Source organism: Noviluteimonas lactosilytica (assembly GCF_020866925.1).
GTDB classification, from domain to species: domain Bacteria; phylum Pseudomonadota; class Gammaproteobacteria; order Xanthomonadales; family Xanthomonadaceae; genus Noviluteimonas; species Noviluteimonas lactosilytica.
Genome location: NZ_JAJGAK010000004.1, coordinates 150,654 through 208,324 on the forward strand (window position 1 = coordinate 150,654; position 57,671 = coordinate 208,324).

The 57,671-nt window shown below is 68.0% G+C and carries 46 protein-coding genes and 1 riboswitch (2 of these 47 cut by a window edge); of the genes, 27 read left to right on the forward strand and 19 right to left on the reverse strand.

Annotation, left to right across the window (positions count from 1 at the left end):
• The 4 genes from LK996_RS14765 to LK996_RS14780 all read right to left on the reverse strand — a co-directional run.
• Window positions 1-669 carry the 5' portion of an ABC transporter permease gene (locus LK996_RS14765; RefSeq protein WP_230528132.1) on the reverse strand. It extends 561 nt beyond the left edge of the window, so 669 of the gene's 1,230 nt are visible here — the first part of the coding sequence; the start codon lies at window positions 667-669; the stop codon falls past the left edge of the window.
• An 11-nt stretch (window positions 670-680) separates the two neighbouring features.
• Window positions 681-1,997: an ABC transporter permease gene (locus LK996_RS14770; protein WP_230528133.1), complete on the reverse strand. Its 1,317-nt coding sequence runs from the start codon at window positions 1,995-1,997 to the stop codon at window positions 681-683.
• A 13-nt stretch (window positions 1,998-2,010) separates the two neighbouring features.
• Window positions 2,011-2,730 (reverse strand): ABC transporter ATP-binding protein, encoded by a 720-nt coding sequence (locus LK996_RS14775; RefSeq protein ID WP_230528134.1) that lies wholly within the window; start codon window positions 2,728-2,730, stop codon window positions 2,011-2,013.
• 72 nt (window positions 2,731-2,802) lie between these two features.
• Window positions 2,803-4,107, reverse strand: a complete 1,305-nt coding sequence (locus LK996_RS14780) for an efflux RND transporter periplasmic adaptor subunit (protein ID WP_230528135.1) — start codon at window positions 4,105-4,107, stop codon at window positions 2,803-2,805.
• Window positions 4,108-4,339: 232 nt separating this feature from the next.
• Here LK996_RS14780 and glmS point away from each other — a divergent pair, with 232 nt between their 5' ends.
• Both glmS and LK996_RS14790 read left to right on the forward strand, forming a co-directional pair.
• Window positions 4,340-6,178 carry a glutamine--fructose-6-phosphate transaminase (isomerizing) gene (gene glmS / locus LK996_RS14785; RefSeq protein WP_230528136.1) on the forward strand — a complete coding sequence of 613 codons (1,839 nt, stop codon included), beginning with the start codon at window positions 4,340-4,342 and terminating at the stop codon, window positions 6,176-6,178.
• Between the two features lie 7 nt (window positions 6,179-6,185).
• Window positions 6,186-6,899, forward strand: coding sequence for a response regulator transcription factor (locus LK996_RS14790; RefSeq protein ID WP_230528137.1), 714 nt, complete (start codon window positions 6,186-6,188; stop codon window positions 6,897-6,899).
• Here LK996_RS14790 and LK996_RS14795 read toward each other — a convergent pair.
• On the reverse strand, window positions 6,869-8,218 hold the full coding sequence (locus tag LK996_RS14795; RefSeq protein ID WP_230528138.1) for a sensor histidine kinase: 1,350 nt from the start codon (window positions 8,216-8,218) through the stop codon (window positions 6,869-6,871). The two genes, LK996_RS14790 and LK996_RS14795, sit on opposite strands and share 31 nt — an antisense overlap.
• Window positions 8,219-8,340: 122 nt before the next feature.
• Here LK996_RS14795 and LK996_RS14800 point away from each other — a divergent pair, with 122 nt between their 5' ends.
• The 13 genes from LK996_RS14800 (at window position 8,341) to LK996_RS14860 (ending at window position 27,514) form a co-directional block, all read left to right on the forward strand.
• Entirely contained in the window at window positions 8,341-10,548 is a 2,208-nt protein-coding gene (locus LK996_RS14800; protein WP_230528139.1) for a hypothetical protein, read from the forward strand.
• A 23-nt stretch (window positions 10,549-10,571) separates the two neighbouring features.
• Window positions 10,572-12,386: a S8 family peptidase gene (locus LK996_RS14805; protein WP_230528140.1), complete on the forward strand. Its 1,815-nt coding sequence runs from the start codon at window positions 10,572-10,574 to the stop codon at window positions 12,384-12,386.
• Between the two features lie 474 nt (window positions 12,387-12,860).
• The gene (locus LK996_RS16610; RefSeq protein ID WP_255657170.1) at window positions 12,861-13,847 is read left to right on the forward strand and encodes a hypothetical protein; all 987 of its coding nucleotides are present in this window, start codon (window positions 12,861-12,863) and stop codon (window positions 13,845-13,847) included.
• A gap of 65 nt (window positions 13,848-13,912) precedes the next feature.
• Window positions 13,913-14,290 carry a hypothetical protein gene (locus LK996_RS14815; RefSeq protein WP_230528141.1) on the forward strand — a complete coding sequence of 126 codons (378 nt, stop codon included), beginning with the start codon at window positions 13,913-13,915 and terminating at the stop codon, window positions 14,288-14,290.
• Window positions 14,287-14,985, forward strand: a complete 699-nt coding sequence (locus LK996_RS14820) for a C39 family peptidase (protein ID WP_230528142.1) — start codon at window positions 14,287-14,289, stop codon at window positions 14,983-14,985. Before LK996_RS14815 ends, LK996_RS14820 begins: the two co-directional genes overlap by 4 nt.
• Entirely contained in the window at window positions 14,978-15,493 is a 516-nt protein-coding gene (locus LK996_RS14825; protein WP_230528143.1) for a hypothetical protein, read from the forward strand. Before LK996_RS14820 ends, LK996_RS14825 begins: the two co-directional genes overlap by 8 nt.
• Window positions 15,493-16,830: an acetate kinase gene (locus LK996_RS14830; RefSeq protein ID WP_230528144.1), complete on the forward strand. Its 1,338-nt coding sequence runs from the start codon at window positions 15,493-15,495 to the stop codon at window positions 16,828-16,830. Before LK996_RS14825 ends, LK996_RS14830 begins: the two co-directional genes overlap by 1 nt.
• Window positions 16,831-17,025: 195 nt before the next feature.
• Window positions 17,026-19,173, forward strand: a complete 2,148-nt coding sequence (locus LK996_RS14835) for a YadA-like family protein (RefSeq protein WP_230528145.1) — start codon at window positions 17,026-17,028, stop codon at window positions 19,171-19,173.
• 53 nt (window positions 19,174-19,226) lie between these two features.
• Window positions 19,227-21,014, forward strand: a complete 1,788-nt coding sequence (locus LK996_RS14840) for a S8 family serine peptidase (protein WP_230528146.1) — start codon at window positions 19,227-19,229, stop codon at window positions 21,012-21,014.
• A 26-nt stretch (window positions 21,015-21,040) separates the two neighbouring features.
• Window positions 21,041-21,673 carry a hypothetical protein gene (locus tag LK996_RS14845; RefSeq protein WP_230528147.1) on the forward strand — a complete coding sequence of 211 codons (633 nt, stop codon included), beginning with the start codon at window positions 21,041-21,043 and terminating at the stop codon, window positions 21,671-21,673.
• On the forward strand, window positions 21,663-23,999 hold the full coding sequence (locus LK996_RS14850) for a hypothetical protein (RefSeq protein ID WP_230528148.1): 2,337 nt from the start codon (window positions 21,663-21,665) through the stop codon (window positions 23,997-23,999). The genes LK996_RS14845 and LK996_RS14850 overlap by 11 nt, the downstream gene beginning before the upstream one ends.
• Before the next feature lie 138 nt (window positions 24,000-24,137).
• The gene (locus LK996_RS14855) at window positions 24,138-25,760 is read left to right on the forward strand and encodes a hypothetical protein (protein ID WP_230528149.1); all 1,623 of its coding nucleotides are present in this window, start codon (window positions 24,138-24,140) and stop codon (window positions 25,758-25,760) included.
• Between the two features lie 11 nt (window positions 25,761-25,771).
• Complete coding sequence (locus tag LK996_RS14860) at window positions 25,772-27,514, forward strand: S8 family peptidase (RefSeq protein ID WP_230528150.1); 1,743 nt, start codon at window positions 25,772-25,774, stop codon at window positions 27,512-27,514.
• A 115-nt stretch (window positions 27,515-27,629) separates the two neighbouring features.
• On the opposite strand, the gene btuB is transcribed toward LK996_RS14860, so the two are convergent.
• The 3 genes from btuB to LK996_RS14875 form a co-directional block, all read right to left on the reverse strand.
• A complete protein-coding gene (gene btuB / locus LK996_RS14865) occupies window positions 27,630-29,498 on the reverse strand; it encodes a TonB-dependent vitamin B12 receptor (RefSeq protein ID WP_230528151.1) in 1,869 nt (622 codons plus the stop codon).
• 121 nt (window positions 29,499-29,619) lie between these two features.
• Window positions 29,620-29,841, reverse strand: a riboswitch (cobalamin riboswitch).
• 35 nt (window positions 29,842-29,876) lie between these two features.
• On the reverse strand, window positions 29,877-30,254 hold the full coding sequence (locus LK996_RS14870; RefSeq protein ID WP_343225887.1) for a TfoX/Sxy family protein: 378 nt from the start codon (window positions 30,252-30,254) through the stop codon (window positions 29,877-29,879).
• Window positions 30,251-30,733 carry a GAF domain-containing protein gene (locus tag LK996_RS14875; protein ID WP_230528152.1) on the reverse strand — a complete coding sequence of 161 codons (483 nt, stop codon included), beginning with the start codon at window positions 30,731-30,733 and terminating at the stop codon, window positions 30,251-30,253. Before LK996_RS14875 ends, LK996_RS14870 begins: the two co-directional genes overlap by 4 nt.
• Window positions 30,734-30,789: 56 nt before the next feature.
• Between LK996_RS14875 and bioD the strand changes: the two genes are divergently transcribed.
• The 3 genes from bioD to LK996_RS14890 all read left to right on the forward strand — a co-directional run bounded on the left by bioD (window position 30,790) and on the right by LK996_RS14890 (window position 35,938).
• Window positions 30,790-31,467: a dethiobiotin synthase gene (gene bioD, locus LK996_RS14880; protein ID WP_230528153.1), complete on the forward strand. Its 678-nt coding sequence runs from the start codon at window positions 30,790-30,792 to the stop codon at window positions 31,465-31,467.
• A gap of 106 nt (window positions 31,468-31,573) precedes the next feature.
• Window positions 31,574-32,779, forward strand: coding sequence for an efflux RND transporter periplasmic adaptor subunit (locus tag LK996_RS14885; protein ID WP_230528154.1), 1,206 nt, complete (start codon window positions 31,574-31,576; stop codon window positions 32,777-32,779).
• A gap of 18 nt (window positions 32,780-32,797) precedes the next feature.
• Window positions 32,798-35,938 (forward strand): efflux RND transporter permease subunit, encoded by a 3,141-nt coding sequence (locus tag LK996_RS14890; RefSeq protein WP_230528155.1) that lies wholly within the window; start codon window positions 32,798-32,800, stop codon window positions 35,936-35,938.
• Between the two features lie 87 nt (window positions 35,939-36,025).
• Here the strand turns inward: LK996_RS14890 and LK996_RS14895 are convergent, their stop codons facing one another.
• The 3 genes from LK996_RS14895 to LK996_RS14905 form a co-directional block, all read right to left on the reverse strand.
• Window positions 36,026-36,940: a hypothetical protein gene (locus LK996_RS14895; protein ID WP_230528156.1), complete on the reverse strand. Its 915-nt coding sequence runs from the start codon at window positions 36,938-36,940 to the stop codon at window positions 36,026-36,028.
• On the reverse strand, window positions 36,937-37,278 hold the full coding sequence (locus LK996_RS14900; RefSeq protein ID WP_230528157.1) for a PadR family transcriptional regulator: 342 nt from the start codon (window positions 37,276-37,278) through the stop codon (window positions 36,937-36,939). Before LK996_RS14900 ends, LK996_RS14895 begins: the two co-directional genes overlap by 4 nt.
• Before the next feature lie 129 nt (window positions 37,279-37,407).
• Window positions 37,408-37,791, reverse strand: a complete 384-nt coding sequence (locus LK996_RS14905) for a phasin family protein (protein WP_230528158.1) — start codon at window positions 37,789-37,791, stop codon at window positions 37,408-37,410.
• A 204-nt stretch (window positions 37,792-37,995) separates the two neighbouring features.
• On the opposite strand from LK996_RS14905, the gene ku reads away from it, so the two are divergent.
• Together ku and ligD are read left to right on the forward strand one after the other, a co-directional pair.
• A complete protein-coding gene (gene ku / locus LK996_RS14910; RefSeq protein ID WP_230528159.1) occupies window positions 37,996-38,907 on the forward strand; it encodes a non-homologous end joining protein Ku in 912 nt (303 codons plus the stop codon).
• 33 nt (window positions 38,908-38,940) lie between these two features.
• Window positions 38,941-39,843: a non-homologous end-joining DNA ligase gene (ligD, locus tag LK996_RS14915; RefSeq protein WP_230528160.1), complete on the forward strand. Its 903-nt coding sequence runs from the start codon at window positions 38,941-38,943 to the stop codon at window positions 39,841-39,843.
• 4 nt (window positions 39,844-39,847) lie between these two features.
• Here the strand turns inward: ligD and LK996_RS14920 are convergent, their stop codons facing one another.
• The 4 genes from LK996_RS14920 to LK996_RS14935 form a co-directional block, all read right to left on the reverse strand.
• The gene (locus tag LK996_RS14920) at window positions 39,848-40,510 is read right to left on the reverse strand and encodes a sensor histidine kinase (protein ID WP_230528161.1); all 663 of its coding nucleotides are present in this window, start codon (window positions 40,508-40,510) and stop codon (window positions 39,848-39,850) included.
• Window positions 40,510-42,222, reverse strand: coding sequence for a response regulator (locus LK996_RS14925; protein WP_230528162.1), 1,713 nt, complete (start codon window positions 42,220-42,222; stop codon window positions 40,510-40,512). Before LK996_RS14925 ends, LK996_RS14920 begins: the two co-directional genes overlap by 1 nt.
• Window positions 42,207-47,705, reverse strand: coding sequence for a HAMP domain-containing protein (locus LK996_RS14930; RefSeq protein ID WP_230528163.1), 5,499 nt, complete (start codon window positions 47,703-47,705; stop codon window positions 42,207-42,209). The genes LK996_RS14925 and LK996_RS14930 overlap by 16 nt, the downstream gene beginning before the upstream one ends.
• 99 nt (window positions 47,706-47,804) lie before the next feature.
• Entirely contained in the window at window positions 47,805-48,347 is a 543-nt protein-coding gene (locus LK996_RS14935) for a sensor histidine kinase (RefSeq protein WP_230528164.1), read from the reverse strand.
• Between the two features lie 189 nt (window positions 48,348-48,536).
• On the opposite strand from LK996_RS14935, the gene LK996_RS14940 reads away from it, so the two are divergent.
• The gene (locus LK996_RS14940) at window positions 48,537-49,394 is read left to right on the forward strand and encodes a BON domain-containing protein (RefSeq protein WP_230528165.1); all 858 of its coding nucleotides are present in this window, start codon (window positions 48,537-48,539) and stop codon (window positions 49,392-49,394) included.
• 76 nt (window positions 49,395-49,470) lie between these two features.
• Here the strand turns inward: LK996_RS14940 and LK996_RS14945 are convergent, their stop codons facing one another.
• Entirely contained in the window at window positions 49,471-50,847 is a 1,377-nt protein-coding gene (locus tag LK996_RS14945; RefSeq protein ID WP_255657174.1) for a sigma-54-dependent transcriptional regulator, read from the reverse strand.
• 161 nt (window positions 50,848-51,008) lie between these two features.
• Between LK996_RS14945 and LK996_RS14950 the strand changes: the two genes are divergently transcribed.
• Complete coding sequence (locus tag LK996_RS14950) at window positions 51,009-51,638, forward strand: DUF4142 domain-containing protein (RefSeq protein ID WP_230528167.1); 630 nt, start codon at window positions 51,009-51,011, stop codon at window positions 51,636-51,638.
• Between the two features lie 106 nt (window positions 51,639-51,744).
• Complete coding sequence (locus LK996_RS14955) at window positions 51,745-52,032, forward strand: KGG domain-containing protein (protein WP_230528168.1); 288 nt, start codon at window positions 51,745-51,747, stop codon at window positions 52,030-52,032.
• A gap of 82 nt (window positions 52,033-52,114) precedes the next feature.
• On the opposite strand, the gene LK996_RS14960 is transcribed toward LK996_RS14955, so the two are convergent.
• On the reverse strand, window positions 52,115-53,131 hold the full coding sequence (locus tag LK996_RS14960) for a CorA family divalent cation transporter (protein ID WP_230528169.1): 1,017 nt from the start codon (window positions 53,129-53,131) through the stop codon (window positions 52,115-52,117).
• A gap of 83 nt (window positions 53,132-53,214) precedes the next feature.
• On the opposite strand from LK996_RS14960, the gene LK996_RS14965 reads away from it, so the two are divergent.
• From LK996_RS14965 to LK996_RS14980, 4 genes are all read left to right on the forward strand, one after another.
• A complete protein-coding gene (locus LK996_RS14965) occupies window positions 53,215-53,820 on the forward strand; it encodes an RES family NAD+ phosphorylase (protein ID WP_230528170.1) in 606 nt (201 codons plus the stop codon).
• Window positions 53,821-53,944: 124 nt separating this feature from the next.
• Window positions 53,945-54,859, forward strand: a complete 915-nt coding sequence (locus LK996_RS14970) for a YadA-like family protein (RefSeq protein WP_230528171.1) — start codon at window positions 53,945-53,947, stop codon at window positions 54,857-54,859.
• 2 nt (window positions 54,860-54,861) lie between these two features.
• The gene (locus tag LK996_RS14975) at window positions 54,862-55,536 is read left to right on the forward strand and encodes a response regulator transcription factor (RefSeq protein ID WP_230528172.1); all 675 of its coding nucleotides are present in this window, start codon (window positions 54,862-54,864) and stop codon (window positions 55,534-55,536) included.
• Entirely contained in the window at window positions 55,514-56,878 is a 1,365-nt protein-coding gene (locus LK996_RS14980) for a sensor histidine kinase (protein WP_230528173.1), read from the forward strand. The genes LK996_RS14975 and LK996_RS14980 overlap by 23 nt, the downstream gene beginning before the upstream one ends.
• On the opposite strand, the gene queD is transcribed toward LK996_RS14980, so the two are convergent.
• Together queD and LK996_RS14990 are read right to left on the reverse strand one after the other, a co-directional pair.
• On the reverse strand, window positions 56,863-57,219 hold the full coding sequence (queD, locus tag LK996_RS14985) for a 6-carboxytetrahydropterin synthase QueD (protein ID WP_230528174.1): 357 nt from the start codon (window positions 57,217-57,219) through the stop codon (window positions 56,863-56,865). The genes LK996_RS14980 and queD overlap by 16 nt on opposite strands.
• 54 nt (window positions 57,220-57,273) lie before the next feature.
• A protein-coding gene (locus LK996_RS14990; RefSeq protein ID WP_230528175.1) for an SRPBCC family protein crosses the window boundary here: on the reverse strand, window positions 57,274-57,671 show its 3' portion. The gene runs 166 nt beyond the window's last position; only the last 398 of its 564 coding nucleotides appear in the window; the start codon falls outside the window, past its right edge; the stop codon is at window positions 57,274-57,276.

Sequence of the window (57,671 nt, forward strand, 5' to 3'; positions counted from 1 at the left end):
CGGCAGGATCATCGAGTACTCGTACTGCGCGAACCCGTTGAACGTGTTCGGGCGCACCAGGTGCTCCACGACGCCGACGACGACATGCGGCTCCTCGCCCCAGCTGTAGATGTGCTTGCCGACGGCGTTCTCGCCCGGCCACAGCTTTTCGGCGACGTCCTTCGACAGGATCACCGCGATCGGCTGCACCTTGCTGTTCGGCTCGCTGATCGCCTTCCACTCGACGATCTCGTCGGGATTGAAGTTGCGCCCGGCGATGAGCTTCAGGCCCATCGTATCGAGGAACTGCACGTCGCCCATGTAGATCGTGGCGTTGAGGTTCTGGTGCGTCTGGTCCTTCTCGAGGTTGACGCTGCTGTTCCAGGAGCTGTTGTTGAACGGCACCTGGTTGGTGGTCGTCGCGTTCTTGACGCCGGGCAGCGCACGCAGCGACGCGAGGTCGGTCTGCGTCAGCGAGCCGGCGTTGTCGTCGGTGCCGATGCCGCCGACCTGCACGCGCACGATGTGCGTCTCGTCGAAGCCGCTCACGCGGCTGATGTTGTCCAGGCGCTGGCTGATCAGGAACAGCGCGTTGCAGATGATGGCGCAGCTCAGCGCGATCTCGAGCACGATCAGCGACGCGGCGGTCTTGTGGCGGCGCAGCGTGGACAGGATGGGTCGGAGTTCCATGGGTTCTCTCCTTACTGCGACTTGAGCTGCACGGCCGGCGTGACCTGGCAGGCATGCCAGGCAGGCACGAGGCCGGCGAGCACGCTGGCGAAGATCGCGAGCGCGAAGGTGGCGATCAGCATCATCGGATCCAGGTGCGCGAGGTCGGCATACGACACCGGCTGCTGGCGCACGGCCCACAGGCCCAGCATCGCGAGGCCGAGACCCAGCGCGCCGCCGGCGAGTCCGACCGTGCCGGCCTCGACCAGGCACTGCGCGAAGATCGCGCGACGCGATGCACCGAGCGCACGACGCACGCCGATCTCGCTGCTGCGGCGCAGGAACTTCGCGAGCAGCAGGCCGACGGTGTTGAGCAGGCACACGGCGAGGAAGCCGAACGCCAGCCACACCTGCAGGCGCACGTCCGACGGCACCACGCGCTTGTAGTCCAGCCAGTCCATGACACTACGCAGGCGCACGTTGGTCGGACGCTTGAAGCGGCCCGCCGCGCGCTGCTGGTCGGAGTAATTGGTGAGGTACCTCTGGAACGCGGCAGCCTTCTCCGGCGTGTCGAGCTGCACCCAGTACTGCATCCAGGTGCACGGCGCGTTGACGCCGGTTTCGCCGTCCGGATCGTCCTCTTCCTTGCCGTCGTCCCAGCAGTTCATCGAACCGTTGCGGCCCATGTCGAGGTCGCGCGACGTCGAGAACGGCAGGTAGATCTGTTCGACTTCACCGAAGCGATCGGAGTTGAGGTCGTAGAACTTCGGCGTCGGGCGCCAGTCGTCCATCACGCCGAGCACGCGGAAGTCGTTGCCGTCCAGGCGCAGCGTCTTGCCGACCGCGTTGGTGGTGCCGTACAGCTTGTCGGCGAGCTTCTTCGAGATCACGGCGACGCGATCGTGGCGATCGTCTTCCGCCTTGGTCCAGCCGTTGCCGGCGACGAAGGGCACTTCGAACATGGCGAAGAAATCCGCCGACGTGTAACGCGCGTCCTGGCCGAATGGCGCAAGACCCGCCTTGTCGGGTTGCACGGCGACGCCGCCGCCGGTCATCAGCGCCTGGCGATCGCCGCGCGCTTCGCGGAGCAATTGTTCGGCGTCGTAACGCGAGAGCTGGTCGTCGGGCTCTTCACCCGGCGTGTAGCCGTCCATGCCCTGCGGATCCATCTGCGGCGTGAACAGTCGCGCGCTCTTGGTCGGGATCGGATCGCCCGAGAGCACGTAGAACACCGTCAGCGTGGTCATGCTGGCGCCGATGCCGAGCGCGATCGCGATCACCATCAACGCAGTGAGCACGCGGTTGCGCCGGAAGCTGCGCAATGCGAGATCGAAGTAGTAGGCGAACATGTGGGCGCCCTCGTTATCGCGTTTCGGCGAGCGTTGCGGCGGCGACGCGGGTCAGGCTCGGCTCGACGCTGAGGTCGGTCGCCATGCCGTCGACGATGTGCACGTTGCGCTGCGCGCGCGCGGCGAGTTCCGGATCGTGGGTCACCATCACGATGGTCGTGCCGTTGCCGTTGATCTCCTCGAGCAGCTCCAGCACGCCGCGCGCCATCTGCGAGTCGAGGTTGCCGGTCGGTTCGTCGGCGAGCAGCAGGCGGGGCGTGCCCGCGAGCGCGCGCGCGATCGCCGCGCGCTGCTGCTGGCCGCCGGAGAGTTCGGCCGGGTAGTGCTTCATGCGCGAACCCAGGCCCACGCGCGACAGCGCGTCTTCGATGCGCGCCTTGCGATCGGCCGCGCTCATGCCGCGATAGCGCAGCGGCACGTCGACGTTGTCGAACAGGTTGAGGTCGGGGATCAGGTTGAAGCTCTGGAAGATGAAGCCGATCTTCTGGTTGCGCAGCTTGCTGCGCGCGTCGTCCGACAGGCCCTGCACGTCCTGGCCATCGAGCACGTACGTGCCGCCGGTGAAGGTTTCCAGCAGGCCGGCGATGTTGAGGAACGTCGTCTTGCCCGAGCCCGACGGGCCGGTGACGGCGACGAACTCGCCTTCGCGCACGTGCAGGTCGAGCGACCGCAGCGCGTGGGTTTCGACGAGTTCGGTGCGGTAGACCTTGGTGACCTGGCGCATGTCGAGCATGACGGTGTTCCTTCTTTCGGGGTCGTGTGGGGTGTTCGGGCAGGGATGCCGTGGAATCTGAAAAGGTTGCAATCAGTTGATCGAGATCTGCTCGGCGTCGCCGAACTGGTCGGCGCCGGAGACGACGATGCGGTCGCCTTCCTGCACGCCTTCGATGATTTCGACCGCGTTGATGCTGCTGGTGCCGACGCGCACGGGACGCTTGATGGCGGTGTCGCCGTCCATCACCCATGCGCTGCGACCGCCGCCCTGGTCGACGAACGGACCGCGTTCGACCTGCAGCACGTTCTTGCGCGTGTCCATCACGATGCGCGCGGACAGGCGCTGGTTCTGGCGCAGGTTCGGGGGTTGCTTGCCCGAGAAGCGCAGGCGGCTGGTGACTTCGCCGTTGACCACTTCCGGCGACACCGCGGCCACTTGCGCGGCGAACGGTTCGCCGCCCGCGGTGCGGATCTGCGCCGGCATGCCGATGCCGAGGTCGCGCGCGAAGCTTTCGGGGATGCGGATCTCGACTTCGAATTCGGTGAGGTCGACCACGCTCAGCACGGGTGCGTTCTGGGCGACGTTCTCGCGCTGCTTGATCTGCACCTGGCCGACCTGGCCGTCGAACGGCGCACGCAGCGTGAGCGCTTCGACCTGGCGCGCGATTTCGGCGACGACCGCGCGCTGGCGATCGGCGAGCAGCTTCTTGTTGCGGGTGTCGAGGCCCGCGCCCTGGCCCTGCAGCGCGACGCCGCGCTTCGCATTCGCAAGGCCGATGTCGGCGCTCTTGAGCGTGTCCTGCGCCTTCGCCACGTCGACCTGCGCGACCGCGCCGCCTTCGAAGGCGCGCTGGTAACGCTCGAGGTCGCGCACCGCGGCCTGGCGATCGATGTTCGCCTGGTCGAGCGACTTCTTCGCCGTGGCGGTCGCGAGTTGCGCATCGAGCGCGGCGCGGCCGGCTTCGGCCTCGAGGCTGGCGAGCGTCGCTTCTTCCTGCGCGAGCTTGCTGCGCAGTTCGGGGCTGTCGATCTCGGCGAGCGCCTGTCCCTTCTTCACCGCGTCGCCCGCGACCACTTTCAGCGTGACCGTGCCGCCCGCGATCGCGTACAGCACCGGGCTGTTCGCGGCGATGACCTTGCCGTCGGCCGCGATGTCGCGCACGAGATCGCCGCGCGTGACTTCGGCGATGCGCACGCGCTCGCCGTCGACCGAACGATTGCCCGAGCTCCAACCCGAGGCCACCCATCCGGCGAGCAGCAGCAGGCCGAGGCCCGCGCCACCGGCCAGCAGCCAGGAGCGCTTGATCTTCGGCAAGCGGCGCGTGGTGGCGCCCGTCGACGCGGGCGCGGGGGAGGAGAGCGGACGATCCTGTCCGGAGGTGTCGCGGATGGCCATGGGGCGCAAGGGCTCACAATGAGGTCTGCGAACAATTCAGCAGGAACCGTGCCAGCGCCAAGCCATTGATTTGAAAGGACGGACACGCCGCTGTCCGGGTGTCCACGCGGACACCACGCCGTCCGCCGGACAGTGTCCGCGGCTCATCCGTGGCGGTCATCGTGTCCGCATTGGGGTTCGGCCGCTTCGCGTGAATTAAACTGCGCGTCTTCTTGCAGGAGTCAGTCCACATATGTGCGGCATCGTCGGCGCGATCGCGGATCGCGATGTGGTCCCCGTCCTCATCGAGGGCCTGAAGCGGCTCGAATACCGCGGTTACGACTCGGCCGGCATCGCCGTCGTCGATGCGAACGCCGGCGACGTGCGCCGCGTGCGCCGCACCGGCCGCGTCGCCGAAATGGAAGCGGCCGCGCAGGCGGAACACTTCGCCTCGCGCCTGGGCATCGGCCACACGCGCTGGGCCACGCACGGCGGCGTCACCGAAGGCAACGCGCATCCGCACGTCAGCCACGGCGAACTCGCGCTGGTGCACAACGGCATCATCGAGAACCACGACGAGCAGCGCGATCGCCTGCGCAAGCTCGGCTACGCGTTCGAATCGCAGACCGACACCGAGGTCATCGCGCACCTGATCCATTACTACCGCGCGCAGGGCAACTCGCTGCTGGCGGCGCTGCAGCACGCGGTGAAGGAACTGCGCGGCGCGTACGCGATCGCGGTCATCGACAAGCGCGATCCCGACCGCATGGTCGCCGCGCGCATGGGCTGCCCGCTGCTGGTCGGCCTGGGCGAAGGCGAAAACTTCGTCGCCTCCGACGTGTCGGCCATCGTGTCGTCCACGCGTCGCGTGATCTTCCTCGAAGAAGGCGACACCGCCGAACTCACGCGCGACGGCGTCAAGGTGTTCGATGCGAACGGCGCGGAAATCCAGCGCGACGTGCACGTCTCCGACGTCTCGCTCGCGTCGCTGGAGCTCGGCCCGTACCGCCACTTCATGCAGAAGGAAATCCACGAGCAGCCGCGCGCCGTCGCCGACACCATCGAAGCGGTGATGGACAACCGCGGCTTCTCGGCGTCGCTGTTCGGCGCCGACGCGGACGCGGTGATGCGCGACGTCGAAGCCGTGCAGATCCTCGCGTGCGGCACGAGCTACTACGCCGGCCTCGTCGCGCGTTACTGGATCGAATCGATCGTCGGCATCCCGTGCGCCGTCGACATCGCGAGCGAATACCGCTACCGCGACGTCGTCGCCAACCCGAAGCAGCTGGTCGTCACCATCTCGCAGTCGGGCGAAACGCTCGACACGATGGAAGCGCTCAAGTACGCGAAGTCGCTCGGCCACGAGCGCACGCTGTCGATCTGCAACGTGCCCGAAAGCGCGATCCCGCGCGCCAGCCGCCTCGTGTACTACACGCGCGCCGGTGCGGAGATCGGCGTCGCCTCGACGAAGGCGTTCACCACGCAGCTCGTCGCGCTGTTCACGCTGACCTGCACGCTCGCCAAGTTGCGCGGCAAGCTCGATGGCGACATCGAGCAGTCGCACCTGGAAGGCCTGCGCCAGTTGCCGGGCAGCGTGCAGCACGCGTTGAACCTCGAGCCGCAGATCGTCGCGTGGGCGGAGAAGTTCGCGAGCAAGCAGCATGCGCTGTTCCTCGGCCGCGGCATGCACTATCCGATCGCGCTCGAAGGTGCGCTCAAGCTCAAGGAAATCTCGTACATCCACGCCGAGGCGTATCCGGCGGGCGAGCTCAAGCACGGTCCGCTCGCGCTGGTCGACAGCGACATGCCCGTCGTCGTCATCGCGCCGAACGACATGCTGCTGGAGAAGGTGAAGTCCAATATCCAGGAAGTGCGCGCGCGCGGTGGCGAGATGTTCGTGTTCGCCGACGCCGACAGCCATTTCGGCGAATCCGAGCAGGTGCACGTGATCCGCACGCCGCGCCACGTCGGCGTGCTGTCGCCGATCGTGCACGCGATCCCGGTGCAGTTGCTCGCCTACCACGCTGCGCTCGCGCGCGGCACGGACGTGGACAAGCCGCGCAACCTGGCGAAGTCGGTCACCGTCGAGTAACCGCGACATGGCCGCGCCGGTCGAAGCCCTGCGCATCCTGCTGCTCGAGGATGACGCAGCGCTGCGCGAGGACATCTTGCTGCCGGGCCTGGCCGAATACGGATTCGCTGTCGCCGGCGTGGCGACCGCGGCCGCGTTGTACGAAAGCCTGCGAACGCAGTCGCCCGACATCGTCGTGCTCGATGTCGGATTGCCGGATGCGGATGGGTTCAGCGTCGCGCAGGCAGTGCGCGCGCTGCTACCGAACATCGGCATCATCATGCTCACCGGACACGGTGCGACGTCGGAACAAGTGCGCGGCCTGAGCCAGGGCGCCGACGCTTACCTCGTGAAGCCAGCGCAGATCGAACTGCTCGCAGCGACCGTGCACAGCCTCGCGCGGCGCCTGCGCGGCGTGGCGGTCGCGCCGGCGACGCAGGCGCAGAAGTGGCAGTTCGACGCGGGCGACTGGTGCCTCATCGCGCCCGCGGGGCACACGATCCCGCTGACGAAGACCGAGCATCGCGTGATGGCGCGATTGGCTTCCACGCTCGGCCAGCTCGTCACGCGCGAACAACTCGTCGCGGTCGTCGCCGACGACGTGCACGACTTCGATCCGCACCGCATCGAATCGCTGATCCATCGCCTCCGCCGCAAGGTGCTCGCCCATTGCGGCGAACCCCTGCCGCTCAAGGCGATCCACGGCAAGGGTTACGTGCTCGAGGACGGCAAGCGCACGTGAAAGGTGCTGCCGAGGCCCGGCGCGCTTTCGACATCGATGGCACCGCCCGAGGCGAGGATCATGTCGTGGATCACCGAAAGCCCTAGGCCTGAGCCGCCGCTCGCGGACTTCGTGCTGAAGAACGGTTCGAAGATGCGCCGGCGCACCGCTTCCTCCATCCCTTGGCCCGTGTCGGCCAGTGCGATGGCGACGCCGCCGTCCGCATGCGGCGCCAGCGTGATCGTGAACACGCCGCCTGCCGGCATCGCATCGCGCGCATTCGCCGCGAGGTTGAGGATCATCAGTTCGAACTCGCCGCGGTCCATCTGCACGAGCACCGGCGACTCCGCATCCGGCAACGCGAGTTCGACCGAACGCGGGAACAGTTGCCGCAGCAGCGGCTGCATCCCGGCGATCGCCTGCGCGGCGTCGAAGGTCTGCACGCGTGCGTAATCGTGGCGACTGAACTCGAGCAGCTTGCGCACGAGATCGGCGCCGCGCGTGCCCGCCGTTTCGATGCCGCTCAACGCCTTCTCCACCGCGGCCGACTGCGCCTGGCGATCCGCGATGTCGAGGATGCGGTCGCGCTGCGCCGCGAAGCCGAGGATCACGTCGAGGATGTTGTTGAAGTCGTGCGCGATGCCGCTGGCGAGGCGCCCGGTCGCTTCCAGCTTCTGCGCGTGGATCAGCTGCGCCTGCGCGCGTTCGCGTTCGGCCATCTCGCGTTGCAGCTCACGACCGCGCGCGTTGGACTCGGCGAGGCTTTCGCGCAACGCGCGGATCGAACGATCGAGGATGATCGTGATGATGCCGTAGCTGATCAGCACCGCCGGCACGTTCACGAGCGGAACGATGACGGGAATGCCGCGCAGCGTCGCCTCGCGCACGTCGGCCGCGAAGCCGATGGCGAACACGCACATCAACAGGCCGAAGGCGATCCACAACGCGCGACGCCCGAGCACGAGGCCGCTGATCACCAGCGTCAGGATCGTCGGCGCCGGATCGATGATCTGCGACAGCACGCCGGTCGTCGCGAACGTGAGCGACAGCGAGATCAGCTGCATCGCGAGGAACAACATGATCGCCGGACGGAACGTGCCGCGCCGGATCATCGCGAAGCTCGCGAGCGCGAGCAGCGCCACCAGCATGTCGATCGCGAAGATCCACATCGCCGACTCGTTGATCTCGCCGCCGCTGCCCAGGCGCCACGCCCAGTTCGCCGGCAACAACAGTCCGTAGAAGAGCAGCAGCAGCTGCATGACGGGCGCGTTGCGCCGGTCGATCGGGTCGTCGATGGGCGCACTGCGCAGCCATTGGCCGAAGCGCTTGAAAGGGTTCATCGGCGTGCGGGCCCGTGGTGAAAACTTGGTGATTATTCAGTGAACCGTGCGTGCGTGACAGGCCCCGCACCCCGCCCTTAGGTTCGCGCAGCTGCATTCATCAAAACAATCACGGGGCGGGGATGAGCAAGGCATTCGACAAGGGGGCGGCGGGCGCGGCGGTGCTCGCGCTGGGCTTCGCGGCATTGGCGCCCGTCGCGGCGCGCGCGCAGCAACTGACCATGGAACGCACGGGCGACACGTGCGTTGTGCGCACAGCGGCCGATGCGACGGGCACGCCGATCGATTGCGCGCTGTTCGACCAGGCCAGCATCGGCGTGCAGGCGATGACCGGCAGCGGCCACTTCAAGGCCGACGGCGTCGGCGATGGCAGCGACGATGCGATCGCGACCGGCGTGAACTCGGTCGCCGCGGGCGCGAACGCGATCGCCAACGGCGCGGCAAGCAGCGCAGTCGGCTACCAGAGCGATGCGGAAGGCGACTACGCGACGGCGCTCGGCAGCAGCAGCCTCGCGTTGGGCACGGGTTCGACCGCGGTCGGCAGTGGTGCGAATGCGCTCGGCACCGAATCCACCGCGACGGGCTACGGCAGCGTCGCGAGCGGCGAGTACGCCGTCGCCAACGGCAGCGGTGCGAACGCGACCGCGAACTACGCCATCGCGCAGGGCAAGGACAGCATGGCGATGGGCGATGCTTCGATCGCGATCGGCGTGCAGAGCATGGCGCTCGGTGTCGACAGCATCAGCATGGGCGCAGGCAGCCAGGCCAGCGAACTCGGCACGGCCGTCGGCACCTTGAGTTACGTCGGCGGTTTCGGATCCAGCGCATTCGGCCACAGCGCGTTCGCGGATGGCGACTTCTCCCTCGCACTCGGCGCGGGTTCGACGTCGACGAGCACCGGCGGGATCGCCATCGGTACCGACACGTATGTCGATCCGGCCGCGATGCATGGCATCGCCATCGGCAGCCTGAGCACGGCGCTCGGCGCGAACTCGATCGCCATCGGCGGCCTGTGGACGACCGCGGGCGCCGACGGCGCCGTCGCGATCGGCGGCACGATGGCCTGCGAAGGTTTCATGTGCATCGAAACGAACAACGGTGCGTGGGGCATCAACAGCACCGCGCTCGGCGCGGGCGCGTCGGCGTACGCCGATGGTGCGACGTCGGTCGGCGCGGGTTCGCAGGCCGGCGGCCTGACGTCGGCTTCGCTCGGCCACTCCGCGTATGCGAACGCCGACAACGCATTGGCGCTCGGCGCGCGCGCGATGGTGTGGGCGGCGAACGCGGTGGCCATCGGCGCCGATTCGTATGCCGATCGCGAGAACACGGTGTCGGTCGGCAACAGCTGGGGCATGACGCGCCAGATCGTCAACGTCGCCGACGGCACCGAGGCGAACGACGCGGTGAACAAGCAGCAGCTCGACGTGGTCGACGCGCACGTCACCGAAGTGGACAAGCGCGTCACCAACGTCGAAGGGCGCGTCGACACGCTCGAAACGCAGATCGGCGACGTGTCGGGTGTGGTGACCGCCAAGCTGGATTCGATCGCAGTGGCGATGGGCGGCGGTGCGATGTTCGATGCGAGCGGCAACATGACCGCGCCGTCGTTCTCGGTCGGCGGCGGCACGTACCACAACGTCGGCGATACGATCAGCGCGATCGACGCCTTGCTCGGCGACTTCGATTCGCGCATCACGCAGATCGAAGGCAACCCCGGCGGTGGCGGCAGCACGATCCCGACGGGCACCGGCGACGGGCTCGCGATCGGCGCCGGCAGCCACGCCCAGGACACGACCGACACCGCGATCGGCACCGGCGCGACCGTCAGTGCCGACAACGCGGTCGCACTCGGCGCGGGCTCGGTGGCGAACGAAGCGAACACCGTGTCGGTGGGCAGCGCAGGCAACGAACGCCGCGTCACCAACGTCGCCGCAGGCACGAACGCAACCGACGCCGCCAACGTCGCGCAGATGCAGGCCGGCGATGCCGCCACGCTCAGCGCCGCGAACACTTACACCGACGGTCGCCTGCACGCGCTCGATTCGCAGATCTCGCAACTGCAATCGGACGTGTGGTCGCGCCTCGGCGAACAGGACCAGCGCATCGATCGCAACGGCGCGATGAGCGCCGCGATGATGAACATGGCGATCAACGCCGCGGGCGCACGCAGCGATCGCGGCCGCGTCGCGGTCGGCGCGGGTTGGCAGAACGGCGAGAACGCGTTGTCCGTCGGTTATTCGAAGGCCATCGGCCGCGCGACCTTCAGCATCGGCGGCGCATTCACGAGCGATGACCAGTCCGTGGGCGCCGGCTTCGGCGTCGACCTTTGAGCACACACCGGATGACCACTTCCATGCACACGATCCCTCGCAATGTCGCCGCGTGCTCGCTCGCCGCCGCCATCCTGGCCTCCCTTTCCCTTACCGTCTCCGCCGCGGGCGCCGGAACGTCGCCCCCGGTGCGCAAGCTGATGAGCCTGCAACGGCCCGCGGCGGAGGCGACCTTCGATCGCTTCATCGTGAAGGCGCGCACCGGCATCGCGTCGCGCAGTGCATCGCCGACGCTCGATGCACTCAGGAACGCGATCGCGCGTTCGGGCATCGGCGCTGGCATCGGCATCGCCGCGACGGGCAGTTCCGCGCCGACGGTGTCGCGCCTGCGCACGATGGCCACCGGCGCCGATGTGTTCCGCTTCTCGCGCAAACTCACGCGCACCGAAGCCGATGCGGTGCTCGCGCAACTGCGCGCCGATGCGGCCGTGCAGTACGCGCAGCCCGACTATCGCAGGCAGCGCCTGGATTTCACGCCGAACGACACGCGCTTCAACCTGCAGTGGGATTACACGCACCCGACGACCGGCATCCGTGCGCCGGCTGCGTGGGATATCGCGCGCGGCGCCGGCGTGGTCGTCGCCGTGCTCGACACGGGGTATCTCGATCACTCCGATCTCAACGCGAACATCGTGCCGGGCTACGACTTCATCAGCGACGCGCAGGTGGCAGGAGATGGCGACGGCCGCGATGCCGATGCGCACGATCCGGGTGACTTCATCGGCGGCGAAGCGAGTTCCTTCCACGGCACGCACGTGGCCGGCACGGTCGCCGCGGTGGGCAACAACGCGCTCGGCATCGCCGGTGTCGCGTTCAGCGCGCGAGTGCAGCCGGTGCGCGTGCTCGGCCACGGCGGCGGCTACACGTCCGACATCGCCGATGCGATCACCTGGGCATCGGGCGGCACGGTCGCCGGTGTTCCGGCGAACGCGACGCCTGCGGAAGTACTCAACCTGAGTCTCGGCGGGCAGGGGCGATGCAGCGAAGATCCGGCGACGCAGGCCGCGATCGACGGTGCGATCGCGCGCGGCACGACCGTCGTGATCTCGTCGGGCAACAGCAACCTCGACGCGGCGAACTTCTCGCCGGCCAGTTGCAAGGGCGTGATCACCGTCGGCGCGAGCGGCGTCGATGGCGCGCGTTCGTATTACTCGAACTACGGGCCGACGGTGGCGATCTCCGCACCGGGCGGCAATGCGACGAGCGGTTCGGACCCCGATGATCGCTGGATCTGGTCGCTCGGCAACAGCGGCCTGCAGGCGCCGGATCCGAGTCCGGCCGGCGATCGCCTCATCGGCATGATCGGCACGTCGATGGCGAGCCCGCACGTCGCCGGCATCGTCGCGTTGATGCAGAGCGCGGCGGTCGGCGCAGGGCGTGCACCGCTCACGCCTGCGCAGGTGAAGCAGGTGCTGCAGACGACGGCGATCCCGTTCACGATCGCGCCGCCGTTCAACCAGTCGCAAGGCCCCGGCATCGCGAACGCGGCGGCCGCGGTGCTCGCGGCGACCCAGCCGATTCCCGACGACACGAGCACGCTGCTCGTCAATCGCATCGCATCGACCACCAGCGGCGCGGCCGGCGACACGCGCCTGTTCAAGATCGTCGTGCCCGCCGGGAAGACGAGCCTGAACCTGCGCACGTACGGCGGCACCGGAAATGTATCGCTGTACGTTGCGCGGGGTCGCGTGCCGACGGCGTCGAGCTTCGACCGCAGTTCGGTCAAGCCGGGCAACAGCGAAACGGTGCTGCTGTCTTATCCGCAGGCGGGCACGTACTACATGCTGGTCGTCGGCGAAAACGCGTTCGGCGGCGTGTCCGTCATGGGCGTCTACTGAAGCTCGACGCGGAAACAGATTCCGGTCGCAAGCGGCGGGGGCCGCGCGCGCAACGCGCGCGGCTTCCGCATTCGGTTTCCTGTCTGCGACGACTGCAAAACGAATCCGGCGAACGCAGCCGCAAGCGACGCCCGGACAACATCGATCGCGGTGCTTCTGCCGGAACAGCGCCGCCAAACCGGAACGCGCTTCCGGGTTAACACGCCCGCTTCGCCACGCGTGGCAGACGCGATGCATGCAGCGGCCGCAACGGCCTGAACACGAGGCATCGCAATTCGGCGAACAGTCGCTTCCTGTCGCCGATGGAAAGGCAACAGCGCATCGCACCTTTCGTCGTGACGATCGTTCACCGGTCCCGCAACGGGTGACGCCCGCGCTTTCGTGGCACCGAAACTGCGCACGCGGTCAGGCACCGGCCGTCGCGGCGTGCCCGGAGGCGGCGCCGGTACAAGAAGCAATAAAGGGAGACTCCCAATGCGCAAGACACTCCTCGCTACATGCCTGCTGCTCGCCTGCGGTTTCGCAGGCCAGGCGATGGCACAGGACGTCACGGGCAACGTGACAGGCGACAACAACACGACCGACAACAGCAACAACAGCGACAACAGCGACAACAGCAACAATTCGACAGGCGACAACCGCAACAACGCGGGCGATGCGAACGCCACCGGCGCCGGCAGTTCCGCGGCCACCAACGGCGGCACATCGACCGCCACCTTCTCCAATTCCTTCAACACGAGCACCGTCGTCGCAACCACGACACTCAACGGCACGGTGACAGGCAACGCGATCGCGCCGATCGGCAACGTCGCGACCAACAACGGCAGCTCCAACGGCGGCACCGGCAACGGTGGCGCGGCCGTGGGCGGCCCGGGTGGTGCAGGCGGCACGGCCGCCAGCGCGGGCGGACCCGGTGGTGACGGCACCGGCGCAAGCGGTGGCGCGACCGGCGCTTCCACCGCGGGAGGCGGTGATGCGACAGGCACGGGTGGCACCGCGGCCACCGCCAGCGCGGGCGGCGCGGGCACGGGCGGCGCAGGGGGCGCGGCCGCATCCGGTGACGGCGGCGATGTCGTTGCGGCGGGCGGCGACGGCACCGGTGGCGATGGAACGGCCGATGCAGCAGGCGGCGACGGCACGGCGACCGGTGGCGACGCGGATTCCTCCGCGACCGCGAGCACCGGTGACGCGACCGGCACCGGCGGCGACAGCGGCGATGTCGCGACGACGGCCGGCGACGGCGGCGTCGGAGGCAATGCCACCGGCGGCGACGGCAGTGGCGGCGATGCAGGCGACCTCAGCGTCGATGCCGGCACCTTCGATTCGTCGAACTCGATGGACAGCGTTGGGCAATCCGCCGCGGGCGTGATGATGGCCGCGCAGAACAGCGGTGCAGCCGCGCTGATCCAGCAAGGCATGACCGTGCAGGCCAACCTCAACATCGGCGGTGTTTCGCCGTAAGACCGACCGGGCATCCCGGCGCGCGCGCAATGCAACGCACGTGCGCCGGGAGGAAGGAGTCCACCATGGACACGCAATGCAACGCGCGAACCTGCCCACGACGCACGGCCGCGGGGTGCGCATGGCTGCTGGCCTTCGCCGCCCCGATCGCGTTCGCGCAATCGCAATCGTTCGGCACGCCCGTCGACCCGGCCACGCTGGAATCGCAACGCGGCGGCGACGGCACGATCGTCGTCGACATCGATATCGACCTGGTCGGACAAGTCGACGACAACACGGCCTCGAACATCGTCACAGGCCAGAACCTCATCGACGGCGGCAGCTTCGCGAACAGCGCGGGCATCGCCACCGTCATCCAGAACTCCGGTTCGAACGTGCTGATCCAGAACGGCATGGCGGTGAGCGTGCTGTTCGTCGATCCGGGCGTCGCGGCGCCGCCATGATGCAGCGCCGCGCGCATCGGCTCGCTGCGTCGATCGGCCTGGCCTGCGTGCTGGGGGCAACGGGCGCGTTCGCGGGCAACGTGCCGGTGAACGACGGCACCGGCGACTACGCGGTGCGCGTGACCAGCCTGAAGGAAGCGCGCTTCGCGACCGTCATCAGGCAACGTTACGACTTCAGTTGCGGATCGGCCGCGGTGGCGACGCTGTTGACGCATCACTTCGGCCGCCCGGTGCGCGAAGCCGACGTGTTCGCGGAGATGTACGCGACCGGCGACCAGGCGCGCATCCGCAAGCTCGGGTTCTCGCTGCTCGACATGCGTCGTTACCTGCAGGCGCACGGCTTCCGCGCGGACGGCTTCGCGTTGCCGCTCGACAAGCTCGCCGAGGAAGGCGTGCCGGCGATCGTGTTGCTCAACGATCGCGGCTATCGCCACTTCGTCGTGGTGAAGGGCATGCGCGGCAATCGCGTGCTGGTCGGCGATCCGGCGGCGGGGCTGCGCACGATCCGGCGCGATCGCTTCGAAAAGCTGTGGGAATCGCGCGTGCTGTTCGTCGTGCACAACCAGCGGCAACTGGCGCAATTCAACAATCCGCGCGACTGGCGCATCGCGCCCGCCGGTCCGCTCGAACTCTCGATCCAGCGCGACGGCCTGCAACACGTGGTGATGCCGCGGCGGGGACCGGGCGATGTGTGACGCGCGCGCGCTGGTGCTTGCGTTGCTGGCAACCTGGGTCGCGCCAGTGTTTGCGCCGGCACTCGCGCAGGACGCGGCACCGCGCGTGCGCGACCTTCCCTCCGACTGGCAGGCGATCGAACCCGCACGCCTGGCGACGCTGCGCGGCGGCTTCTCGATTCCCGGCGGCGCCAGCATTTCCTTCGGCATCGAGCGCGCGGTGTTCATCAACGGCGCACTCATCGTCGAAACGCGCGCCTACATCCCGGACCTCGGCCGCATGACCGCGGCGGATGCCGAATCCCTGTCGCACGCGATCGCGCCGCTGATCGTGCGCAACGGCGCCGGCAACGCCGCCGACGTCGCGACCGGCGCCGCGGGCACGTTCACGATCGTGCAGAACTCGCTCGACAACCAGTCCATCGCGAGCATGACGACGTTGTCGGTCGGCGTCGGCACGCTTTCCCAGTTCAAGATCCTCAACGCCAATACGACGTTGCAGGATGCGCTGACGGCCTTGCCACGCTGATGCGCCTGCGACCGGCGCTCGCCCTGGCGTTGGCCGCGATCGCGACGGGCGCGCATGCGCAGCAGCAGGTCGCGAAGGACGGCGACGACGCACGCATCGAGCGTCTCGAAGCGCAACTGCAAGCGCAATCGCAACGGCTCGATGCGCTGGAGAAGACCCTGGTCGAACGCGACTTCGAGATCGCGGAGTTGCGCCAGGAGATCGGGCTCGACGACATGCGCGGCCGTGGCACGGCGCAGGGCAAGCCGCAAGCGCAAACGCCGCGTGCGCCTGCGACTGCGCAGGCGCAGCCTTCGTCGCAATCGCAGAATCCGACGCAATCGCAGACTCCCGCATCGCCGCAACAACCCGTCGGCCAGGCACCCGACGTCCCCGAACAACCCCCGCAAGTCGCGCAGATCTTCGACCAGCCCAGCGTGCTCACGCCCGCGGGTTCGTTCGTCTTCGAGCCATCGTTGCAGGTCGGCTACTGGGCGAACGACCGCGTCGCGCTGGTCGGGTACTCCGTGATCCCCGCGTTGCTGATCGGCCTGATCGACGTGCGCCAGGTGAAGATCACCAGCACCACCGCCGCGCTCGCCGCGCGCTGGGGCGTCGCGAAGGGCTTCGAGCTCGAAGCACGCATCCCGTACGTGTACACGACCACCGACACGGTGAGTCGCGAGATCTTCACCGGCACCGCGGTCGATCGCGTGTTCGAAGCCGAGGGCAAGGGCCTGGGCGACGTCGAACTCACCGCGCGTTACCAGTTCAGTCGTTCCGGTCCCGATCGCCCGTTCTACGTCGGGTGGCTGCGCTACAAGAGTACGACGGGCGAAGATCCGTTCGAAGTGCCGACCGATTGCATCACGCGCTGCCTCGGCAACGCGACGGGCACCGGCCTGCCGCTCGAATTGCCGACGGGCACGGGCTTCGATGCGCTGCAGGCAGGCGTGACCTGGTTGTATGCGTCGGACCCGGCGGTGTTCTTCGGCAACTTCAGCTACCTCTACAGCTTCCCGCGCGACAACGTCGAGCGCCTGCTGGTCGGCGGCGAACGCGAACCGCTCGGCGAGATCGACGTCGGCGATGTGTTCGGCCTCAACGTGGGCATCGGCCTTGCGTTGAACGAGAAGGCTTCGATCAGCCTCGGCTACGAACAGAACTTCATCGGCCGCACGCAGCAGAACGGGCAGGATCTGCCGGGCGCGGTGCGCCTGGTCACCGGCACGTTGCTGCTCGGCGCGAGTTATCGCTTCAGCGACACGCGCATGATCAACGTGTCGCTCGGCGTGGGCACGACGCGCGACACACCGGACGTGACGCTGACCGTGCGGACACCTTTCTCCGTCCGCTAAGGGCAATCGACGCCCCGCTTCGCGCGAAACATCGCGCTCGTCTCGCGCTCCGCGCTGCTATCAGCGTGCGGCGCAGCATCCCCAGCATGGACCGCATGGCGTCGGAACGGGATCTCGATCCTCGACATCCCCCGTCGCCTCGAGGGAGGGGCGATGACGATTCGCAGGAGGGCCATGGCGTGCGCGTTGTGCGCCATGTTGGGAGCGACGGGGGCCGCGGGTGCGGTCGAATTGATCGGCGCGGGTCCGGACGTCAGCGGCATCGGCGATGCCTCTGCATCGGGCATCGAGTCGTTCGCCGCGGGCCTCGGCGCGTGGGCGATCGGTGAGCGCAGCACCGCGCTCGGCACGGTGTCGGAAGCGGACGGCGCGTTCGCGGTCGCGCTCGGTTACGGCGCGTGGGCGCGCTACGACCCTGCCATGCAGGACGCGCAGACGCACCAGGTCGCGATCGGCGGCAATGCGATGGCGTTCGGCCACCGCGTGCTGGCGATTGGCGGGCGCGCGACGGCGTTCGCCGGGTGGGACTTCGACACCAACACGGGCGGCACATCGCTCGTCGCGATCGGCACCGATGCGACGGCGACCGGGCGGCACAACACCGCGGTCGGCGATTCGGCGCAGGCGATGCACCACATCGGTGGCGCGTCGGCGTTCGGTTCGTTGGCGTACGCGAACCACGCGTATGCGGCGGCCTTCGGTCACGCGGCGCGCGCGCAACACACCGGCGCGCTCGCGGTCGGTGCGCATGCGCTCGCGAGTGGCGAGCACGGCATCGCGATGGGGCGCAGCGCGTACGCGAGCGGGAGCGGCGCGATCGCGTTGGGCAGCACCGTTGGCACCGATCTCGACGGGGACGCGGGCGCCGACATCGGCGAGACCACGTATGCATCGGGGCAGGGCGCGACCGCGATCGGTGCCTACGCGGCGGCGCAGGGCACGGGCACGCTCGCACTCGGCCGCGATGCGTTGGCGTCCGGCACGGGTGCGATCGCGAACGGTCGCGCGTCGACCGCACTCGGCGTCGGCGCGTTGGCGTCGGGCGACGGCACGCAGGCCAGCGGGCTCGGCGCCGTCGCCCTAGGCGCGACGAGCGCGGCCGACGGCGAAGGGGCGTCGGCGTTCGGCAGCGGCGCATTCGCTTCCTCGCGCGGTGCGGTGGCGATCGGCCTGGACAGTGTCGCGATCGCGGAGAACAGCGTCGCGCTCGGCGCGGGATCGATCGCCGACATCGCCGACGCGGTGTCGATCGGCGCGGCCGGTGCGGAGCGTCGCATCGTGCATGTCGCCGACGGCGTCGACGACACTGATGCGGCGAGCTATGGCCAGTTGCGGCGGCTCGGCGAAGAATTGCAGGTGATCGGTGACGCCGGTGCGCTCGCGGTGCGCTTCGACGATGCATCGCGCAAGTCGATCACGCTCGACGCGGGCACGCAGTTGCGCGGGCTCGGTGCGGGCCGCATCGCCTCGAACAGCACGGAGGCGGTCAACGGCGGGCAGTTGTTCGCGATGTACGACCGGATGGCGGCGGTGTTCGGTGCGCAGGCCGCGATGGGTACGGACTTCAGCGCACCCGCGTATGCGCTCGACAACGGCACGTTCGACGACGTGGGCAGCGCACTGGATGCGTTGCAGGCGCAATCGCGCGGGTTGCGCGATCGTCTTGTCGCACTCGAAGCGGGCGCGCCGCCTCCGCCGCCACCGCCGCCGACGAACGCGCAACCCGAATACATCGACATCGACGGTGCGGGCGACGGCAGCGATCGACCGATCAACCAGGCGGGGTCGCGCAGCGTCGCGATCGGTGCTTCGGCGCGGGTCGAAACCGATGCGACGAACAGCGTCGCCCTCGGCGCGGGCAGCGTCGCCGAGCGTGCGAACACCATCTCGGTGGGCGCAGCCGGCAGCGAACGCCAGGTGACCAACGTCGCGCGCGGCAGCGAAGCGACCGACGCAGTCAACGTCGAACAGATGCAGGAAGCCGACGCGCAGGTGGTCGCCAACGCGCGCCAGTACGTCGACCTGCGCGTGGAGCAGGCGCTCTCCGCGCCGATGGCCGCGATCGGCGAACTGCGCACCGAGATGGACGCGCGCATCGGCATGCAGGACCTGCGCATCGATCGCCACGGTGCGATGACCGCGGCGGCGATGAACATGGCCTCGAGCGCCGCGGCCGTGCGCACGCCCAATCGCGTCGCGGTCGGCGGCGGTGTTTCCGGCGGCGAACAGGCGCTCGCACTCGGCTACCAACGCGCGATCAGCGATCGCGCCGCACTCACGATCGGCGGCGCGTTCAGCGGCAGCGAGAACTCGGCCGGCGTCGGCTTCAGCTTCGGCTGGTGAACGCCATGCCCATGCCGCTCTTTCCTGATTCGACAGGCCAATGGAGGTCTTCGATGCAATCGATTCGTTTCGGACTCGCGGTCGCGCTCGCATTCGCCGCGGCAGCGCCCCTCGTCGCCATCGGCGGCACCTGGTCGACCGGCGGCCTGCGCGACGGCGAACGCCACGCGGGCGTGATCGTGCACTACGTCGATCCCGTCGCGCCGCGCGACGCACGCAGCCTGCACTTGCGCGCCACGTCGCTGTTCTCGAACGCGGTGGCGCGCGCGAAGGTCGCAGGCGTCCGCCTCGCGCAGGTGCGTCAAAGCGTCGCCGGCGACGTGCTCGCCTTCGAGCAGCCGCTCGATCGCCAGGAGATGACGCGCCTGATGCGCGAGCTCGCGGCGGATCCGCGCGTCGCGCGCGTCGAACCGGACCTGGTCCTCACCCACATGGCGATCGCGCGCGCGACGACCACGCCCGACGATCCGGGCTTCGCGACGCAATGGCACTTCCACGACCCCGTCGCGGGCATCAACGCATCGCAGGCGTGGTCGACGACCACCGGCGCAGGGAAGATCGTGGCCGTGATCGATACCGGCGTCGTGCCGCACGCCGACATGGACGCGAACGTGTTGCCCGGTTACGACTTCATTTCGACGAGCTGGCGCTCCGGCCGCCCGACCGAAGGACGCGCACCCGGCGGAATCGATCTCGGCGATTGGTCGAACCCCGGCGAATGCCTGGCGAAGGGCAACGAAAGTACGTGGCACGGCACGCATGTGGCCGGGACGATCGCGCAGGTCACCGGCAACGGGCACATGGGCGCAGGCGTCGCGCACGGCGCGAAGGTGTTGCCGGTGCGCGTGCTCGGCCGCTGCGGCGGGCAACTGTCGGACATCGCGGATGCAGTCGTCTGGGCCGCAGGCGGCGACGTCCCCGGTGTGCCGCCAAACGAAACGCCCGCCGACGTCATCAACCTCAGCCTCGGCGGCGGCGGGCCGTGCACCGCGGGCAACGCGATGCAGAACGCCATCGACATCGCGGTGTCGCGCGGTTCGGTGGTCGTCGTCTCCGCGGGCAACGCCAATGGCGACGCGTCGAAACAGTTCCCCGCGAACTGCACGCAGACGATCGTGGTCGGCGCCACCGACGTGCGCGGCGCACGCACCTACTACTCGAACTTCGGCGCGCTCGTGGACATCGCCGCGCCGGGCGGCGGCAAGGACCCCGCGGATGGCGACGCGGCCTTCATCTGGCAAGCGATGAATGCCGGCACGACGGTCGCGACCGCCGATTCGTTCGAAGGCATCGTGGGCACGTCGATGGCGGCGCCGCACGTGTCGGCGGTCGTCGCGTTGATGCAGGCCGTCTCGCCCGCGCGCATGACCGGCGCGACGGCGGAGCACCTCCTGCGCACCTCGGCGCGTGCGTTCCCGGCGACGCCCTCGATGCCGATCGGCGCGGGCATGCTCGATGCGAGCCTCGCGGTCGCCAGCGCGAAGGCCGCCAACCCGTGCACGATGCCCGGCGGTTGCGTGCCCGCGCAATCGACGCCCGCCGTCGACCGTGTCGCCGCCAGGGTCGAAGCCGGCAGTGGTGCGACGAATGCCGGCCACGTGTTCCGCATCGTCGTGCCGACGGGCGCGAAGCTCGCGAGCGTGCGCACCTTCGGCGGCACCGGCGACGCGACGCTGCTCGTGCGCTACGGCGCCGAGCCGATGTCCAACGCCTTCGACCACCGTTCCGCGCGCACCGGCAACACCGAAACGGTGTCGCTGCGTTCCCCGCGTCCCGGTGTCTGGTACGTCAAGGTCGCCGGCGCGCACGCCGGCGTGTCGCTGCACGCGCGCATCGATTGATGCGCGACGAACCCGGAGCCCTTTCCATGCATCGATCCTTCCTCCGCCGGCGCTGGTGCGCGTTGCTCGCGGCATCGCTGCTGCCGTTCGCCACGCTTGCATCGACCGTCTCGCCGAACAACATCGTGCACCTGATCGAAAACGCCCAGGACATCGTCGTGGGCACGGTGATGACCGTGCACGACGGCATCGATCCGCGCGGCGTGCCCTACACGGAAGTCATGCTCGAGGTCGGCGAGATCTTGCGCGGTGCGCCTTCCGAGGTCGTCGTGTTCCGCCAGTTCGGCCTGCTGCAACCGCGCAAGCTCGCGAACGGCAAGACGCTGTACGCGACGCGCCCGCAAGGTTGGCCGGAGTGGCGCAGCGGCGAGCGCGTGCTGTTGTTCCTCACGCCGCCGGCGAGCGAGACCGGTCTGCGAACGACGGTCGGACTCACGCAAGGCAAGTTCACGATCGTCGGCAACCGCCTGCAAGCCTCCGACGGCGAACGCGCACTGTTCGATCGCATCTCCGTGACGACCGGCCTGCTGGACGAGGGCGAACGCCGCCTGCTCGACAAGGCCACCGACAACTACGACGCCAACGCGTTCCTCGCCTTCGTGCGTCGCGCGGTGGACCAACGCTGGATCGAAACCGGGAGCCTGCGCCATGCGCCGTGATCTGCCGTTCCTGTGCGCGATCGCATTCGCGATCGGCTTCCTGCTCGCGTTGGTGCATTCGATCGCGCGCGCCGGCGGCCCGCTGTTCATCGATGAATCGTCGATGCGTCCCGTCGCCTGGCCCAACGGCGTCGCCGTGCCCGTGTACGTCGACCTCGGCGCGCTCGGCGCATTCGACAACGCCACCGCCGACGCGCTCGTCGCCGATGCGCTGAAGCAATGGAGCGACGTCGACACCTCCGCGTTCACCGCGCACGTCGCCGGCGACTTCGCCAGCATCGGCCTGCCCGACATCACGGGCGCGACCGCGGCAAGCGTCATCGGCGTCGACAATGGCGGCGGCATCCATGTCGTCTACGACCACGACGGCAGCGTCCTGCGCAACTACTTCGGTGTCGACGAGCGTGTGCTCGGCATCGCCATGCCGGAGTTCGGTGAAGGACCGGTGGTGACCGAAGGCTTCGTGTTGCTCAACGGCGCGTCGGTGAGCATGTACAAACCGACCTCGGCGCAGTTCTCCGGCGTCGTCGCACACGAACTGGGCCATGCGATCGGCCTCGCGCATTCGCAGACCAATGGCGCGTCGGCGGTGTACGCCGATCCGACGGGTCCGGATGCCTGCGCGATTCCGTATGCATCGCGCGCACCCAACGACAGCGTCGAGACGATGTATCCGGTGATCGCGTTGTCGGGCGTGGGCGCGCACATGGGCAGCGTCGATGTGCGCGACGATCGCGTGTCGCTGTCCAACCTGTATCCCTCGACGGGCTGGCCCGCGACGCACGCGAGCATCGCCGGCCGCGTGACCTTGCCCGACGGCACGACGGACCTCACCGGCGTGAACGTCGTCGCTCGCAACCTGGCCGATCCGTTCAACGACGCGGTCTCGGCGATGTCGGGCGACCAGACGCACGGACGCATCGGCCCCGACGGTCGCTTCTCGCTCAACGGCCTGACGCCGGGCGCGGACTACGTGTTGTTCGTCGATACGATCGTGCAAGGCGGGTTTTCCACGCCGCGCGCGTTCCTCCCCTATTACCGCGCGAGCGAAGAGTTCTGGAACAGCGACGAAAGCGGCGACGGCGACACCGATGCGCGCTGCGCCTCCACGCCGTTGCGTGTCGCCGCGGGATCGACGACGCCCGCCGACATCGCGATCAACACCCCGGCGAACGAACACCTGCTGCGCCTGCTGCCGTACCCCGGATTCTCGGCGACGGGCGTCTCGACCGATGGACGCGTGCTGGTGGGCACCGTGCCGGCGCCGGCGTCCGACGGACTGCCGCCCTTCGCGCAATACACGATGCGCTGGACCGAAGAGACCGGCCTGCAGCGCGTGCCCGGAAGCCTGGGCTTCGGCGGCAACGCGAAGGTCGACAGCACGGGCGCGACGGTGTTCACCACGTTCGCCGACGAAAACAACGCGACGTTCCCCGGCACCTGGCGCGTGGGCGACGCGACGCATCAACGCCTCGATCCCGGCTACGGCGCGATGGCCATCGCGTGCGATGGCTCGGGCGCCAATGTCATGGACATCGCGCAGGAGGGCGCCGTCATCGTCGGCATGGCCTATCGCGATTGCCGCACGGCGGTGGCGTATCGATGGACCCCATCGACCGGCTACCAGGCACTCGGTGGATTCGGCCCGATCTCCCGCGCCAACGCAGTCAGCGACGATGGCATGACGATCGTCGGCTGGAACGACGGGCACTCGGTGTATCGAGGACGGCAAGGCGTGTGGTGGCATCGCGGCCGGCAGACGTTCGCGAGCCCGGCGCCCGCGTCGGGGACGCAATACTGGGACGATGCGAGCGACGTGAGCGGCGACGGCAACGTCATCGTCGGCTCGCACGCGCAAAGCACCTACGCGTGGCGCGCCACCCGCGCCGGCGAACGGCGCATCCTGCCGAGGCTGGCCATCCCGGGGGTCATGGACGAACGCAACCGGGGCGTGTCGTTCAACGTCGCGCACGACGGCAGCTACGTGCTGGGCAGGTATGGCGACATCTTCGCGTATCGCATGTTCCTGTGGACCGAAGCGCTCGGCACGATCGACTTCAGCGAGTTCCTCTACGCGCAGGGCGCGGACCACGCGCGCGTGTTCGACTTCTTCGCGACACTGGTGGTCACGCACGACGACCGGACCATCATCGGCTGGGGATACTCGAACGGCGTCCCGCTGAACTTCACGTCGCGCCTGGACCAGGTCGCCGTTTGCACGCCCGCGCAGGAGACGCAGTACGTCGCATTCCCGCACGGCATGGACGATGCGGTGCGGGCGGGCTCGCGCGTCGGGCGTTGCGATCGCATCGCCTCGGCGATGTGACGCACGGTGGAGCGCGAAGTGTCCGACGCTCTTCGCGCTCCGCGCTGCTATCTGCGCAACGCGCGCGGTGACGAGCATGCAGGAGGCGCTGGCCGGGGATGTCGATCCTCGACGTCCGTCGGTGCCGAGGGTGATTGCATGCGCAGAATCAAGGCAAGCAGGACCAGGGCAGTGTGGATCGGCGCGTTCTGCGCGTCGTGGTGCGCCGGATCGGCCGGTGCGGTGGAACTGGCCGCGGCACCGATCGAATCCGGCGCCGCCGCCATCGCGTTGGGCGACGACAGCGAGGCCGCGGGCGACCAGAGTGTCGCGCTCGGCGTGTTCAGTCGTGCGATCGGGCAGGGCAGCGTTGCATTCGGGTTCAACGCGTTCGCCGATGCGGACAACAGTTATGCACTCGGCACCGACAGCTCGGCGCTCGGCGCGCATGCCTTCGCTTTCGGCTCCGGCAGCGTGGCGTTCGGCGAGGCGTCGCTGGCGATCGGTCGCAACGCGCAGGCGCTGTGGGGCAACGACATCGCGATCGGCGACGGTGCGTACAACAGTTCGCGCGGAGGCGTCGCCATCGGGCGCGGCGCGCTCGCACTCGACGGCGCGTTCGCGACCGTCGTCGGCGCCGGAAGTCGCTCGATCGGATTTTCCGGAACGGCGATCGGATACGAGGCGACCGCCGACGGCACCGAGTCGACCGCGATCGGCATGGGCGCACTCGCGCGCGGCATCGCCGCCACCGCCGTGGGCGTGGGCTCGAGCGCAGCAGACGGCGGCACCGCCCTCGGGTGGAATACCGCGGCAACCGAACTCGCCATCGCCATCGGCAACAACGCGCGGGCGACCGCCGAAGACGCCATGGCCGTGGGCATCAAAAGCCTGGCGGAAAAGGAAAGCGCGTCCGCCTTCGGTTCCCATGCGCTCGCGTTCCTCCAGAACGGCTCGGCCTTCGGTGCGTACGCGCGCGCGATCAACGAGAACGCAACGGCCGTCGGCGCCTACAGCGATGCGCGCGCCGACAACAGCGTCGCGATCGGCTACGGCTCGCAAACCCTGCGCGCGGGGACGATCTCGGTCGGTTCGTCGGGCACGTGGTTCGACGAATTCAACGGCGAGCATGGCCCGATCCTCCGCCAGATCGTCAACGTCGCCGCGGGCACGGAAGCGAACGATGTCGTCATCAAGGCGCAGCTCGACGAAGCGATCGCGGGCGTCAGCGGCGACCTCGGGTCCGGGCTTGGTGGATTCCAGAGTTCGTTGACGGGCCTCGGTGGGCGAATCGATGCGCTCGAAGCTGCGTTCGGCAGCTTGCCGTCGACGCCACCGCCGGCCAATCCGGATGCGGTGACAAAAAACGAACTGCAGGCGGCGCAAACCGCGACGCGCAACGAATCACGCACCTACACCGACGAGCGCGTCGCCGCGGTCGACCAGCGCGTCAACGCCGTCGACCAACGCCTCACCGCCATCGACGAAAGCATGCAGGCGCTGTCGCAGCAGTTCACCGACTTCGACGAACGCCTGCACAAGCAGGATCGCCGCATCGACCGCGTCGGTGCGATGTCCTCCGCGATGATGAGCATGTCCGTCAACGCCGCGCAGGGCGAAAGCGAACGCGGCCGCATCGCCGCGGGCGCGGGTTGGCAGAACGGACAACAGGCGTTGTCGGTGGGTTACGCACGCGACTTCGGCCGCGTGTCGTGGAGTTTGGGTGGCGCGTTCAGCAGCGGCGACCAGTCCGCTGGCGTCGGTTTCGGCATCGACCTGTGAGGAAGACAACCATGCAATTGCACAAGCACATCCTGCGCGGCGCCGCGTTCCTTTCGCTCCTGTCGCTGGTGGGTTCGGCCCACGCCTATGATCCCAACCGCATCGTGGTGAAATTCCGCGACACCAGCGTCGCCCGCATGCAACCGGCGATGGCGTTGCGCACGCTCGCACCTGGGGCGCAGTCGGTCCAACGCATGGCGAACGGCACGCAGGTCCTGCGCGTCGGCAAGGGCCAGGCCGATGCGACGATCGCGAAACTTTCGAAGCATCGCGACGTGCAATACGCCGTGCGCGATCTCGTCCTGCAACGCGCGCAGGCCGTCCCAGACGACCCGTGGTATCGCAACTACATCGAACTCGACAACGGTCGGGGCTACAAGCAGATGCAGGCCGACCTCTACGACTGGCGGGGCGGCGTCAACGCGCCCGCCGCGTGGGCGCAGGGTGCGACCGGCAAGGGCATCGTCGTCGCGGTGCTCGACACGGGCATCACCGCACATCCGGATCTCGATGCGAACGTCGTGGCCGGCGCGGGCTACGACTTCATGACCGACCCCTTCCAATCCGGTCGCGCCGACAGCACACGCAAACCCGGCGGCTGGGACCTCGGCGACTGGGAGCACCTGTCGCCCTACCTGGAAGCGTGCAAGGGTGGGAAGAGCAGCTGGCACGGCACGCATGTCGCGGGAACCATCGCGGCAGTCACCCACAACGGCCAGTACATGGCCGGCATGGCGTACGACGCGAAGTTGTTGCCGATGCGCGTGCTGGGACATTGCGGCGGCAACGCGTCGGATATTGCCGCCGCGGTGACCTGGGCGTCGGGCGGCACCGTGACCGGCGTGCCCGCCAACGCCACGCCTGCAGAAGTGCTGAACCTCAGTCTCGGCGGCCCCGGTGCGTGCCCGATCTATATGCAGGAAGCGATCGACGGCGCAGTCGCGCGCGGTTCGACGGTCGTCGTCGCCGCGGGGAACAACGATCGCAACGCGCAGGAATTCACGCCCGCGAACTGCAAGAACGTCATCGTCGTCGGCGCGAGCGGGCTCACGGGGCGGCGCGCGTTCTATTCCAACTGGGGCGACATCGTTACGGTTGCAGCGCCCGGTGGCGGCGGGTTCCTCAACGACCAGAACCGCGGCAACGTGTGGTTTCCGGGCGGCTTCATCTGGTCGACGTTCAACTCCGGTGCGACCGGCCCGGAGAATCCGAAGATGGAGGGGAACGTCGGCACGTCGATGGCCGCACCGCACGTGGCCGCGATCGTCGCGATGATGCAATCGGTCGCGCCGACGCCGTACACGCCGGCGGAGATCGCGACGTTGCTCGCCGACAGTGCGCGCATGTTCCCGATGCCGATCGACAAGAAGATCGGCAGCGGCATCGTCGACGCGGGCCTCGCGGTGGAGGCGGCGAAGATCGGTTTCGTGCAACCCCCGCGACCGACCGACCTGTCCACCCACACGCCGATCCAGCACATCCACGCAAAGGCCGCGCAGGCGCGTCACTTCGCGGTCACCGTGCCCGAGAACACCACGCGCCTGACCTTGCGCAGTTACGCGGGCACCGGCGATGCGGATCTGTACCTGCGCCTCGGGCAGCACGCCTTTCCGGACGCGCACGATGCGAAGTCCGTGCGTCCCGGCAACAACGGTATCGTCGTGATCGACGCACCCGCCGCGGGCAAATGGCACGTCGCCGTGCACGGCGCGAAGGCCTTCAGCGGCGTATCGCTTCGCGCGACCGTGGAATGACGCGACATCGGGAGTGACGCGACAGCGTGCCGGCGACGTGGCCCCATCCGTGGGGAAAGGGAAGCACGTCGTCCGGCACGCCTCGCGGGGGGGCGGTCAGTGCGCGGCGGCGTGGTCAGCGTGCGGCGTAGCGCAGCACCAGGCCAAATTCGCGGCCGGCCTGCGGGTAGTACGCCGCGGTTTCGTATTCGCGGTCGAACACGTTCGACACGCGCGCCTGCAGCGTCCACGCCTCGGCGACGCGCCACGCGCCGCGCAGGTCGAACGTCGAATAGCCCGGGAGTTCGATCGAGTTGTCGACGTTCTCGAAGCGGCGGTCTTCCGCCATCCACGTCGCGCCGACGCTCAAATCGCCGAACGCGCGATCGACATCCAGGCGACCCGAAGCGCGGGAACGGCGCGGCAGCACCTTGTCGTCGTTCGTGCCCGCGGTGTCGTTGCGCGGATCGACGTAGCTCGCCGCGCCGGCGAACGTCCATTCCGCCAGCGTGAATCCGCCGGTGAGTTCCGCGCCACGGATGCGCGCCGATTCGATGTTGTTGGCGACGAAGATCGACGAGTCGTACACGATCAGGTTGTCGACGTCGGTCTGGAACGCATGCACGTCCCAGTGCCACGCGTTGCGCTTCTGGCCGACGCCCAGCTCGAATGTCTCCGATTCCTCCGGCGCGAGGTCCGGGTTGCCGAAGAACGGGAAGTACAGTTCGTTGAACGTCGGCGCCTTGAACGCACTGCCCGCATTCGCGGTGATGCGGAAGCCGTTCGAAAGATCCATGCCCCACGCGAGCGCGCCGGTCGTATGTCCGCCGAACTGTTCGTTGTCGTCGCGCCGCACGCTCGCCTGCACGTCGTGCGCACCGAACGCGCCCTGGTACTGCGCGAACACCGCGCGATTCTGGCGACGCGCGTCGTACTGCGAGAACAGATCCTCGACGTGCCCCGTGTCGCGCTGCCAGTCGTAACCGAACGTCGCGACCTGACCCGTGGCCACGCGCACATCCGCCTGCAGCGACGCGCTCGCGCGATGGCTCTCGAAGAAGTCGGCGAATGCATCGTCGCGCGACTGCAGCGAACGATCGACGTTGTTGCCGCCGGCGAGCGTCAGCGACACGCGGCCGAGATCCCACTTCGCCTTGCCGCCGACGACCTGCTGCACGGTGTTCGACACATCGCCGAGACCGAACATCGGATCGGCGTCGAACTCGTTGCGGCCTTCGTTGCGCAGCGCATGGCCTTCGATCGACAGCCCGTCGACCGGACGCACGCCGCCGCGCACGGAGATCGCGTTGCTCTCGTAACCGTCGGCGTCGGGATCCGGGTTGTCCATGAAGCAGCCGGCGAACACCGGCGTCGCCGCACCCGTGCACGAGTTGAACCCGTCGGTCGCCTGGTGGCTGTAGTCCGCGCCGAACCACGCGCGATCGAACCCGAAGTCGACGCCCGCGCTCATCTCGCGCAGGTCGTTCGTGCCGCCGCCGACCATGAAGCGCGGACGCACGCCTTGCTGCGTGCGGCGCGTGAACACCTGGATGACACCGCCGATCGCATCCGACCCGTAGAGGCTCGAACGCGGACCGCGCACGATTTCGATGCGCTCGATCAACTCGACCGGGATGTCCTGCAACGCGGTGAGCCCCGACGTCGACGAACCCACGCGCACGCCGTCGATGAGGAACAACGTGTGGTCGGATTCGCTGCCGCGCAGGAACAGCGTCGTCAGCTTGCCCTTGCCGCCCTGGTTGACGAGGTTGATGCCGGCGCGGCCGCGCAGCAGGTCGGGGAGCGATTGCGCCTGCGTGCGTTCGATCTCCGCGCGGTCGATCACTTCGACGGCGGACAGCGAGTCGTCGACGGTGACCGCGGTGCGCGTGCCGGTGACGGTGACTTCGTCGAGCGTGTCGGCGTCCTGCGATTGCGCGAAGGCGACGTGCGAGGTAAAGGCGATAGCCACCGCGACTGCGGCGGCGAGGGTGTTGCGCGACATGATGTTCGGACTCCGGCGCGCACGCCCGCGCGCCCTGGGATTTCCAAGGGAGTCGCGACAGGAAGGGAATGCATGCGGAGTGCCGGCGGACGGCGCTGCCGCCGCGACGCCCTCCGCATCGCAACCAGACGACTTCGTGGCCGGTCTCCGGGCTCGCGTGCTGGATCGATCGATCCGGGCCGATGCGCCTTCCCGTGCGGATGCACAGTGGCGGATGCGTCGGCCTGCACGCTTACCGTTGCGGGGGCAGCGCCGGAATGGGATCGCAACGCGATCGGTCACCGGCTTCCCGTTTCAACCCTCCGGCGAATGCCGTCAGGTCACCTCGAAGCAGCGCGCAGTGTACCCATCGCGATGAATGCGCGGAAGCGCCGCGCGTCAGTCCGCGTCGTGGCCGTGGGGTTCGTCGAACAACGAGAAGGCCGGCGCCGCTTCTTCGGTGTCGGCGACCTGGGTCGTGGTCACGGGCGCGGCGGCGGGGCGGTTGCGCGGCGGCGGCAACAGGGCCGTGGCCGCGTCGGCGGCGAGCACGAGCTCGCTGCGGCGTTCTTCCGGCACGTCCTGCCAATGGCAGTCGAGCAGCGCGCCTTCGAGCGCATACAGGAGATTGAGGCTGGGCTTGAAGCCCGCGCGTTTCACGCGCATGAACGCGTCGACCGCGCCGACGGCCTCGAGGTCCTCGCGCGAGCGCAAGCCGACCTGGCGGAGCCAGGCCGCGCTCTTCGGCCCGATGTTGCGCAACTTGGCGGTGTTCACCCCAACGACTCCACGAACAGGCGGGCGAGCGTTTCGAGCCCCTCCTGATCTTCAACGCCGAAACGCGCGTGGACCGGACTGTCGAGGTCGAGCACGCCGACGAGCGCGCCGTCCTTCACGAGGGGGACGACGAGTTCGGAATTGGAGGCCGAATCGCAGGCGATATGGCCGGGGAACGCGTGCACGTCGTCGATGCGCTGCGTCTGGTGCGTCGTCGCCGCCGCGCCGCACACGCCCTTGTCGAGCGGAATGCGCACGCACGCCGGCAGGCCCTGGAAGGGGCCGACGACGAGCTCGGTGCCGTCGAAGAAGTAGAAACCGGCCCAATTGAGGTTCGGCAGCGCGTGGTAGATCAGCGCCGAGAGGTTGGCGGCGTTCGCTATGCGGTCGCTTTCGCCGTGCAGGAGGGCCTTCGCCTGTTCGGCGAGCTGGCGGTATTGCTCGGGCTTGCTGCCCGACAGCGTGGAGGCGGTGAACATGTCGCGAGTCTAGCAGCGCGGTTACCATGGCGCCGGACGCCGAAAGGGGAACGTTCATGGGCCTCTACGTCACCGGAACGGACACGGGCGTCGGCAAGACGCTCGCGAGCGGCGCGCTGTTGCATGCGCTGCGTCGCGCGGACGTGCGCGCGCTCGGCATGAAGCCGGTGGCGAGCGGCTGCGAACGCATCGACGGCGCGTGGCGCAACGAGGATGCGCTCGCGTTGCAACGCGCCGGTGCATTCGAAGCGCGCTACGAAGACATCAATCCCTTCGCGCTCGAACATCCGCTCGCACCGGAACTCGCCGCGCGCGACGCGCATGTCGACGTCGCGCTGGGCCCGATCCTCGACGCGCACGCGCGCCTGTCCGCGCAGGCGGACTGCGTCATCGTCGAAGGCGTGGGCGGGTGGATGGCGCCGCTCGCGACGCAACTCATGCAGGCCGATCTCGTCCGTGCGCTCGACGTTCCGGTCGTGCTCGTCGTCGGCCTGCGGCTGGGCTGCCTCAACCATGCCTACCTCAGCGAGCGTGCGATCGCCGCGGACGGATGCCGCCTCGCGGGGTGGATCGCGACCGGCGTCGACCCATTGATGGCGCGCGTCGACGACAATCTCGCGTTGCTGCGCGAACGCCTGCAGGCGCCGTGCTGGGGCGTATTGCCCAACGATCCGCATCCCGATCCGGCGCGGATGTCGCAGCACCTGGCGTGGCCGCCCTCGTTTCGACTGTAAGCGTCCGAATTGTCTCAACAGCGCGCCTGACTTCCAGCAGGGGTTCCTCCTGACTGCGATCAAGCTAAACTGTCGCGTACAGAAAACGGATAAGGCAGCCCCCCGCATGGCCTCGAAGCTCGGAAGCAACCCCACCGCCGCACGCACCGCGAAGCTCGCGGGCGCACTCGCGCTCGCATTGCTCGTCGCCGCGTGCGGCGGCAAGGACCAGGCCGCGGCAGCGCCGGGCGGCGGCGAAGGCGGTCCTCCCGGCGGCGGCATGCCGCCGATGCCCGTCGAAGCGGTCACGCTGAAGACCGAACGGCTCACCGGCGGCCTGCAGACCGTCGGCAGCCTGCGCGCGGACGAACAAGTCGTCGTGCGACCGGAAATCGCCGGCCGCATCGAGCGCATCAATTTCACCGAAGGCAGCCGGGTCAGGCAGGGGCAGGTGCTGTTCCAGCTCGACGCATCGATCCCGCAGGCCGCGTACAACGAAGCGCAGGCGAACCTGAAGAACAGCAAGTCCGCCGAAGCGCGTTCGAAGGAGCTGGTCGCGCAGAAGCTGATCGCGCAATCGGATTACGACAACACCGTCGCGCAGCACGGCGTCGACGTGGCGCGCGCCGAATCGGCACGCACCGCGCTGGCGAAGATGTCGCTGCGCGCGCCGTTCGATGGCCAGATCGGCCTGCGCAACGTCAGCGTCGGCGCATTCGTCACCGTCGGCCAGGACCTCGTCACGCTCGTGCGCCTGGATCCGATCGAAGTCGACTTCAGCGCGCCGGAAGCGACCATCGCGGAATTGAAGGATGGCCAGAAGATCTTCGTGACCGTCGATGCGTTCCCGGGCGAAGTGTTCGACGGCATCGTCGAAGCGATCGATCCGGTCATCGACGCGACGAGCCGCAGTGCTCGCCTGCGTGCGCGTTTGCCGAACGAAGACGGCCGCCTGCGTCCGGGCCAGTTCGCGCGCCTGCAACTCAACACCGGCACCGCCGGTGGCGAAGGCGTGCTCGTGCCGGAACAGGCGCTGCTGCAGGACGGCAACGTGCGCTTCGTCTACACCGTCGTCGACGGCAAGGCGCATCGCGTCGAGATCAAGACCGGCCTGCGCGTGCCGGGTCGCGTGCAGGTGACCGAAGGGCTGAAGGCCGGCGACGTCGTGATCACGTCGGGCCAGACGAAGCCGATCATGAACGAAGGTCTCGCCGTGCAGGTGTTGCCGGCGGAACTGCCGGGCATGCCGCAGGGCAATGCGCCCGCGAAGCCGGCGACGCCTGCGGAAAAGAAGCAAGCGGCCGCGAAGGCTGCGCCGCAGTCCGCCAAGTAATCCGGAGGCCAACCCCCCATGGTCTTGTCAGATATCTCGATCCGTCGCCCCGTCTTCGCGATGGTGATCAACCTGGTGGTGCTGCTCGTCGGCATCATCTCGTTCCAGCGCCTCGCGGTGCGCCTGATCCCGAACGTCGACGTGCCGGTCGTCACCGTCAACACGACGTACCCCGGTGCGAGCGCGCAGGTCATCGAATCGCAGATCACGCAGCCGATCGAGGATGCGTTGTCGGGCGTCGAAGGCATCGAATACATGCAGTCGACGAGCCGCGAGCAGTCGTCGCAGGTGACGATCCGCTTCCGCCTCAACCGCGATCCCGACGCCGCGGCGTCGGACGTGCGCGACCGCGTCGCGCAGGCCCGCGGCTTCCTGCCCGAGGAAGCCGACGAGTCGATCATCCAGAAACAGGAAGCCGACCAGCAGCCGATCATCTACCTCGCGTTCTCGTCGACCCGCCATTCGCAGGTGGAGATCGCCGACTACGCCGAGCGCCTGGTGAAGGATCGCGTGCAGACGATCCCGGGCGTCGCGCAGGCGCAGGTGTATTCGAGCACCTTCGCGATGCGCGTGTGGATCCAGCCGCAGCGCCTGGCCGGTTTCAACATGACGCCGCAGGACGTGGAGAACGCACTGCGCGCGCAGAACGTCGAAATCCCGGCGGGCCGTGTCGAAGGCAAGTCGCGTGAGTTCACCGTGTTGTCGCAGACCGACCTGCAGACGCCGGAGGAATTCGGCGCGATCATCCTCGGCCAGTTCAACGGCACGCTCGTGCGCCTTCGCGATGTCGCGCGCGTCGAACTCGGGCAGCAGGAAGACCGCTTCCGCGCGCGCTACAACGGCACCAATGCGGTGCCGCTGGGCATCGTGAAGCAGGCGGTCGCCAATCCGCTCGACATCTCCGACGCGCTCGAAGTGATGCTGCCGCAGATCACGCGCTCGCTGCCGGAAGGCATGAAGGTCGAGATCGCGTACGACTCGACGATCTTCATCCGCCACTCGATCGAAGAGGTGTACCGCACGGTGGGCGAGGCGATCGTCCTCGTGATCATCGTGATCTTCCTGTTCCTGCGCAGCTGGCGCGCGGTGCTGATCCCGCTGGTGACGATCCCGTTGTCGCTGGTCGGTGCGTTCGCGCTGATGTACGTGTTCGGCTTCACGATTAACACGCTCACATTGCTGGCGATGGTGCTTGCCATCGGTCTCGTGGTGGACGACGCGATCGTCATGCTCGAGAACATCTATCGCCACGTGGAAGAAGGCGTCCCACCGTTCCAGGCGGCGTTGCAGGGCAGCAAGGAAATCGGCTTCGCGATCATCGCGATGACCCTGACGCTGGCCGCGGTGTACGTGCCGCTGGCGTTCTCCACCGGCCGTACCGGCAAGTTGTTCGTCGAGTTCGCGTTGACGCTGGCGGGCGCGGTGCTCGTGTCCGGCTTCACCGCGCTGACGCTGTCGCCGATGATGTGCTCGAAGCTGCTCAAGCACGAAACCAAGCACGGGCGCTTCTACGAGTTCGGCGAGCGCATGCTGCGCAAGCTCGACAACGGCTATCGCGCGACGCTGACCAAGGCGCTCGAGCTGAAGTGGGCCGTCGTCGGCGTCGGTCTCGTGGTGTTCGCGCTGGCGGGCGGGTTGTTCTACTTCATGCCCAAGGAACTCGCGCCGCAGGAAGACCAGGGCTTCATCATCGGCATGGGCATCGCGCCGGAAGGCTCGACGGTCGAATACACCGACAAGTACGCGCGCCAGATGGAAGGCATGCTGCTCGCGTTGCCCGACCAGCAGCGCGTGTTCCAGATCGTCGGCTTTCCCGACGTCACGCAGACCATCGGCTTCGTGATGCTCAAGGACTGGGCGGATCGCAAGCAATCGGCGCAGGCCATCGCGGGGAGTCCCTTCCCGCCGAGCGGTCTTGCGGCGCAGATGTTCTTCGCGATCCCGGGCGTCATGGCATTCACCGTCACGCCGCCGCCGCTCGGCCAGCAGGGCTTCGGCCAGCCGGTGGAGTTCGTCGTGCAGAGCACGGGCACGTGGGAAGAACTCAACACCGTCGTGAGCCGCATGATGGCGAAGATGGCGACGGAGAATCCGCGCCTGACCAACCCCGACACCGACCTCAAGCTCAACAAGCCGCAGCTGAAGGTCGAAGTGGACCGCGACCGCGTCGCCACCGTCGGCAGCGACGTCGACGTGGTGGGCCGCACGCTGGAAACGCTGCTCGGCGGCCGCAACGTCACGCGCTTCAAGAAAGGCTCGGAGCAGTACGACGTGATCGTGCAGGTCGAGGACGCGGAGCGCCGCGTGCCGGGCGACGTGTCGAACATCTTCGTGCGCAACCCCGAAGGCCAGATGATCCAGTTGGCCAACCTGGTCAACGTGCGCGAGACGGTGGCGGCGAAGGAACTCAACCACTTCAACAAGCTGCGCGCGGCGACGATCTCCGCGGGTCTGGCGCCCGGCTACACGATGGCCGAAGCGCTGACGTGGATGGAGGGCGCGCTGGCCGAAGTGGCGCCGGAAACCACGTACGACCTCGGCGGGCAGAGCCGCGAGTTCCGCGAGTCGTCCAGCGACTTCCTTTTCATCTTCCTGCTCGCGATCGCCTTCATCTTCCTGGTGCTGGCCGCGCAGTTCGAAAGCTGGATCGATCCGTTCGTGATCCTGCTCGCGGTGCCGCTCGCGGCGTTCGGCGCGTTCCTCTTCCTGAGCCTCGCGAACTGGGGCACGTCGGCGGGCCTGTGGAATGTCGCTGCGTCCTGGAACATCTACAGCCAGATCGGCATCGTCACGCTCGTCGGCCTGATCGCGAAGCACGGCATCCTGATCGTCGAGTTCTCCAACCAGCTGCAGGAAGAGAACCGCACGAAGCTGCAGGCCGTGATCGAAGCCTCCGCGCTGCGCCTGCGTCCGATCCTGATGACGACCGGCGCGATGGTGTTCGGCGCGCTGCCGCTGATGATCGCGGCCGGCGCGGGCGCCGAAGCGCGCAACCAGATCGGCCTGGTGATCGTGGGCGGCATGGGCATCGGCACGTTCTTCACCCTGTTCGTCGTGCCGGTGATCTACCTGCTGATCGGTCGCGACCACTATGCGATCGCGCAGGAGCGCCGTCGCATCGAAGGCGAGGGCGGCGCGGTGCCGGAAGCGGCGCACTGATCCGCTGATCGCAGCGTTCGTAACGAAAGACGCCCTCTTGCGAGGGCGTCTTTTTTTCGCGGCGATGTTCCGCCGTCATGGGCGCAGTCAGTGGCGCGTCGCGATCTTCGGCGCATGCAGGCCGGGGCGCATGCGGAACAGGCTCACCCCGAGGCCGATGATCACGATCAGCATCACGATGCCGAGGCCGAAACGCGCGCCTTCGTTGGTCGCAGGCTGCACGAACATCTCGCTCGAGATCAGCCAGCCCAGCACCACGAGCCACGCAATCGAGAAGCCGATCTCCATGCGTCGCGTCGTGCGCGTCCAGCGGCCCTTCGACAACACCGCGGTCAGCATCGCGAGGCCCGCGAGCCACAACGCCACGACGACCCATGCGCGCGTCGCCAGGAAACCGGGAGCGAACTCGAAGATGCGCGGGAACGGCGCGGGCAACTGCGCGGTGATCGACGGCATCGCGATCATCATCGCCACCGCGAGCGCGTACGACACCACGCCGACCGCCATCGCACCGCGATTGACGCGATCGGGATCGACGTCGCGCGGCGACCACGGCGCTTCGCCGGAACGCCACTGGCCGATCCACGCCACGAGCAGCGACATCATCGCCATGAAGCCCGGCCACCAGAAGGCGCCGAGGCCCCACGTCAGCCACCAGTGGGTGATCGTGTAGTCGTCGTCCGACACGCGCGGCAACGTCACCGCCCACTGCAACACAATGCCGGTGAGCGACAGCCATGCGAAGGAACGCGTCTGTTCCGGCGGAATGATCACGAAGCCCGGTGCGCGGTAACGCGCCGCGATGTCGGCGGGCGCGCCGAACTCGCGCAGCATCGCGAGCACCATCGCGTCATCGGCCGGCTTGCCGGCGGCCTGCGCGCGCGCATCGAGCATCTCGGTGAGCAGCGTGTGCAACTCGAAGCCGATGTCGTTGCGTTCTTTCAGGGGAACGCGGCGGATCACGTCGGCCACGTAGGATTCGATCACGTCGTTCGCGTTCATTTCCCGCTCCCAAGCAGACCGGACATCGTGCCGACGAGGGCGTTCCAGGTACCGGTCAATTCGGCGAGCAACGCCTCGCCTGCGTCGTTCAATCGGTAGTAGCGCCGCGGCGGTCCTTCTTCGATTCGCCATTCAGAGGCGAGCACGCCCTGCGCTTCGAGCCTGCGCAGCAGCGGATAGAGCGTGCCTTCCTCGATCGCCATGCCGCGTTGGGCCAGGGCCTGGCGCAGCGAATAGCCGTACTGCATCTCGCGCAGTTGCGAGAGGACGGCCAGCACCAGCGCGCCTCGGCGCAGTTCGCCTTCCAGTTTCGGTCCGGGGTTCTCGCGAGCGTCCACGGTGTTCCGCCTTGTGACTTGTGGCGCACACTACATTGCGGCACACAGTACGTCAATACAAAAAACCCTCCCCCGGATGGGGGAGGGTCGGGTGTCGGGCATGGATCCCCGGATCGCGGGGACGACGGCTTACTTGGCCTTGGCGGCCTTGGTCACTTCTTCGGTCGCCTGCTTCGCGGTCGCTTCGAACTGCGACTTCGCGATCTGGCCGATGGCTTCCTGCGCCTTCAGCGTGCGGCCGATGACGTCCTGGCCGGTGGCGATCGAACGCTCGACGTTCTCGCGCGCGACCTGCAGGCCCTTCGGCAACACGGCCTTGAGCTGCTCGGGATTACGCACTTCGGCGACTTCGCCGAGGAACGCGAACGTCGCGTTGGTGCCGGCTTCGAACGCGGCCAGCTGCAGGCCGAAGACCTGGGTGGCGTTGTCGAGGGCGAGGCGGTTGATCTGGGCCGCGGTGTCCGCGAACTGGCGCGAGGCAGCGGCGAACTGCTCGTTGATCTGCTGGTACATGGGAACCTCCACGGAGACCCGGCGGGATGCCGGATGTTGCGGTGCAGCATACGGGACGATCTTGCTGCAGTGCAACAACCGCTCGTCGGCCCGTTCGGCTGGCTGTAACCTCCGTGAAATCAGCGTGTTACGTGTCGCCGATGCATTCACGCGGCGCCGACTCATCCGGCGCGACGCTGGAAGGCCCACCCGGAGTTCGCGGTCATGGCAGCCCGCCCCATCTGGAACGGCACCCTCTCGTTCGGCCTGCTCAACATCCCGATCCAGTTGATGACGGGCGAGAAGCGCAACGAACTGCACTTCCGGCAGATGGACCAGCGCAACAAGGCGCCGATCAAGTACGAGCGCGTCAACGCCGAGACCGGCGAAGAAGTGCCGTGGAAGGAAATCGTCAAGGCGTACGAGTATTCGAAGGGCCACTACGTCGTGCTCGAACCCGAGGACATCGCCGAGGCCGCGGCCGAGAATCGCGAAGTCATCGACATCGAAGCCTTCGTCGATCGCGAACAGATCGGCCCGCAATACCTGGAGAAGCCCTACGTCCTGGTGCCCGGCAAGAAAGCCGAGAAGGGCTACGTGCTGCTGCGCGAAGTGCTGAAGAAGACCGGCAAGGTCGGCATCGGCCGCGTGGTGATCCGCACGAAGGAATACCTGTCGATGGTGGTGCCGCAGGAGGATGCGCTGATGCTGATCCTGTTGCGATTCCCCGAGGAGATCGTCGCCGTCGAGGAATACAACATCCCCGAAGGCAGCGCGAGCAAGTGGCACGTCTCGCCGAAGGAAATGGAGATGGCGACGACGCTGCTCGAATCGATGGCGAGCGACTTCGATCCGGAAGACTACAAGGACGAATTCCGCGAGCGCCTGACCGCCGCCATCAAGAAGCGCATGAAGCAGAAGGGTGCGACCACGGAAGTCGCGGAAGAGGAAGCGCCCACGCACGATGCGACCACCAACGTCGTCGACTTCATGGCGCTGCTCAAGAAGAGCCTGGACAAGAAGGGCGAAGCGCCGGCGAAGACCACCGCGCGCAAGGCGGCGAAGAAGCCCGCGACGAAGAAGGCACCGGCCAAGTCCACCACGCGTTCGGCCAGCAAGAGCAAGAAGAGCGCCTGACCGGTGGTTGCGCGCAGGACCACGACGGCGACGATGCGCACTGGCACTGCCTCTGCCACGGCGTCGCGCAAGACCACGCGCCCCACGCTGTCGTCGCCCGATCGCGTGGTGTACCCGGACGCGGGGATCACCAAGCGCGACGTCTTCGAATACTACGAAGCCGTCGCCGACCGCCTGATCGAAGACGCCGGAGATCGGCTGATGTCGGTCGTGCGTTGCCCCGACGGCATCGACGGCGAACGCTTCTTCCAGAAACACCTCGGCCCCGCGTTCAAGTCGCTGCACCGCATGGAGATCGCGGAGAACGACGGCAAGCGCGCGCAGTACGCGTGGCTCGACGACCTCGCGGGCGTGCTGTCGCTCGCGCAGATGAACGTCGTCGAGTTCCATCCGTGGGGCTCTCGGGTGAAAACGCTGGAGAAACCCGATCGACTGATCTTCGATCTCGATCCCGACGAAGGCATGGCATGGCCGAAGATCAAGGCCGCGGCGCGCGAACTGCGCGACACGCTCGCGGAGTTCGAACTGCAATCCTTCCCGCGCCTCACCGGCGGCAAGGGCGTGCATCTCGTCGTGCCGATCGCGCGGCGCTACGCGTGGGACCAGGCGCGCGAGTTCGCCGATCGTTTCGCGCACGCGATGGAAGCGCGCGCGCCGGCGCGCTATGTCGCGACGATGAGCAAGGCCAAGCGCGAAGGCCGCATCTTCATCGACTGGCTGCGCAACGGCCGCGGCGCGACCGCGGTGGCGAGCTGGTCGCTGCGCGCGCGCAAGGGCGCGCCGGTCGCGATGCCGGTGACGTGGGACGAGTTCGCGCGCGTGCGTTCGGCGGATCGCTTCAAGTTGCGCGATGCGATGAAGCGCGTGGATGCGCCGATCTGGGACTACGCGGGCGCGCGCGACCAGCGACTGCCGAAGGCAGCCGACCTGCACTGATCGTTCAAGCCAGCGGCAGCGTGCAGCGGATGCGCTGAGTCGCGCCGTCGCCCGCGCCATCGATCGCGAGCGTGCCTTCGTGCGCTTCGACGATCGCCTTCGCGATGAGCAGTCGCAGGCCGAGGCCGTCGTCGGGCGGCGGGATTTGCGGAGCGACCAGCAATCGCGCGCGCGCTTCGTCGTCTAGCGCGGGACCGTTGTCCGCGAACACGACTTCGGCGCTGCCGTCGCGACGCGACACCGCCACGCGCGCGCCTTGCGGATCGCGCGCGACGACCTGCTCGACCAGCGTGCGGAACATCTGCGCCAGCCGTCCCGCATCGCCGAGCACCATCGCGTCCTGCGTGCCGTCGCCGTAGTGCGGATCGATCGTGCTGCCGTGCACCGAGCCGACCGCCATGTCGAGCGTGCCGGCGAGTTCGACGCGACCGCTGCGATCGACGAGTCGCTGTTGTTCCGCGCGCGACCAGTCGTCGAGCTCGTCGATCATGCGCGCCATGCGTTGCGACTGGCGCACGACGATATCCGCGAGCTCCTTCGCATTCGCGTTGCCGGGATCCGTGCGCATCAGGTACGCGGCGGTCTGCAGCGAAGTGAGCGGACTACGGAGGTCGTGTGCGAGTCGATTGAACCAGGGTGTGTCACCGCGTGAAGCGTCGTTGGCCATCAGAACACCCGGGGTTGGGTTTCGTCGCAGATCAGGCGCACGACGTCGAGATCCGGCGGCTTCACCAGGTGATGGTCGAACCCGGCTTCCGCGGTGCGGCGCCGATCGTCCGGCTGGCCCCAGCCGGTGACCGCGACGAGCACGCGCCGGCTGCCGCCCGGTTGCTGGCGCAAGCGTTGCGCCAGTTCGTAACCGCTGAGGCTGGGCATGCCGATGTCGAGGAACACCAGGTCGGGATCGAACGACTGCACTTCCACCAGCGCCTCGTGCGGATCGTAGAGACGACGCACTTCGTGGCCCAGCAGTTCCAGCATCATCGCCAGCGTGTCCGCCGCGTCGCGGTTGTCGTCGAGGACGAGGATGCGATGCGCGCCCTTCGGCTGCGCACGCATGGGCGCGACCGGTGCACGCACCGGTTCCGGGGTCACGTCGCGCAACGGCAGAGTCACGATGAAGACGCTCCCTTCGCCAAGGCCCGGGCTCTCGCAGCGGATGGTACCGCCATGCATCTCGACGAGTTGTTTGACCAGCGTGAGACCGATCCCGAGACCGCCGCGCGCGCGCTCGACCGAGGTGTCGACCTGCGCGAACAGCTCGAACACTTCTTCTATCTGGCGCTGCGTGAGGCCGATGCCACGGTCGTGCACGCTCACCGTGACCGAATGGCCGTCGCGATTGGCGACCACCTCGATCGGCCTGCCCGCATCCGAATACTTGGCCGCGTTGCTCAGCAGGTTGGAGAACACCTGCGACAGGCGATCGCCGTCGGCGAGCATGGGCAGCGGCGTTTCCGGCAACGCGAGTTGCAGCGGATGCGCGCCGGCTTCCAGCGTCGGCGACGCGGTCTCGATCGCCGCGTGCAGGATCTGCTGCAGCGTCGTGGGCTCTGGCTTGAGGACGAGCTTGCCGCGGCTGATGCGCGCCACATCCAGCAGGTCGTCGATCAGGCGCACCAGCAAGCCGAGCTGGCGCTCCATCATGTCCTGGAAGGGATCGTCGCTGCCCGTCAGCTTGCGGATGCTGACCGCGTTGCGCAGCGGCGCCAGCGGATTGCGAAGCTCATGCGCGAGCGTGGCGAGGAACTCATCCTTGCGCCGGTCCAGTTCGCGCAACTGCGCTTCGGCGCGCAGGCGTTCGCCGATCTGCGACTGCAGGTCGACGTTGCGCTGCGCGAGTTCGACGTTCGCCAGGCGCAGGGATTCGTTGAGCTGTTCGAGCTCGCGCGCCTTCTCGGTGCGCAACGCTTCGTTGGCCGCGGCGAGGCGTTCGTTGGCGTGCTGCAGTTCGCGCCGCTTGCGGAACAACTCCGCGAGCACGACCACCTTCGAACGCAGGATCTCCGGGATCACCGGCACCATCACGTAGTCGACGGCGCCGAGCTTGTAGCCGCGCATGCGATCGAGGTCGGACACGTTGACCGCGGTGACGAAGATGATCGGCGTGCGTTCGAAGCGCGGGTGCTGGTGGATCATGCTCGCCGTCTCGAAGCCGTCCATGCCGGGCATGTTGACGTCGAGCAGGATCACCGCGAACTCGTCCTGCATCAGCTTCTGCAGCGCTTCCGGACCGGAGCTCGCGTCCACGAGCCGCTCGCCGAGCGGTTCGAGGATCGCTCGGTACGTGAGCAGGCGTCCCGGCTGGTCGTCGACCAGCAGGATGTTGACCGGCGTCGAGCCGGGTCCGTTCGCGATCGGCATCAGCGATGCAGCCATTGCCTCAGCACTCCGAGGAGCTGGTCGGTGACGACGGGCTTGGCGAGGTAATCGGACGCGCCGGCTTCGAGGCACTTCTCGCGGTCGCCCTTCATCGCCTTCGCGGTGAGCGCGACGATCGGCAACGCGCGCGCATCGGGCATGCCGCGGATCGCGCGCATCGTGTCGTAGCCGTCCATGCCCGGCATCATGATGTCCATCAGCACCAGGTCGATGTCCGGATCCTCGGCGACCTTCTCGATCGCCTCGTGGCCGGTGCCGGCGGTGATCACGCTCATGCCGTGGCGTTCGAGCACGCTCGACAGCGCGAAGATGTTGCGCACGTCGTCGTCGACCACCAGCACGCGCTTGGACTTCAGCGCGTCGTCGGTCTCGTGCAGGCGCTGCACCATGCGCTGCTTCTGCGGCGGCAGGTCGGCGATCACGCGGTGCAGGAACAGCGAGGTCTCGTCGAGCAGGCGCTCCGGCGATTCCACGCCCTTGATCACCACGCTGCGCGCGGCCTTGCGCAGTCGCGTGTCTTCATCGGCGGTGAGTTCCTTGCCGGTGAACACGACGATCGGCACCTCGTGCAACTGCGGCTCGTCCTGCACGCGATCGAGCAGGTCCAGGCCACTCATGTCGGGCAGGCGGAGGTCGAGCACGACGCAATCGTATTCGGTCTCCATCAGGCTCGACAGCGCCGCCTCGCCGGTCTTCGCCGTGTCGATCTGGATGTCGTCGTGGCGCAGCAATTCCTCGATGCTCATGCGCTCGCGGTCGTCGTCCTCGACGATGAGCAGGCGCTTGGTGCGGGGCAGGGTGTACTGGCGGATGCGTTCGAGCGCGCCTTCGATCGATTCCGGCGTCGAAGGCTTGGCGAGATACGAGAACGCGCCGCGCTCGATGCTGTGGTGGCGCTCTTCCTCGATCGTCACGATCTGCACCGGGATGTGGCGCGTGCTCGAATCCTGCTTGAGGCGCGCGAGCACGGTCCAGCCGAGCATGTCGGGCAGGAAGATGTCGAGCGTGATCGCATTGACCGCGTACTCGCGCACCAGCCGCAACGCTTCCGCGCCGCGGTTGGCGGTGAGCACCTGGAACCCGCGCGAGCGCGCCAGGTCGCGCAGGATCGCGGCGTAGTTCGAATCGTCTTCGACCACGAGCAGGATGGGTTTGTCCGGATCGAGTCGATCGCGATCGTCCGCCACTTCGACGAGGTCTGCGAACGCGTGTTCGACGTGCGCGACCGGGTGCGCGGGCTTGTGGCCGAACATGCTGGCGACCGGTTCGCCGGTGCCGACGTAATCCAGCGGCAGGTACAGGACGAACGTCGAGCCCTTGCCGAGCGCGCTCTGCAGGCGCAGTTCGCCGCCGAGCAGGCCCGCGATCTCGCGCGAGATCGCAAGGCCCAGGCCCGTGCCGCCGTACTTGCGCGACGTGCCCGCATCGGCCTGCTGGAAGGCCTCGAAGACGATCTTCTGCTTCTCCGACGAGATGCCGATGCCGGTGTCGGTGACTTCGAAGGCGATGACCGTCGGTGCGTTGTCGAGCACAGGATGGCCCTCGGTCCAGCCTTGCGACGCCACGCGAGCCGACAGGCGCACGCTGCCGCGTTCGGTGAACTTGAGCGCGTTGGACAACAGGTTCTTGAGGATCTGCTGCAGGCGCTTGGGATCCGAATGCATCGAACGACCGATGTCCTGCGGGAAGTCGACCGAGAAATCCAGGCGCCGGCGTTCGGCCTCGTGGCGGAAGCCGCGCTCGAGGTTTTCGCGCAGGTGCGAGAACGCGATCTCTTCGCTGTCGACCGTCACCGTGCCCGATTCGATCTTCGACAGATCGAGGATGTCGCTGATCAGGTGCAGCAGGTCGGAGCCCGCGGCGTGGATCGTCTTGGCGAACTCGACCTGGCGATCCGAAAGGTTCTCCTCCGGGTTCTCGGCCAGCTGCTGGCCGAGGATCAGGATCGAGTTGAGCGGCGTGCGCAGCTCGTGCGACATGTTCGCGAGGAACTCGGACTTGTACCGCGAGGTCAGCGCGAGCTCGGCGGCCTTCTCTTCGAGCGCGCCGCGCGCCTGTTCGATTTCCTGGTTCTTGCGCTCCACCTCGGTCTTCTGTTCGGCGAGCAGCGCGGCCTTGAGCGCGATTTCCTCGTTGGTCTGCTGCAGTTCCTTCTGCTGCGACTGCAGTTCGCCGGCGAGCTGCTGCGACTGCGAGAGCAGGCGTTCGGTGCGCATCGTCGCTTCGATGGTGTTGAGCACGATGCCGATCGAACCCGACAGCTGTTCGAGGAACGCGCGCTGCGACGGCGTGAACTCGGTGAGCGATGCGAGTTCGATGACCGCCTTGACCTGGTCTTCGAACAACACCGGCAGCACCACCACGCTGCGCGGCACGGCGCTGATCAGGCCCGATTCGATCTGCACTGTGCCGGCCGGCACGTCGTCGATGGCGATCATTTCCGCCTGCGCAGCGCACTGGCCGATCAGGCCCTGGCCGAATTCGACATAGCGCGGTTCGTCGTCGTTGCCGCTCATGTCGGCGTAGCCGGCGAGCTGGCGCAGGCGATTGCGGCCGCGACGTTCGTCGGTTTCCACCACGTACATCACGCCCTGCTGCGCGTAGACCAGCGGTGCGAGTTCCGACAGCAGCATGTGGCCGAGCGTGATCAGGTCGCGCTGGCCCTGCATCATGCCGGAGAACTTGGCGAGGTTCGTCTTCAGCCAGTCCTGCTCGCGGTTCGATTCGGTCGTCGCGCGCAGCGTGCCGATCATCGCGTTGATGTTGTCCTTCAGGTCGGCGAGCTCGCCGCGCACGTCCACCTGGATCGAACGCGTGAGATCGCCCTGCGTCACCGACGTCGCTACTTCCGCGATCGCGCGCACCTGCGTGGTGAGGTTCGCCGCGAGCTGGTTCACGTTGGCGGTGAGGTCCTTCCAGATGCCCGCGGTGCCCGGCACGTTGGCCTGGCCGCCGAGGCGGCCTTCGACGCCCACTTCGCGCGCCACCGTCGTCACCTGGTCGGCGAAGATTTCCAGCGTCTCGGTCATCGAGTTGATGGTGTCGGCGAGCTCGGCGATTTCGCCCTTCGCTTCCACCGTCAGCTTCTGGTGCAGGTCGCCGTTGGCCACCGCGGTCACCACCTTCGCGATGCCGCGCACCTGCGTGGTGAGGTTGGACGCCATCGAGTTGACGTTGTCGGTGAGGTCCTTCCACGTGCCCGCGACGCCGGGCACCTGCGCCTGGCCGCCGAGCTTGCCCTCGGTGCCCACTTCGCGCGCCACGCGCGTCACTTCCGCCGCGAAGCCGTTGAGCTGGTCCACCATCACGTTGATCGTCGACTTCAGCTGCAGGATTTCGCCCTGCGCGTCGACCGCGATCTTGCGCGAGAGATCGCCCTTCGCCACCGCGGTGGTGACTTCGGCGATGTTGCGCACCTGCGTCGTCAGGTTCGACGCCATCGAGTTCACGTTGTCGGTCAGGTCCTTCCACGTGCCTGCGACGCCCGGCACCTGCGCCTGGCCGCCGAGCTTGCCTTCCGTGCCCACCTCGCGCGCCACGCGCGTCACTTCCGCGGCGAAGGAGTTGAGCTGGTCGACCATCGTGTTGATGGCGTCCTTGAGCTGCAGGATTTCGCCGCGCGCGTCCACCGCGATCTTGCGCGAGAGATCGCCCTTCGCCACCGCGGTGGTGACTTCGGCGATGTTGCGCACCTGCGTCGTGAGGTTCGACGCCATCGAGTTCACGTTGTCGGTGAGATCCGCCCACGTGCCCGCGACGCCCGGCACGACGGCCTGGCCGCCGAGGCGACCTTCGGAACCCACTTCGCGCGCCACGCGCGTCACTTCCGCCGCGAAGCCGTTGAGCTGGTCCACCATCGTGTTGATGGTGTTCTTCAGTTCGAGGATTTCGCCGCGCACGTCCACCGTGATCTTGCGCGAGAGGTCGCCCTTCGCCACGGCGGTCGTCACTTCGGCGATGTTGCGCACCTGCGAAGTGAGGTTGGACGCCATCGCGTTGACCGAGTCGGTCAAGTCGGCCCACGTGCCGGCGACGCCGGGCACGACGGCCTGGCCGCCGAGGCGACCTTCGGAACCCACTTCGCGCGCCACGCGCGTCACTTCCGCCGCGAAGCCGTTGAGCTGGTCCACCATCGTGTTGATGGTGTCCTTCAGTTCCAGGATTTCGCCGCGCACGTCCACCGTGATCTTGCGCGAGAGATCGCCCTTCGCCACCGCGGTCGTCACCTCCGCGATGTTGCGCACCTGCGACGTCAGGTTCGACGCCATGGAGTTGACGGAGTCGGTGAGGTCCTTCCACGTGCCTGCGACGTCGGGCACGACGGCCTGGCCGCCGAGCTTGCCTTCGGTACCCACTTCGCGCGCCACGCGCGTCACTTCCGCGGCGAAGCCGTTGAGCTGGTCGACCATCGTGTTGATGGTGTTCTTCAGTTCGAGGATTTCGCCGCGCACGTCCACCGTGATCTTGCGCGAGAGATCGCCCTTCGCCACGGCGGTCGTCACTTCCGCGATGTTGCGGACCTGCGACGTCAGGTTCGACGCCATCGCGTTCACGGAGTCGGTGAGGTCCTTCCAAGTGCCGGCGACGCCCGGCACGATCGCCTGGCCGCCGAGCTTACCTTCGGTACCCACTTCGCGCGCCACGCGCGTCACTTCGGAAGCGAAGCCGCGCAGCTGGTCCACCATCGTGTTGATGGCTTCCTTCAGCTGCAGGATCTCGCCGCGCACGTCCACCGTGATCTTGCGCGAGAGGTCGCCGTTCGCCACCGCGATCGTCACCTCGGAAATGTTGCGCACCTGCGCGGTGAGGTTGGACGCCATCTGGTTCACCGAGTCGGTGAGGTCCTTCCACACGCCCGACACGCCCTTCACCTTCGCCTGGCCGCCGAGGCGGCCCGCGGTGCCCACTTCGAGCGCCACGCGCGTCACTTCCGACGAGAACTCGCTCATCTGCTCGAGCATGCGGTTCACGATGTTCGCCGCGCGCAGGAACTCGCCCTGCAACGGACGTCCGTCGCTGTCGAGCGACACGGTGCGCGAGAGGTCGCCCTTGGCCACCGCGGCCATCGCTTCGGTCATCGTTTCGATCGGGCGCGCCATGTCGCGGATCAGGCCGTTGACCGACGACTCCATGTCGGCCCACTGGCCCTGTCGATTCGCCGACGGCATGCGCTGCCGCGTGCGGCCTTCGCCGCCGACGCGCTGCGCGACGCGCGCGAGGTCGTTCGCCAATCGCTTGTTCTGGTTGACGATGTCGTTGAAGGCGTCGGCGAGCTTGCCGGACATGCCTTCCCAATGCGCCGGGAGCTGGACCGAGAAGTCGCCTTCGCGGACCGAGTTCATGGCCATCAGCAGTTGCTGGAGCGCTTCCATTTCGACCGCTTGCGCCGACGGTGGCGTCGGTGCGGCGATCGTTTCGGATGCAGTTGAGGCGGCGGCGCCGCGGCGCGAGCGCCGGGCGGGCTGGCTTTCGTGATTCACGGGAGGACCTCCGGTGCCCGTCCCCACGGGCAAACAGATGCGCAAGCTATCGTCGGGAAAGTAGGGACCATGTGAAGACCGCATTCACGAACTGGCGATTCATCCGGCCGGCGGAATGGCCCATCGGAACGTCCATCCGCCGTCGGCGCGCGTGCTCGCCACGCGCAGTTCGGGGACTTTCGATTCGCCGAGCGCGGTGGCGATCGGACCGGGCGAGGGAAGGCCGTCGGCGTCGCACGCGAGCACCGCTTCGCCGTCGCCGTCGACGTGCAGGCGGAAGCTTTGCGCGCCGAGCGCCTGGCATTCGACCGCGACCACGCACAGGGCCTGGCGCAGCAAGCCGGGCACGGGCGCGTCTTCGCGACCCGTGCATTCCACGTGTACGTCCGAGCCCGCCTCGTGCAACCGCGCGCGCAACACGAGCGCGGCGCTGGACAATGTTTCCCCGTCCGGAAGGGTTTGCAGCAGGCCGTTGCCGCGCAGCACCGCGGCCTCGATGCGCGCGATGCAGGCGAGCGTGCGCGTCGCGTCGTCGACGAGCTGGCGCGCGGCGAAGGCGTTGATCTGCACGGCGTTCAGCACGTTGCGCAGGTCATGCATTCCATCGCGCATCGAAGGCGGCGACGAAGGCTCGTTGGGCATGTCGGATTCTGGGCCGGTAATCGCGGCACTTTGGCCAATCGCGTGTTCAACCCGCGTGAGCCGGAACCCATTTCCGGTTGTCGCATTCAGCACGCGTCGTGGCATGCCGATTGCGACCTCATCTGCGCGGCATGCCGCGTTTCGCACCACTTACCGAACCGTCCTTGCGACGGCAGCAGGAGCAGCCAGATGAACGAGCGAGATCGAGAACACCACGGGCGCCATGGCGGCGTCCGTCACCTGGGGGAACGGCTCTTCGGGCGTCGCGACGAGCAGCACGACGACGACCGTGAGCGCGACGACCGCGACGAGCGCTACGCGCGCAGCCTGCGCGACACCTACAACCCCGAGCCGCAATGGCTGCAACAGGATCGCGAGAGCGAAAGCCGGCGCGAGCGCAGCGGTGATGCATCGCGTACGAACCGTGACTTCGGCGCGCGCAACTACGGCGCGCGCGACGAGCAGCGCATGCGCGAAGAGCGCGACTACGACCAGCGCACGCTCGGCCAGCGCACGGGCAGGGGCGGCTACGAGACGACCGGTTGGGAAGAGGACGAACTCGATTTCGGCACGCGTCGTTACGAACCGTTCCGCGTCGGCACGGGCATGGGCCTCGGCCCCACGGGGCGATCGGACCTCGAGTTCGGACAGGGCTACGGCAAGTCGTCGGGCTACGGGCACCACGAATCCGGCTACGGCAGCCGCGCCGGATGGGATCTCGGCTCGCACCAGCGCGACTGGGTCAGCGACCACCGTCCGTCGTATCGCGGCCTCGGCCCGCAGAACTACAAGCGCTCCGACGAACGCATCCGCGAAGACATCTACGAACGCCTCACCGACAGCCATGTCATCGACGCACGTTCGATCATGGTCGACGTCAACCAGGGCAACGTGACTCTCTCGGGCACCGTGGGCGAACGGCGCATGCGCTACGCGGCCGAAGACCTGGTCGAACGCATCGGCGGCGTGGCGAACATCAACAACCAGTTGCGCGTGCAGCAGGGGGGCGAGGCGTCGTCGCCCGACCTGGATACCGAGCGGCACTGACGGAAGAACAGGTGAAGCAAAAACAGGGGTCAGAGCACCTTTTCCGGGGGAAAAGGTGATCTGACCCCTTCCCCCATCAGAGGTCTTCGTCGTCGGTCACCGGCATGCCGCGCTCGCGCGCGAGGCGGTTGCGGATCGTGCGTGCGGTGATGCCGAGGGCCGCGGCCGCGCGGCGACGGTTGTTGCCGTAGTGCTGCAGTGTCTTGCGCAGGATGCGGCGCTCCATTTCCTCGAAGGACGTGCCCACGGTGAAGGTGATCGTGTGCGCCGACTCGCTCGGCGGACGCTGCGGGAACAACTGCGGCGACAGGCGCACGACGCCGTCGTCGGCGAGGATGTACGCGCGCTGCACCGCGTTGCGCAATTCGCGCACGTTGCCCGGCCATGCGGCGTGCCCGATGAACTCGACCGCTTCGGGCGCGAAGGCGTGGCGCGTGCCCGCGCGCACGTTGAGTTCGGACAGGAACGCATCGGCCAGGCGCATCGCATCGCCTTCCCGTTCGCGCAACGGCGGCACCGGGATGTCGAATCCGCAGAGGCGGTAGTACAGGTCTTCGCGCAGGCGGCCACTGGCGACCGCTTCGCGCGGATCGCGGTTGGTCGCCGAGACGATGCGCACTTCCACCGGCAGGTCCGCGTGCCCGCCGACGCGGCGATAGCAGCCGAAGTCCAGCACGCGCAGCAGGTGCGTCTGCAGCGCCGGCGCCATCTCGGTGATCTCGTCGAGGAACAACGTGCCGTGTTGCGCCTGTTCGAGGAACCCGAGGTGGCGGGACACCGCGCCGGTGAAGCTGCCCTTCTCGTGGCCGAACAACTGGCTCGCCAGCAGCTCGCCCGCGACGGCGCCGCAATTCACCGCGACGAACGGACCGCTGCAACCGCTCGCGGCGTGGATCGCGCGCGCGATGAGTTCCTTGCCGACGCCGCTCTCGCCGTGCAGCAACACCGACGCATCGGTCGGCGCGACTTTGTCGATCATGCGGCACACCGAGACGAACGATTCGGCCTCGCCGACCATGCCGTGCCGTTGCTCGGCGGTCGCACGCGGCGGTGCGATGCGGCGATCGACCGCGGCGGCGTGCAGCAACTCGTTCAGCCGTTCGGGGCAGATCGGCTTCACCAGGTAGTCGACCACGGAACTGCGCAGCGATTGCAGCGCCGACTCCACCGTGGGTCGCCCGGTGACCACGACGGCGCGCGTGCGGTCGGGGTCGACGTCTTCCAGCAATTGCAGGCCGTTGCCGTCCGGAAGATCGATGTCGACCAGCGCGACATCGAAGTCGCGCTGGCGCATGCGGTTCAGCGCCGTGTTCAGTTCGCCCGCGATGGTGATCTCGAAGCCCTGCATGCGCGCGAGCTCCGCGGCGGCATGCACGAAGCCGACATCGTCGTCGACGATGAGGAGGGAAGGCGCTCGCGAAGGGATTGGATCAGGCGAGGGGGACGCGCCCATCGGGTAGCTCTGCGGAGGTTGACGGCAGCGGTGTACTCCGCAGTAAGCGACGCCGTGGTGAAGGTTTTCCCGTCGAAGGAATTTGTTTCCGGCTCATCCATTCGTCGGTATGGCGCTTGCGTGATGGACGGTGTCATCGCACCGACCGAAGGAGACCAACGATGCGAAGCATTCACGTTTTTCACGGATCGCTCGCCCTCACCCTCGCCCTCACGCTTGGCCTCACGGCATGCGACCGGCGCGGGCAGGGTGAATCGGGCGATCTCTCGCCGCAGACCGGCGCGAGCAACCCGGCGCCGGACGATACGGCAGACCTCCCCAGCGACACGGCGACCGTCGCACCGCCGGCGGCGAGCACGGCGATGCAACCTGCGGGCGCGCGACTCAATCCCGCTGACGAGTCGTTCATCGCGCAGGCGAGCCAGGCGAACGAAACGGAGATCGCCACCACCGCACTCGGCATGTCGCGCGGAAGCGCCAAAACGCAGGAGCTTTCGCGCATGTTGAACGGCGATCACGTCGCTTTGCGCGATCGCATGACCGAACTCTCGCCGAACAGGGAGCTGAGCGAAGGCACGGCGCCCGCCGACCTTAATGATCTTCCGGACGAAGCGTTCGAAGGCAAGTTGCTCGCCACGTATCGCACGCAGCACGAGCAGGCGATCCGCGCGTTCACCGATGCGAGCAACGATCCGACGTTGAGCGAACCGCTGCGCGGACTCGCGAGCGAAACCCTGCCGACGCTGAAAAGCCATCTGCAGGCGGTCACCAACGCCCAAGGTTCGGAATGATGTTCCGCCCCCACGCCTTCACATCGGCACGCCGGGGTGAATGGCCCGCGTCGTGCATGAACTGAAGAGTCGTTCGATCCCCCAAACGATGAAGGAGCACAGACCCATGGCAACTCGAGGACAAGGCGGGACCAGCAATCGCGGCTTCGCGTCGATGGACCCGGAAAAGCAGCGCGCGATCGCTGCGCAAGGCGGCCGTGCCGCGCATGCGCAGGGCGTGGCGCACGAGTTCGATTCGGAAGAAGCCCGTGCCGCGGGCCGCAAGGGCGGCCAGGCACGCAGCAGCCGCAGCGCAGCCGCGCGTGCGGTGAGCGTCGCGGACCGCGATATCCAGGGTGCCGCTTCGGGCCTGGATGCGATGGACGAGGGCATGTCGCGCGGCGGTCACGTCTGACCAGGGCACGCCTGACCAGCGCGGAAGGCGATCCGCGGCGGCGTCCCCTGCGCCGCCGCGGATCCCGAGGACAAGCGCCGCGTCAGGACCACCAGCCGCGGCGGCGCGCGACGATCAACGCCGCCACGACCGTCGCGGCCATCAGGCCGACGGTGATCCAGAACCCCTGCGACCCGCTGTCGAAGAGCGTCGCCTGGAAGTTCATGCCCAACACGCCCGCGATCACCGCGAGCGTGCCGAGCAGCACCGTCACGAACGTGAGCACGCGCATAGTTTCGTTGGTGCGTTGCGACAGTCGCGTTTCGAGCAATTCGTAGCTGCCGATCACGAGGTCGCGCGCGTTCTCGACCGTATCCATCGCACGCTCGTAGCGCGCGCTGACCGCGCGGTAGCGGGCATCGATCTTGTCGTCGCTCTCGGGGCGGAAGTCCGGACGCCGCAGCGCGTCGAACAGATCGCGATGCGAACTCAACAGTCGGCGGAACATCGACACCGCGCGCCGAAGCCGGCGCAGGTGCGGCACGTGCCGGCCGTGCACGCGGTCTTCGAGGATGTCGACTTCCAGCTGGTCGAGGCGGTTCTCGAATTCGTCCAGCGCGTCGTAGTACGCCGTCAGCATGCGGTCGAGCAGCGTGATCGCGAAGCTGTCCGCGTCGAGTTCGCCCACGCGCGAACCGCTGTCGTGGTTCCCCGCGAGTGCGTCGAGGAAGGGGAGGGCGTCCTTGTGCGCGGTGACCACCGCGTTGCGGCCCACGACCAGGAGCCACGGCACCCCCGTCACCGTGTCGTTCGCGGCGTTCCAGCACGCGACGATCGCGCGCGCGGCGAACCCGTCCTGGTGCAGCAGAAGCGGATCGGCCTTCGCATCGAACAGCGGCGCGATGTCGGGCGCATCGAGTCCGAGCGTCCGCATCGCCTCTGCGGTGTCCCGCGGACCTTCGGCGCGGATGTCGATCCAGGCAAGTTCGTGTTCGCCCAGCCGGGAGAGGTCGAGATCGCGGGGGTCGACGCGACGATCTTCCCCGTGTGCGTCGAACAGCAGCACGCGCACGGCCTTGTCGTCGCCGTCTTCCAATGGATGAGCGTCGTCGCGATTCACGCCGATGCTTGTAGCAGCGGCGCGTCAACGCCCGGTCAATGCGATTCACGCCTGCGCAACGCGTTCCTCGCGAGGCTACGCGCATGAACACCGCACCCGACAAGGCCATCGACGCAGCGCTCGACGAGGCGATCGAAGAATCCTTCCCCGCCAGCGACCCGCCTTCGCAGACGCAGCCCGTCACCGCGACGCCGACGCAACCGCAGGTCCCGCTGCGCGATACCGGCATGACCGGCGACGAACTGCATGTCTATCGCGTGATCGAACCGCGCAAGGCGTCGCAACCCTTCTCGGGACCCGGCGCGGATCGCGGCGGACGCTGGACATCGCCGGGCACGCAGGGCGTCTACGCGTCGCTGACACCGGGCGCGGCGATGCTCGAATACCTCGTGCACCTGGAAGGCGACACGCCAAGCGAATTGTTGCTCGCACAGGCGACGGTCCCGGTGCCGAGTGTGCTCGCGCAGGTCGATTTGCCGAGCGACTGGAAGCAGCGTCCGTATCGCGATGCCGTGCGCGAGATCGGCGACAAGTGGTCGAAGGCGCAGCAATCGCTCGCGCTCCGCGTGCCGAGTGCGGTCTGCGAAGGCGAGTGCAACGTGTTGATCAATCCGGATCATCCGGACTTCGCGAAGCTGCGGCTGGAACACCTGTCGCCAATGAAGATCGATCCGCGCCTGCGGATCTGAGCGCGCGCGGCGTCGTCGCATCCTTCGCAGGAAGGCTCCGCCGGTGCGATCGTAAGTCGCGTGTAAGTGTGCGGGTCCCAACGTGGTCGGCGCTCATTGTCGAGCGCTTCCAACGGACCCCCCCATGCAACCGATGCGTTTGATTCCCCGCGTGGCGCCTGTCGCCGCGCTGCTCGCCGGCCTCGTCCTCGCGCCTGCCGCGTGGGCGCAAAGCAACTGCACGCTCGATGTGGGCGCGTCCACCGCGCCCGGTGAATTCGCCACCGCCTGCGGCGACCAGGCCAACGCCGTCGGGCAACACGCGACCGCGATCGGCATGGGCGCGGCCGCGCTCGCGGATCGCAATGTCGCGGTCGGCGCCGTCGCGAACGCCGAAGGGTTGTACTCGACGGCGTTGGGCACGGCGACCGAAGCCGTCGGCGTGCGTTCGACCGCCGTCGGCGTGCATGCCGAAGCGACCGGCGAAGAAGCCACCGCGCTCGGCGGCGGCACCGAAGTGACCGGGCGGTACGGGACCGGCGTCGGTTCCGATGCAACGGCGCAAGGCGTCGACAGCACGGCGCTCGGTCACGCGGCCACGGCGGTCGCGAACGACAGCGTCGCCCTTGGCGCGAACAGCGTCGCCGACCGGGCCAACACCGTGTCGGTCGGCAACGCGGAAGCGGGCACGATGCGCCAACTCACCAACGTCGCGCGCGCAACGCACGCGAACGATGCGGTGAACCTCGCGCAGATGGACGAACGCTTCGCGCGCGTCGACGATCAATTTCGCAACATCGAACGTCGCTTCGACGACATGGATCGCCGCCTGGATGCGGTCGGCGCAATGGGCGCGGCCACCGCGTACATGACCGCGAGCGCGGCGGGCGTGGCGGCGACGCATCGCTTCGCGGCGGGCGTCGGGAGCCAGGGCGGCGAGTCGGCGGTCGCCGTCGGCTATCAGCGCGGCTTCCGCGAAGGGCGCACGATCCTGACGTTCGGTGGTGCGTTCTCGCGCGACGACACCAGCGTCGGCGCGGGCGTCGGCTTCGGGTTCTGATCGTGCGCATCGCCCTGGTCGAGGACCATGCACGCCTGGCCGAACTCATCCGCATCGCCTTCGCGCGCGCGGGCTTCGGCATCGACGCATACGACACGCTCGCGTCGGCGCGGTACTGGTTGTGCCGCAACGCGTACGGCGCGTTGGTCCTCGATCGGGGCATGCCCGACGGCGACGGCCTGTCGCTGATCGCGGCATTGCGCGGCGAAGGTTGGTCGGTGCCTTGCCTGGTGCTGACAGCGCGCGATGCGATCCACGATCGCGTGGAAGGCCTCGAGCATGGGGCCGACGATTACCTGGCCAAGCCGTTCGCGATCGAGGAACTCGTGGCGCGCGTGCGCGCGCTGATGCGGCGTCCGGCGACGTTGGCATCGATGCACCATGCAGTCGGGAAGCTGCAGGTCGATGCCGACACCGCTCGCGTCTTCGTCGACGGCGTGCCGCTGCGCCTGGCGCCGTCCGAATACCGCCTGCTCCTCGCCCTCGCGCAGGCGCGCGGCGCGACGCGCACGCACGCGCAGTTGCTCGACGCGGTCTTCGGGCCGTTCAGCGGCACCTCGCGCAACGCGCTCGAGGTCGCGGTGCATCGCCTGCGTGCGCGCCTGCGCGAACACGATGCGCGCGCGGCGATCGTCAACGAACGGAGGATGGGCTTTGCGCTCGTGGCGACCGACTAGCCTCAACGGGCGCATCCTGCGCAACGTCGCCGTGGGCGTGCTGTTGGCGGGCGCGTGCCACGCAGCGGCTGCGTTCGCGTTGTACCGCGTCGGCTCGGATTGGCTCGTGCACAACGGATTGGTCGGACAGGCGGAAGACATCGCGGAGCGCGCGCGGTTCGATGCCGCCGGGCGCGTGTACGCGACACTCGACGCGCACATGCAGTGGGGGTACGACGCCTACTTCCAGCACCTGCGCTATCGCGTGGTCGATGCGGAAGGCCGGGTGTTGCTCGCGTCCGACGGCGATCTGCATCCCCTGCATCGCGAGGGCGGCGCGTTCGAGGCGCGGCGCGATCGGTTCCATATCGCGCGCGACGGCGAATCGATGCAGGCGGTGACCGTGCCGGCCAGGATCGAAGGCCGTGCGGTGTGGATCCAGGCCGCGCGCAGCGATCGCTTCCTGGCGCTCGCCGAGGAAGCGATCCTCCCGGTCGTCGTCGAGTCGACGCTGCTGGCGGGCGGGTTCGCGCTGGCGTTGTTCGCGAGTGTCGTGTGGTGGAGCGTGCGACGCGCGATGCGGCCGGTCCGCGAAGCATCCGCGACCGCACTCGCGATCGGCCCGCGCAACACGGCGGCGCGTGTCGCGTCGCAGGGCTTGCCCTCGGAGATCGCGCCGCTGGTGTCGTCGGTGAACGACGCGCTCGGCCGGCTCGAAGCAGGCTATCGCGCGCAGCAACGGTTCCTCGCCAACGCCGCGCACGAATTGAAGACGCCACTCGCGCTGTTGCGTGCCCGCATCGATCTCGACGGGAAGCCGGGCTGCGCGGCGACGCTGCGCGAAGTGGACGGCATGGCGCGCATCGTCGGCCAGCTGTTGCACCTGGCGGAAGCGGCGGATCCGGCCACTTACCGGCGCGCGCCGATCGTGTGGCATCGCCTCGCGCTGCAGGCCCGCGCGAGCGTCGCGCCGCTGGCGGACGCGAAACGGATCGCCATCGACATCGAATCGGTCGAGGATGCGCACGACCTGCGCGGAGACGCTTCAGCGTTGCTCGCCGCGGTTCGCAACCTGCTGGAGAACGCGATCCGGCATTCGTCTCACGGCGATCGCGTGGTGCTGCGCATCGATGGTCGCCAGCTGCTGGTGCGCGATCGCGGCAACGGATTATCGGTCGAGGCGCGCGCGCGGATGTTCGAACGTTTCTGGCGCGCCGATCGCAATGGCGACGGCGCCGGACTCGGGCTTGCGATCGTGCACGAGGTGGTGGAAGCGCACGGCGGCCAGGTCGATGCCCGCAATCGCGACGACGGGCCGGGGGCGGAAGTGCGGATCGTGCTGCCGGGTTACTCGCCGCGGTAGCGGCAACCGGACGTGCAAGTTTCGTTGACGACGATTTCCGACAACAGCGGCAACGACGGCTTCAGGCGCTGCCAGATCCACTTCGCAAGCACTTCGCTCGTCGGGTTCTCGAGACCGTCGATGTCGTTGAGATAGTGGTGGTCGAGCTGGTCGTACAGCGGACGGAAGGCCGACTTGATGTCGGCGAAATCCATCACCCAGCCCGTGTCCGCGCCGGGTTCGCCGCTGACGTGGATCTCGACGCGGAACGAATGCCCGTGCAGGCGCGCGCACTTGTGCCCGGGCGGCACGTTGGGCAAGCGATGCGCGGCTTCGATGTTGAACGACTTGAAGATGTCCACGCGCGCAGTCTAGCACCGCGCCACGGGGCGACCCGGGCGCGGTGCGATTGCGATTCACGCGCCGGGCAGGCGCTTGTCGTACTCGCTTTCGAGGCGCGTGTGGCGACGCCAGAAGCCTTCGGGCGTGCTGCCTTCGAGGCGTGCGACGAGGATGTCCAGGTGCGTGTGCCAGCCCGCGGCGACGCTCAGCATCACGACGCGCGAGGCGAGGCGACGGTGGGTGAGCACGAGGCGTACGTCGTCGCCCTGCGCGGTGAGTTCGTAGCGCACTTCCGACGACTCGGCTTCGACTTCGCCCCACGTGTAGGCGAGCGTGCGCGGCGGATCGAACACGGTGACGCGGCCCTGCATGCGCGCTTCCTCGGCGATGTGCGCGTATTTCTGCGGCGCGGGATCGTCGTTGTCGGTCAGCGCGTTGTTGTGCCACACGTGTTCGACGCGGCCGCCGACGC

What these genes read in the sequence shown, in the direction of transcription:
- LK996_RS14770 (WP_230528133.1), bottom strand. Translation starts at nt 1,997, where the DNA reads ATGTTCGCCTACTACTTCGATCTCGCATTGCGCAGCTTCCGGCGCAAC.
- LK996_RS14775 (WP_230528134.1), bottom strand. Translation starts at nt 2,730, where the DNA reads ATGCTCGACATGCGCCAGGTCACCAAGGTCTACCGCACCGAACTCGTC.
- LK996_RS14780 (WP_230528135.1), bottom strand. Translation starts at nt 4,107, where the DNA reads ATGGCCATCCGCGACACCTCCGGACAGGATCGTCCGCTCTCCTCCCCC.
- glmS (WP_230528136.1), top strand. Translation starts at nt 4,340, where the DNA reads ATGTGCGGCATCGTCGGCGCGATCGCGGATCGCGATGTGGTCCCCGTC.
- LK996_RS14790 (WP_230528137.1), top strand. Translation starts at nt 6,186, where the DNA reads ATGGCCGCGCCGGTCGAAGCCCTGCGCATCCTGCTGCTCGAGGATGAC.
- LK996_RS14795 (WP_230528138.1), bottom strand. Translation starts at nt 8,218, where the DNA reads ATGAACCCTTTCAAGCGCTTCGGCCAATGGCTGCGCAGTGCGCCCATC.
- LK996_RS14800 (WP_230528139.1), top strand. Translation starts at nt 8,341, where the DNA reads ATGAGCAAGGCATTCGACAAGGGGGCGGCGGGCGCGGCGGTGCTCGCG.
- LK996_RS14805 (WP_230528140.1), top strand. Translation starts at nt 10,572, where the DNA reads ATGCACACGATCCCTCGCAATGTCGCCGCGTGCTCGCTCGCCGCCGCC.
- LK996_RS16610 (WP_255657170.1), top strand. Translation starts at nt 12,861, where the DNA reads ATGCGCAAGACACTCCTCGCTACATGCCTGCTGCTCGCCTGCGGTTTC.
- LK996_RS14815 (WP_230528141.1), top strand. Translation starts at nt 13,913, where the DNA reads ATGGACACGCAATGCAACGCGCGAACCTGCCCACGACGCACGGCCGCG.
- LK996_RS14820 (WP_230528142.1), top strand. Translation starts at nt 14,287, where the DNA reads ATGATGCAGCGCCGCGCGCATCGGCTCGCTGCGTCGATCGGCCTGGCC.
- LK996_RS14825 (WP_230528143.1), top strand. Translation starts at nt 14,978, where the DNA reads ATGTGTGACGCGCGCGCGCTGGTGCTTGCGTTGCTGGCAACCTGGGTC.
- LK996_RS14830 (WP_230528144.1), top strand. Translation starts at nt 15,493, where the DNA reads ATGCGCCTGCGACCGGCGCTCGCCCTGGCGTTGGCCGCGATCGCGACG.
- LK996_RS14835 (WP_230528145.1), top strand. Translation starts at nt 17,026, where the DNA reads ATGTTGGGAGCGACGGGGGCCGCGGGTGCGGTCGAATTGATCGGCGCG.
- LK996_RS14840 (WP_230528146.1), top strand. Translation starts at nt 19,227, where the DNA reads ATGCAATCGATTCGTTTCGGACTCGCGGTCGCGCTCGCATTCGCCGCG.
- LK996_RS14845 (WP_230528147.1), top strand. Translation starts at nt 21,041, where the DNA reads ATGCATCGATCCTTCCTCCGCCGGCGCTGGTGCGCGTTGCTCGCGGCA.
- LK996_RS14850 (WP_230528148.1), top strand. Translation starts at nt 21,663, where the DNA reads ATGCGCCGTGATCTGCCGTTCCTGTGCGCGATCGCATTCGCGATCGGC.
- LK996_RS14855 (WP_230528149.1), top strand. Translation starts at nt 24,138, where the DNA reads ATGCGCAGAATCAAGGCAAGCAGGACCAGGGCAGTGTGGATCGGCGCG.
- LK996_RS14860 (WP_230528150.1), top strand. Translation starts at nt 25,772, where the DNA reads ATGCAATTGCACAAGCACATCCTGCGCGGCGCCGCGTTCCTTTCGCTC.
- btuB (WP_230528151.1), bottom strand. Translation starts at nt 29,498, where the DNA reads ATGTCGCGCAACACCCTCGCCGCCGCAGTCGCGGTGGCTATCGCCTTT.
- LK996_RS14875 (WP_230528152.1), bottom strand. Translation starts at nt 30,733, where the DNA reads ATGTTCACCGCCTCCACGCTGTCGGGCAGCAAGCCCGAGCAATACCGC.
- bioD (WP_230528153.1), top strand. Translation starts at nt 30,790, where the DNA reads ATGGGCCTCTACGTCACCGGAACGGACACGGGCGTCGGCAAGACGCTC.
- LK996_RS14885 (WP_230528154.1), top strand. Translation starts at nt 31,574, where the DNA reads ATGGCCTCGAAGCTCGGAAGCAACCCCACCGCCGCACGCACCGCGAAG.
- LK996_RS14890 (WP_230528155.1), top strand. Translation starts at nt 32,798, where the DNA reads ATGGTCTTGTCAGATATCTCGATCCGTCGCCCCGTCTTCGCGATGGTG.
- LK996_RS14895 (WP_230528156.1), bottom strand. Translation starts at nt 36,940, where the DNA reads ATGAACGCGAACGACGTGATCGAATCCTACGTGGCCGACGTGATCCGC.
- LK996_RS14905 (WP_230528158.1), bottom strand. Translation starts at nt 37,791, where the DNA reads ATGTACCAGCAGATCAACGAGCAGTTCGCCGCTGCCTCGCGCCAGTTC.
- ku (WP_230528159.1), top strand. Translation starts at nt 37,996, where the DNA reads ATGGCAGCCCGCCCCATCTGGAACGGCACCCTCTCGTTCGGCCTGCTC.
- ligD (WP_230528160.1), top strand. Translation starts at nt 38,941, where the DNA reads ATGCGCACTGGCACTGCCTCTGCCACGGCGTCGCGCAAGACCACGCGC.
- LK996_RS14920 (WP_230528161.1), bottom strand. Translation starts at nt 40,510, where the DNA reads ATGGCCAACGACGCTTCACGCGGTGACACACCCTGGTTCAATCGACTC.
- LK996_RS14925 (WP_230528162.1), bottom strand. Translation starts at nt 42,222, where the DNA reads ATGGCTGCATCGCTGATGCCGATCGCGAACGGACCCGGCTCGACGCCG.
- LK996_RS14935 (WP_230528164.1), bottom strand. Translation starts at nt 48,347, where the DNA reads ATGCCCAACGAGCCTTCGTCGCCGCCTTCGATGCGCGATGGAATGCAT.
- LK996_RS14940 (WP_230528165.1), top strand. Translation starts at nt 48,537, where the DNA reads ATGAACGAGCGAGATCGAGAACACCACGGGCGCCATGGCGGCGTCCGT.
- LK996_RS14945 (WP_255657174.1), bottom strand. Translation starts at nt 50,847, where the DNA reads ATGGGCGCGTCCCCCTCGCCTGATCCAATCCCTTCGCGAGCGCCTTCC.
- LK996_RS14950 (WP_230528167.1), top strand. Translation starts at nt 51,009, where the DNA reads ATGCGAAGCATTCACGTTTTTCACGGATCGCTCGCCCTCACCCTCGCC.
- LK996_RS14955 (WP_230528168.1), top strand. Translation starts at nt 51,745, where the DNA reads ATGGCAACTCGAGGACAAGGCGGGACCAGCAATCGCGGCTTCGCGTCG.
- LK996_RS14965 (WP_230528170.1), top strand. Translation starts at nt 53,215, where the DNA reads ATGAACACCGCACCCGACAAGGCCATCGACGCAGCGCTCGACGAGGCG.
- LK996_RS14970 (WP_230528171.1), top strand. Translation starts at nt 53,945, where the DNA reads ATGCAACCGATGCGTTTGATTCCCCGCGTGGCGCCTGTCGCCGCGCTG.